The sequence below is a fragment of the Acidimicrobiia bacterium genome (assembly GCA_036271555.1).
GTDB lineage: Bacteria > Actinomycetota > Acidimicrobiia > IMCC26256 > PALSA-610 > DATBAK01.
Window position 1 is genome coordinate 1 of sequence record DATBAK010000083.1, and the last position, 57,671, is coordinate 57,671.

The following is a 57,671-nucleotide window of genomic DNA, read 5'->3' on the forward strand; positions in this document are numbered from 1 at the left end:
CGCAAGGCCGAGAGCATCGGCGCGTACGTGCTCGACGAGTTCGCCGACGCGGGTGCGGCTCTCGCGGCAACCGAGGTCCACTGGGAGACCATCGAGCGCAACCTCGACGCCGCGCTCGGCCTCGCCCAACACTTCGGCACCGCCTACAGCCGCGCCGGGCATCAGACCCGACGACACCTCAACCAAGCCATCTTCGATGCCGTCTACGTCGACGTCGAAGGCGTCACCTACGCCCGCCTCGCTGACCCGTTCACCGACCTGCTCGCGGACGACCTCATGGCCAGGCTCGACCACGAACTGGAACACCCCGTGCCGACGTCGTCGGCCCGGGGTGTGAAAGAGAACGTTTTGGTGGAGGTGATGGGACTTGAACCCACGACTTCTACGTTGCGAACGTAGCGCTCTACCGGACTGAGCTACACCCCCGGAACGGTCCACGCTAGCAAAGCGGGGATCGGCGGCTTCGGCCGAGTTGCCCGGTCTCAGGCCCTCGCCGCGTCGATCGCAGCCTGCAGGCGGGACGCGACGATCGTCGTCGTCAGATCGCCGCGCGTGCGCTCGAGCACCGCACGGAGCGCGTCAGTCGTGCGCCGCAGACCGCCGGTCACCATGTCGGGATAGTCGATCGTCGCGAGCACGGAGTACACGTCGTCCATCGCGGCCATGAGCGTTTCGCCGCGCTCGAGATCACCGCGGCGCAGGCAGTCGAGCACCTGGCGGCGCAGCTCGCTCGCGGCTTCGGCCATCCCGTTGAGGTACGCCGACGCGTCGACGCCGAGCTCGGCGCGCTCGGGGAGCGCGTCACCGCGTACGAGCGCGAGCGTGAGCCACGCCTCGGCGACTTCCTTGCGCGCGTCGTGAACCGGTCCGCTGCCGCGCAGATCGGGTTGCGACGCGAGCGCGGCGTCGGCCTCCGCAACGCGAGCACGCGCGTCGCGCGCCAGCTCCGCTGCGCTGTCGTACTCGCCGCGGTGCGTCGCACGGATCGACGCGGCCGACGACTGGATCGCGAGTCGCGACGCGGCGAGCACGATCTCACGCGCGCGGTGCCGGTCCTCGAGCGTCTGCCGGCACTCCGCACCGATCGCCGCGATCTCCGCCGCCCGTTCCATCGCCGCAGTCTGCGGCGTCGGTGCGCGCTCGATCAACCTCGCGCGCGAGCGAGGGTGACGCGCACGGCCAGCCTCGCCCCGTGCCCGTCACCCTGTCGAGCTCGCGCTCAGCCCGTGCAGACGCCCCCGTTGTCGGTGGAGCAGATCAGACCCCCGGCCCCGGTGGAGCCGGTGCTGCCCGCGGCACCCGACGAACCCGAGGTGCCCACCGCGCCGGGGTGCACGCCCGCACCGAAGACCGAGAAGGACGCGCCGCCACTGCCGCCACCACCGGCGCCGCCACCCGTTCCGCCGGTGCCACCCGCGCCGCCGGTCGACGCCGCCGCCGCGTGCGAGAGCGTCGTGCCGCCATTGGAGGTCGCCGTGCCGGTCCCGGCGTGGAACAGCGCGATCGACGGGCCCCCGGCACCGCCGCCGCCACCGCCACCACCGGCGCCGCCACCACCGCCGCCACCACCGCCACCGCCGCCGCCCTGGAGCGAGGTGTTGGCGGAGCCGCCGTCGCCGGCGCGGCCGCCCCCGGCCGCGTTGCCGCCCGTGGCGCCGTTCCCGCCCGTGCCGCCGACGTCGGAGATCAGCGCCGAAGCCGTCGCGGTCACCGAGGCGTTGAAGGCGTAGACCGCGAACGAGCCGCCGCCGAAGGAGCCGACGCCCGGCGCGCCGCCGCCGCCGTTGCCGCCCCCACCGCCGCTGCCACCGCCACCACCGAAGACGCTGGCGCAGGTGCCGCCGCCGCCACCGCCGCCACCGCCACCGCCACCGTTCCCGCCGGTACCGCCGGTGCCACCGTTGTGTCCGAGCCAGGTGCTCCCCGCGAGGTCGACCGCGCTGCCGCCGGCCCCGCCGGCCCCGCCCGGATTACCGGACGCGCCGCCGGTTCCGCCGCCACCACCCGTCGCGCTGAAGGTGCAGTCACCCGCGCCCTTCGCACCGCCGGCCGCGCCCCCACCGCCCGCGGAACCGGCATTGCCGTCGGCACTCGAGAAGATCGAGCCGTGGCCACCGTTGCCACCCGCGCCCGAGCCCTGCGGATTCCCACTGCCGCAGCTCGCGGCACCGGTCGCCCCGTCGGGACCGCTCTGACCAACGACGCCGGTGCAGCCCGCGGAGGACGCGTCCGTCCCCGTGCTCGCCGACGACGCGCCCGCGATGCCCGCGGCCGCGTTCACCGCGTCGTTGCTGAGCGTCAGGTTGGCGCCGCTGATCGCGCGCACGCCGTAGACGCTGCTGCCCGCAGTCAGTCCGGTGTTGAGGCCGCGCAGGGTCAGGCCGTCGATCGTCGCGGTCGCACCGCTGACCGTCGCGGCCTGCGGGATGCCCTGCACCTGCGTGAGGTTGTTGTTGGCCGAGCCGGTCGTGCCCGCGGTTCCGGGCCGGCTGAAGGACGCGCCGCCGTCGAAGCCGCCGAGCACCGACACGTTGCTCGAGATCGACAGGCCGCTGCCCGCGTCGTAGGTGCCGTTGCCGACCGCGACCTGGGGCCGCGACTGCGAGCTCGCCGTGTTGATGCCCGCTTGCAGCGTGAGCTTCGGCGCGGCCGCGCTGCCCGAGCTCGAGTCGCTGCCGAGCGGCGACACGAAGACCGCGTTGCGCACCTCGAAGGTCGTCGCCGGCGTCGTCGTCGCGTTCGCCGCCCAGTCGGTCTGCGACGCCTGCACCGTGTACACGCCGGGCGTGAGCGCGCTCGACGCGGGCACGCTCCACAGACCGTTCGACGCGGTCGTCGTGAGCGTCTGCAGCGGCGCGATGTTCGTGCACGCGCACGCGTACACCTTCGCGGTGACGGTGCTGAGGTCACCCGACACCGCGCCCGAGTCGCCCGAGAAGGTCGTCGTGCTCATCGTGTCGATGTTGCCGCTCGCCACCGGGGCGCCGAGGACAGGCGCGGGCGCGTCCGTATCGGTCGAACCCGCCGCCGTCGCGGGATCACTCTCCACGCTGACGCCGAGCGCGTTGCGAGCGCGCAATTGGAACGTGCAGGTCGACGACGTGCACGGCGCGAGGAACGTCGTGTCGACGCTGCCCGTCGCGGTCCACGCACCAAACGTGTTGCCGTGGTCGGTCGAGAGCTCGTACTCGTATCCGGTGACGGCCCGGCCACCGTCGGAACCGGGAGGGCTCCACGCCAGGTTCACCGTGCCGAGCGCCGTCGTGCTCGACGCCGCGACGAGCGATTGCGGCGCGTCCGGTGTGGTGGCGCCGTGGCCGTTGCCGTAGATCGTGACCGTGCCGGTCGGCACCGCGACCGTCGCACCCGTGGCGCTGAGGATCGACACGGTGAACTGCTTCGAACCCAGCGGTTCGAGGCTCGCGGTCGGGATCTTCACCGACACCTGCGCGACGGACTTGCCCTGCTTGATCGTGACCGTCTTCGTGAGCGCGGCGTAGTCGTGCGGCGCGGTGGCCGTGCCGTTCGCGGTCGCGTAGGTGACCGTCACCGGCGCGGGCGCGGGCTCGTTCAGGTTGATCGAGGCGGTCGCCTTCATCGTCGGCCCGCCGAAGCTCTGGTAGACGGACGCGTTGCCGACCGTCAGCTTCGGTGTCGTGGCGGGATCGTCGTCGAGGATCGTCACCGTGCCCACCGAGTGCCCGAGCAGCGCGCCGGTCGCGCTCACGAGCTGGACGCTGAACTGCTCGTTGCTCTCGGGCACCGAGTCGCCGACGACGCTCACCGAGATCACCTTCTGCGTCTTACCGGCCGCCATCACGAACGACTTCGGGCCGGTGATCGCCTTGTAGTCCTTCGTCGCAGCCTTCGCGGTGCCGTCGACGGTCTGATAGCGCACCACCACCGGTGAGCTGCTCTGCTTGTCGAGGCTGATCTCGAGCTTCGCGGGCGCATTCTTGCCACCCGAGCCTTCGCCGACGGTCGCGTCGGAGATGCTGACGGTCGGCACGTTCGCGGGATCGAGGATCTCGCCCGTACCGGTCGCGTTCTGGCCGCTCGCGGCGACCGTCGCCTTGAGCGAGAAGAGCGCCTGGTCGTAGTCGGAGAGCGCCGTGTTCGCGACCGGCACGGTGACCGTCTTCGTCAACGCGTCGTCGGGATTGAACGTGAGCGAACCCGACGTCGCGGTGTAGTCGAGCCCCGCGGTCGCGTTCCCGTCGAGCGTCGTGTAGTTGACCGTGACCGGGTGGAACGCGTGGTCCGAGAGCGCGACCGTGAAGGTGACCGACGAGTCGGTTCCCTTCGTCGCCGTTCCCCCGGTGACGCTCACCGCCGGCGAGTCGTCGTCGACGATGCGACCGGTCGCGAACGTGTTGACGAACGCGGCGTTCGTCGGGTTCGACAGCTGCAGCGTGAAGTTCTCCGTCGACTCGAACGTCGAGTCGTTGAGAACGGGGACCGACACGGTCTGCACGTACGGCCCGGCGGGCGGGAAGCTCAACGAGCCGCTCGTCGACGTGAAGTCGCTGCCCGCGGACGCGGTGCCGTTCTGCGTCGCGTACTGCAGGGTCGCGGTCGCCGTCGGCGGACGCGACAGCGAGACCTTGAAGTTGACGTGCGCGCTCGGGCCCTCGACGACGGTCCCGCCGGACACGGAGATGCCGGGCGCGGAGATGACGGTGTAGTTGTGGGTCAGCGTCGACGTGCCGGTGTGGTTGTTGTCGGTCGACGTGACGGTGAAGGCGTGCGAACCGGCCGTCGACGTGTCGATCGCGCCGGCGTTCGCGACGGGACCGGCGCAGGTCGCGACACCGGAGCCGAACGGACCGTCGTCGCACGAGTACGCGGCGAGCACGATCGAGCCCTGCGCGTAGATCGCACCCGCGGCCGGCGTCGCGATCGTGATCGCGGGCGGCGTCGTGTCGCTCGGCACGATCGTCGTGCTCGCGATCGCGTTCGGCGGTGAGCCGTCGGCGACGCACGTCGTCGGGACGTCGCCCGCGATCTGCACGTTGGCCGTGAGACCGAACGACGGGTTCGAAGTCTCGTTGTACGGCGGGTTCCCGCCGGGTCGGATCGCGATCACGGAGAGCGCGGCACCGGACGCCTGGTACGTGACGTTCACGATCGGCGGCGTGAGCGTCGACCCGCCCGAGGTCGACCCCGGATACGAAAGGTTCATCACGCCGCCGCTGTGCGTCAGCGACCAGCCCGACGTCTGCCCGCTCAGGAACGAGCTCACGTAGAAGGCGTTCGCGGGGTCGGGCAGCAGGAGGAAGATGTTGTGGACGTTGTTGACCGAGATCCCGCTCTCCGACGTCGGGATCACGAACGCGCCCATCGTGATCGTGTACGACGCCTGCTGGTTCTGCAGCACCGTCGACGGCCCCGTCGTGACGAACGCCAGGTCCTGGTCGGCGTTCTGGATGCCGAAGCTGCCGGCGTTGGCCTGGCAGAGGTAGTGGTCGGTGACCGTCCCCGCCGACGCCGCGAGCGGCGTCGCGATGACGTATCCGAGCGGCAGCAGCAGACAGCCGAGCACCGCGGCGAAAACCTTGCGTCGCATATCAAGACCCCCCGAAAATCCGCCCCGCGGCCACGCCATACTGCGCCGGCGCACGACGGGCAGAGGTTACTGCGACGAAAGCCGTCCGCAAGGGCTCCGAAGGGTCAACGTCGCGCGTGCGGCGCCGAGTCCTTCGGGAGTCGTTCACGTCGTCCGACACAGTCCCTCGCACTTCGCAACCTTCGGATTGAAGGTCGAGAACAGACCCTCCGGATTCGCGTGACCCGCAGCGACCCAGAGATGGAGCATCCAGATGTCGCCGGCCGGGACGAACGTGCAGAAGGACTGCGACCGCGCCGGCTGCGGATGCGCCTTGAAGTAACGCTGCAGCGCCGGGATCTCCTTCTGCGTCGCCACCGGCGCGTGGATCGTGTTGCTCGCCCATGCTTCGCAGGTCTTGAGGCACGCCGGCTCCAACAGGTTCTCGCCGACGAGGAAACCGCCCCCGTAACACGTGTCGAAGTGGCGGTGCCAACGATCGTTCGCGCCCGCGAAGCCCGCGGGCGGGGCGTCCGGGCTCCACTGGTAGTAGCTCAGGCCGACGAGGTGCGCGTTCGTGCCGTCGCCGTCGTACAGCAGCATCGCCGGGCGCGCGGGATCGAAGGGCTGCTTCACGAGCGACCAGTTGATCCAGTGCGTACCGAAGTTCGGGATGAAGTACGACGTGAGGACGTAGCCGTCGCGGGCCGCGGCGCTCGCGTTCGCGTACTTCTTCGCGGCGGCGCGCGCGGCCGCGAGCTGACGGCCGAACGTCTGCTTCGCGGACGAATCGCTGAAGCCGACCCACGGCGTCGTGACCGCGCTCATCAGGTCGGCCTGCGAGAGGTCGGGAACCGTGACGATCGCCGTGCCCGAGAGCGCGTGCAACGCCCGCTCGGCCGACGCGTCGAGTCGCCGGCGGACGTCGAAGCGCACGACTCGAGGTGACGACGAACCGCAGGCGCCCGCGAGCACCGTGCACGTGAGGAGGAGCGCCGCCGCGCACGCGCGGCGTGCGGGGTGCCCCGGCCGAGCCGGACCACCCCGATCGCTCGCGCTCGTACGGTTCAGGCGACGGTCTTGGTCTTCACCGCGACGCCGGCGCCGCCAGTGGAGCCGCCGTTCCCGCCCGAGCCCGCGGTACCACCGCCACCACCGCCGCCGGCCGCGCCGATGGTGACCTGCCCGGTGCCGAATGCGCCGGTGAAACCGCCGGTGCCCTTGGCGAGCAGACCGACGCTCGCGCCGCCCGCGCCGCCACCGCCACCGGCACCGGATCCGCCGCCGCCACCACCGCCACCGCTGGCACCGCTACCGCCGGAGCCGTTGCAGCAACCGCCGCCGTCGTTGCCGTCGTTGCCGTTGGGTCCGGCCGCGTTCACGGCGCCGCCGCCGACACCACCGGCACCGGACCGGCTGCCGACGGCACATCCGCCGGTGCAGTTGCCGTTCCCGCCGTTCCCGCTGCCGCCGCCGGCGCCGCCGGTCTGGCCGGAGCCACCCGTACCGCCGGACCCGCCGTTGCCGGTCGTGACCGACGTCTGGTTGTCGATGGTGACCGTCGAGTTCACGCTGTACACGCCGAAGGAACCGCCGCCGCCGAGGCCCGCGCCGCCGCCGATACCAGCGCCGCCGCCGCCACCACCGCCGCCGCCGGCGCCACCACTCAGCCAGTCACCGACGCAGGCGCCACCGTCGCAGCCGGCACCACCGGCGCCACCGCCGCCGCCACCACCACCGGCGCTGCCGTTCCCACCGTTGGCGCCGTTGCCGACCGCGGCGTTGAAGCCGGTGGTCGAGTACGCGGAATCACCCGCGGCACCCGCAGCACCGGAGCTGCCCTTGCCACCGGCGGCCCCGCCGAAGCCGTGCGTGCCCTTGCAGCCGCCGTAGTAGCCGATGCACCCACCGGATCCGCCGCCGCCACCCGTGCCGCCGCCCGAAGCCGTCACTCCGGTGGCGCCGCCGTTGCCCGACTGGCGACCCGGGTTGCTGCCGCCGGCACCGCCGTTGGCGGCCGGCGAGCCGCCCGCGCCGCCGCCGGTGCTGCCGCAGTGGTCGCAGCCACCGGTGCCGCCGCCGCCGGTGCTGCCACCGGTCGCGGTGCCGGCGTTGTTCGTGCCCGCGCCGCCGGCGACACCGGCCGCCGCCGAGATCGCGTCCCGCTGCAGCGAGACCCCGGCACCGCCGAGCGCCTGCAGGCCGTAGACGCTGCTACCGGCCGCGAGGCTCGTGTTGGTCGCGGAGATCGTGAGCTGCTGGAGCGTGATCCCGGTGTCGCCCGTCACGGTGAACGCGGTGCCCGCGGCGGAGACGGTCACGACGTTCGTGCCCGGCGCCGCGTGCTTCCACGCGGTCCCGGCGCTGAACCCGCCGCGAATCGTCTTGTTGTTGCCGTGCGTGCCGCTCGTCAGCGCGACCGCGCCGTACGAACCGCCCGCGACCACGACCCGGCTGCGGCTCGCGCCCTGCGCGGCTTGCACGCCCGCGGCGACCGTCGCCTTCGCGAGCGCCGGTGTGAGACCGCTGTTGGAATCGGAGCCGGTGGTCGCCACGAACGTGGTGTCGCTCGGGTTGTAGTCGACGAAGAACGTCGTGCTCGACGACGAGTTGACGTTGCCGGCCGCGTCCGCAACCACGACGTGCACGATGTACGAACCGCCGGCCGCGAAGTTGCTCATCGGCATCAACATGTTCCAGCTCGTGGTGCCGGTCGCGAGCGTGAACGACTCGGTCGGGCTGCCGAAGCTCGAGCCGTTCCAGTACTTGCCGTTGATCGTCGTGTTCGCGGTGCTCGACGCGAGGATCGACACGTTGACGCTCGCGACGCCGGAGCTCACGCCACCCGAGGTCGGGTCGGCCGCGGTGCCACAGACCTCGTGGTTGTTGGTGCAGCCGGACTGCGGCCACGAGCTGTCGAACGTGCCCGCGCTGTCGTAGATCGCGTTCGCGCTCGGGCCCGTGACGGTCGCCGTCGGGTTCGTGCGATCGATCGTGAACGGGTGCGAGACGCCGGTGTTGTCGACGTTGCCGCCGTTGTCCGCCGCGATGACGCGCGCGGTGTACGTGCCCTCCGCGGGGAAGTTCGTCGCGGTGAACGGCACGTTCCAGCTCACGCTCCCCGACGGTGAACCGGTCGGGCAGCTCGGCGTGCAGTTGGCGGTGACGAACACCTCCGACGCGCTGCCGAAGCTCGAGCCGTTCCAGTAGTTGCCGGTGCCCTGTTGGATCGAGACCTTCACGTAGTTCACGCCCGAGCCCGCGTCGTTCACCGTGCCGCAGAAGCCGACCGGTGAGCAGCTGTCGAACGTCGCGTTGCTGAAGACGTCGCCCGCGTGCGGCGTGTCGAACGTCAGCGTCGGCGGGTTGGTGTCGATCGTGATCGTGATCGATGCCGAGCCCGTGTTGCCGGCCCAGTCGGTCTGGCTCGCGGTGACGGTGTACGTGCCGTCCGGCAACGACGTCACGTAGTCGCTCGCCTGCACGGTCCAGTTGCCGCCCGAGATCGGCGCGCCGAACGACCCCGACGGTCCGAAGCCGTAGAGGTTGTTGAGGCCGTCGGTGATGCGCACGGTGACGGTCGAGGGATCACCCGTCGCCGTTCCCGCGGTGCCCGAGATCTGCGGCTTGTTCGTGCTCGGCGACGAGTTGTTCGCCGGCGCCGTGATCGTCACGGCCGGAGCCGCGAAGTCGGTGAGCGCGCTCGCGGTCGCGTCGGTGCTCGCCGGACCGCTGCCCAGCGAGTTCACCGCGCGCACTTCGTAGGTGCACGAGTTGGGCGGGTTGTGCTGATGGTTCGTGTCGCAGTTGCTGTCGGTGAACGTCGTGACGTTTCCGACCGACGTGTACGCGCTGAACGTTCCCGCGTTGATCTTCACGCGGTACTGGTAGTCGGTCACCGCGTGGCCGTCGCCGTCGGCCGCGCTCCAGCTCAACGTCACGCCGCCGAGCGAGGTCGCGGTCTGCGCGGTCACGACCGGCGCGGTCGGCACGTCCGCGCCGTTCGCGGTCGCGTTGTTGCTGAAGGGACCCTGGCCGATGTTGTTCGCGGCGGCGATGCGGTACGTGCACGGGACGCGCGCGCCACAACCGGTGTCGGTGTAGCTCGTGCCCACGCCGACCGTGAGCGTCGTCGGCCACGTGGAGCCGCCGTCGGTCGAACGCTGGAGCGAGTAGCTCGAAATCGCGTGGCCGCCGTTGCTGCTCGGCGCGGTCCACTGCAGGAACACCGAGCCGACACCCGCGCTCGGGGTCGACGCGATGAGCGTTTGCGGTGCGGTCGGAACGTCGGAGCCGGTGGCCTGCGCGGTGTTGCCGAACGGGCCCTGCCCGACCGCGGTGACCGACGCGACGTGGTAGGTGCACAGCACGCTCGCGCCGCAAGCGTTGTCGGTGTACGAGGTGACATTGCCGAGGTTGATCGTCGTCGGCCAGGTCGAGCCGCCGTCGGTCGAACGCTGGATCGTGTAGCCGTTGACCGGGAAGCCACCGGTGTCGCTCGGCGGCTGCCACGTGAGGTCGACCGCGCCGAGCGTCGTCGTCGCGCTCGTCACCGCGGCGAGGTTCTGCGGGGCGGTCGGGAGCGCGGCCGCGGTCGCGGTGCTGCTCGTCGACACCGTGCTCGTGTTGCCGTCGTTGTCGGTCTCGACGAGCCGGTACGAGCACTGCACCTCGGAGCCGCAGTGCTGCGTCGCGCTGTGCGCGCTCGTCGGGATCGACACACCGCTGTCGGTCCAGTTCGACACGCTGTTGCAGCTGGTCGTGCAGACGAGGAGCTTGATCGTCGCGAGTCCGGCCCCGCTCTCGGCGGGCCCGGACCACGTCACGCTGAGGTCGCCGTCCTCGGGGATCGGCGACGCGGTGAAGTTACTGACCGCCCACGGCACCGTGTACGCCGGAACCGTCCAGCTGCTGACGCCGAACTCCGTGACGGCGCGCACGCGGTAGCTGCAGGTGTTGAGTCCGGACGCACAGGTCGGCGTCCACGTCGTCGAGCCCGCACCGAGCGACTCGATCGGTGCCGAGCTCCACGCGGTCGCCGAGCCCGCGCAGTAGCCCGCGCACTCCTGGCCCTGGTAGTTGGTGATCGGGCTGCCGCCGGTGTCGGTCGGCGGGTTCCAGTTCACCGTGATCGACGCGTCGCCGCTGCCGAGGTTGTCGGAGCCGACGACCGCGGTGATGGCCTGCGGATTCTTCGGTGCGGTGTACTGCGCGGTCTTCACGGCCGACGCCGCGCCGCTGCCCTTCGCGTTCACGGCCTTGATCGAGTACGAGCAGTACGCGTTGGCGGTGCACGGAACCGACGCGCGAGTCGGAGACGCCGAGAGGTGATTCGGCGATTGTGTGAACGAACCACCGTCGTTGCTGACCGAATAGACGTAGTACTGGATCGCGAGGCCGCCGTTGCTCGACGGCGCGGTCCAGTTCAGCGTCGCGGTGTCGGCCGCGGGACCGGCGGACACGATGCCGAGCGTCGGCGCGCCCGGCGTGCCGTAGGTGCCCGACTTCGCCGCGCTCACCGGCGACGTGCCGACCTGGTTCGCCGCGTACATGCGGTACGCGCAGCCACCGGTCGCGCTCGACGACGCGCACGGGAGCACCGCGGTCTTCGTCCCGGGCGTGGAGAACGGCCCGTTCCACGAACCCGCGCTGTCGACCTGGACGTCGTAGAGGTAACCCGTGACGGGACGGCCGCCGAGGCTCTTGGGCGCCGACCACGCGACCGTCATCTGGTTCGCGCCCGGCCCACCCTTGGCGCTCTTGACCGTCGGCGCGCTCGGCGCCGCCCACGTGCCGGTGACGACGTCACCGTACGGACCGGTCCCCGCGGAGTTGATCGCGGCGAGCTCGAAGTCGCAGCTGTTCGTGCCGAGGCACGTCGCCTTGTACTTCGCGTTCCCGTTGTTCGTGACGATCGGCGCGGCGAACGCGCCGTGATCGGCCGCGATGCGGATCGAGTACCGGAACGTGTTGCCGCCGGTCGTGGGCGCGGCCCACGAGAGATCCATCTCGTTCGCCTTCTTGCCGGCGACGACCGCGAGATTGCGCGGCGCCGACGGCAAGTCGACCGCGCTGGCCGGCACGGTCGCGACGAACGATCCGACCGCTGCGAGCGAGACGACGACTGCGATCGTCCCGCGACGACGCGCCCAGCCTTGCATGCCCCTACCCCCCTCCGCGGGGGCAGAGCGCCCCGCGAAACTCAGGCGAAAGGCTAGTGCGCGCGTTTGATCGGGTCCACGTTCATCGGCGTCAACTTGCCGCGACGCGCGCCGTGTGAACTCGGTGATGTCGGCGGATCTACGAGGATCCGGTGCGCCTCAGCGCGTACGCGGGCACTGTACGTGGCCGAACCGGCGGCAGGTACCGCACGGTGCGCATGCGATTCGCCGCGGAGTTGCGGAACCACGCCATGCCCGCCACATAGCTCGCGAACGTGAGGTCGGTCGCGATCTGCAATCCCCACCAGATCGTTCCGCCGAGCGCGGCGGCGACGGCGGCCGAGAGGATCGTCGCGGTGAAGAGCGCGGTGACGACCTCACGGCGCCGGCGGGCCGAGCGCTCGGCCGCGCGCGTGCGCAGCGGTTCGACCGGACCGGTCAGTGGACGCGCGACCGTGGCCCGCACCGCGCGCATGGGCGGTGCCGTCACGGCGCGGTTCGGGACGCGACCGTTGCGTGCCGACGGCATCGCCGGCCAACCGCCGAGGTTGCGGGCACTGCGCGCGGCGCGCCGATTGGAGTGGCTGCGACCGAGGACACCGAGGCGATTCTGGAAGTCGCCGATGGAGTCGCCGCGGGACCTCGAGTCGTTCCGAGCCCGCAGCACGGGCGGGACGAGGACGACGAGCCACGCCAGCGCGAGCACTCCGAGTACCAACTTCGGCAAGCTCCTTCGACCCCTCTCCCGTCGGCGATGGTACGGCCGAGCGCGCCAAATGCGGTGGACCCCGGCGTCCGCAGTCTTGTGCCCTACGGTCCCCCGAAGTCAAACCCCTAGGCCCTGACCTGCACCTTCCGGTCGCGCGGGCTCGCGCACGAACCGAAGCGGGTCGCTTCCGACGCCTACAGATCGAAGTCGTCGGGGCCGGCTTTGGGACGACGCCACGAGCCGGAGCGGCCGCCGTTCTTCTCCCAGAGCTGGAGATCGCCGATCGTCATCGACCGGTCGATCGACTTGCACATGTCGTAGATCGTGAGCGCGGCGATCGAGCAGGCCGTCAACGCCTCCATCTCGACACCGGTGCGGTCGATGGTGTCGACCTGGGTCTCGATCTCGACGTGGGCGTCCTCGATGCGGAAGTTCACGTAGACCGAGCCGACCAGCAGCGGGTGGCACAGCGGCAGCAGGTTCGAGGTCTGCTTGGCGGCCTGGATGCCGGCCACCCGGGCGACCGCGAACACGTCGCCCTTGGTGATCGCGCCCGACGCGATCGCCGAGACCGTCGCGGGAAGCATGTAGACCCGGCACCGGGCGACGGCTCGCCGGTGGGTCGCGTCCTTGGAGGTCACGTCGACCATCCGGGCGCGTCCGAGCGGGTCGAGGTGCGTGAACTCCGAGGCCGGCATGGGCGGGAAGTCTACGACCGGCGGTTTGCGGCGGCCCGGTTAGCCGCCGATCTGGCTCATCGAGCGCCCCGGGCGCACGAAATCGACCTGGCCGATCCGGTGCCCGGCCCACTTGTCGCCGACCGCGGCGACGAGCGCGGCCGCGAGGCGCCCGTCGATTTCGCCCGGCGGGACCTGCGGGTCGCGGAGGATGGCGCGCAGGTCGGTCTCGTCGAGCGCGAAGAGACAGGTGCGGAGCTTGCCCTCCGCCGTCAGCCGCACCCGGTCGCACTGCTCGCAGAAGGGCTCGGTCACCGACGCGATGACGCCGACGTCGCCCTGACCGTCCCGGTAGCGGTACCGCGCGGCCGGCTCGACGTGGCCGCTCGGGGTCTCGACGTCGGTCTCGGTCGTGGCGGTCGACTCGAGCGGGAACACCGCATCGATGCGCTCGAGGATCTCGTGCGCCGGCACGACCTGGTCCCGGCTCCACGCTTCGTCGGCGTCGAGCGGCATGAACTCGATGAACCGGACGCCCACACCCTTGCGGCGACCGAACTCGGCGAGATCGACGACCTCGTCCTCGTTGACGCCCCGCGTCACGACGCAGTTGACCTTCACCGGACGCATCCCCGCGTCGAGCGCGGCGTCGATGCCGGCGAGGACACGGTCGAGCTCGTCTCGGCGCGTGAGCGCGAGGAACACGTCGCGGCGGAGCGAGTCGAGGGACACGTTGATCCGCGCCAGCCCGGCCGCGGCGAGGTCGTGCGCGAGCTCGGGCAGCTTCACACCGTTGGTCGTCAGCGCGAGGTCGACGCCGAGCGGGGCGAGCATCTCGACCAGTCGCACGACGTGGGCGCGGATCAGCGGCTCGCCACCCGTGAGCCGGATGGCCTCGAAGCCGAAGTGCTCGACGCAGATCCGTGCGACCCGGGCGATCTCCTCGTAGGTGAGGAGCTGATCGCGGGGCAGCCAGTCCATCCCCTCGACCGGCATGCAATAGGTGCAGCGGAAGTTGCAGCGGTCGGTGATCGAGATCCGCAGATCCCGGACCTGGCGCGCGTGCGCGTCGATCAGCGGGATCGGAACAGTGCGCGTCGTCACCTGTTCAGCGTAGAACTCTCAACAAAGCCGCCTCGCAGGCGGTCGTGGCACCGGGGTCGGGTTCGCTCTGACTCCCCGCCGGCTCAGCGACCAACTGCTGCCTAGCGGATCATCGTCTCCCCGGGTGCGTACACGGTGGCCCCAGCCCGGCGACCGCTCGCACTTGCCACGCTTTGTCGCGCCTCCCTTGGTGTTGCATCCGCCCGCCCGGGCGGTTGTGGTGCGCTCGCATGTTGTACCACGCAGAGTGAAGTGCGTCCAGGGCCGATCGGCCCATCTGTTCACGGGCCGTGGCGAACGGGCGAACTGATCGGTCGAAGTGACGCGGGCGCGTCACCGAACTCGATCAGTTCGTCAGCACCTGAGGGCGGGTCGCGCCGCGGCCGGCCGACGGGTTCCGATCCCGCGTCGAGGCAGGCGGCAGCGTGCGAGCCCGACCGGAGCGCTCAGGGCAGGTCGAGGACCATGACGTCGAGGTCGGTGCCGGCAGGCACGCCCTCGCCGTCGGGCAGCAGCGCGAGCCCGTTCGCGCGCGCCATCCCCGAGAGCACGTTGCTCGCCTGGATGCCCGAACGACTCACGACGAAGCCGCCGTCGCCGCCGCGCGCGAGCACGACCCGCTCGACGTAGAGCCGGCCGTCGGCGCGCCGGCCGAAGTCGTGCGCGGCGCGCGCACGGATACGCGGCCGGTGCACGTCGGCGTGGCCCATCAGCATGCGCAGCGCGGGTCGCGCGAAGAGCTCGAAGCTCACGTGCGACGACACCGGGTTGCCGGGCAGGCCGAACACCGGCACACGCCCGAGCCGTCCGAACGCGAGTGGCTTGGCCGGCTTGATCGCGACCTGGGCCCAGAGGTAGTCGCTGCCCGGACGGTCCCGCGCCACCGACTCGATCGCGGTCTTCACGAAGTCGTAGTCGCCGACCGACACCGCGCCGCTCGTGACGAGTGCGTCGCACGTGTCCGCAGCGTGAGCGACGGCCTCGGTGATGATCGCCTCGTCGTCGCGCGCCATGCCGAGGTCGACCACCACCGCGCCCGTCTCCGCGACGAGCGCGCGCAGCATCGGCCGGTTCCCGTCGCGGATCTGCCCCGGCGCGAGCGGGCCGCGCTCGACGAGCTCGTCGCCGGTCGAGAGGACCGCGACCCGGGCACGCGGGAACACGTCGACCGAGTCGACGTCGAGGCTCGCGAGCACGCCGAGGTGTGCGGGCCGGACGACCGTCCCTGCGCCGAACACGACCGTGCCCGGCGCGATGTCGCCCGCGGCCTCGCGGACGTGATCCCGGACCTGTGCCGCGGCGTGGATGCGAACGGCGTCGTCGCCGTCGCGCGCGGTGCGCTCCACCATCACGATCGCGTCGGCGCCGTCGGGAATGGGCGCGCCGGTCATGATCCGGATGGCTTCGCCCGCGGCGACCGGCGTCGACGGTGCGCGCCCGGCCGGCAGCTCGCCGACGACGCGCAGCCGCACCGGCGCAGCCTCGGACGCGCCGGCCGTGTCGGCGGCTCGCACCGCGTAGCCGTCCATCGCGGTGTTCGCGAACGGCGGAACCGCTTCCGACGCGACGACGTCGGCCGCGAGCACGAGTCCGAGCGCCTCCGCCGGACGCATCGGCGCGGGCGCGAGCCGCTCGATGCCTTCGAGCACGCGCGCCTGCGCGTCGGTGAGCGAGATCACGTCAGAGGTGGTACTTGCGCGCGACGTCGCGCAGCATCTCGGCAACCGCGGGGCCCATGTCGGGCCGATCGAGCGCGAGCTCGATGTTGGCGCGTAGGAAGCCGAGCTTCTGTCCGATGTCGTGGCGACCCTCGACGAAGAGTCGCCCGTAGACGCTCTGCTCGTCGAGCAGCAATGAGATCGCGTCGGTGAGCTGGAGCTCGCCGCCGCGGCCGGGCTGGATGCGATCGAGCGCGTCGAAGATCTCGGGTGTGAACACGTAGCGACCGAACACCGCGAGGTTCGACGGAGCCTCGTCGCGCGGCGGCTTCTCGACGATCGTCTTCACCTCGATGAGGTCGTCGTGCACGCCTTCACCCGCAGCGCAGCCGTACGACGAGATCTCCTCTTCGCTCACCTGCAGCAGCGCCATCACCGAGCGGCCGTAGCGATCGTGCACGTCGAGCATCGAGCGCAACAGCTCACCGTCGTCGACCATGATGTCGTCGGCGAGCAGCACCGCGAACGACTCGTTGCCGACGTGCGCACGCGCGACCGCGACCGCGTGACCGAGACCGTTCGGATCGCCCTGCCGCAAGTAGTGGATGTGCGCGAGCTCCGCCGACGCCTGCACGTCCTTCAGCGTCTCGTGCTTGCCTGCCTGCTCGAGGTAGTACTCGAGCTCGAAGTTGCGGTCGAAGTGGTCCTCGATCGCACGCTTGTTGCGGCCCGTGATGATGAGGATGTCGTCGAGCCCCGCGCGTACCGCCTCTTCGACGACGTACTGGATCGCGGGCTTGTCGACGACGGGCAGCATCTCCTTCGGCTGACTCTTCGTCGCCGGCAGGAACCGCGTGCCGAGACCGGCGGCGGGGATCACGGCCTTGCGCACCTTCGTCACCGCGGCGCTCCTCGTTCGCGAGAGACGGTCATGCTAGGGCCGACCGGAGCGTTCCGTTCGGGCCGCAGAGCGGACCGCCGATTCTGGCGCGAGCGACCCCGATCTGATCGGCGGGTCAGACGGCGGGTGGAGGCGTGACGTCGATCTCCTGACGATGCACGAGGCGGCGGATGTTCGGCAGGTGCCGCAGCACAAGCAGCGCCGAGACGGCCGCGATGACGATGACCTCCCAGTCGTCGTAGCCGCGCAGCCAGACCGCGAACGGGAACGCGACGACGACGAGCAACGACGCGATCGAAGCCTTGTGCAGCAGCCGCGCGACGACGAACCACGAGAGCCCGAGCACGAGCACGATGAGCGGGAACAGCACCACGAGCATCCCGCCCGCAGCGGCGACGCCCTTCCCGCCCTTCCGGCGGATCGGGTACGTGTGGCCGACGACGGCCGCGACGCCGAGGATGTACGCGCCCGGCCGGCCGGCCGCGGCCATGCCGATACCCGACGCCGCCGCGCCCTTCGCGAAATCGGCGATCAGCACGATCGCGCCGAAACGCCAGCCGAGCAGCCGTGCGACATTCGACGCGCCCGGGTTCCCGGATCCTTCGGACGTGACGTCGATGCCCTTGGCCCGCGCGACGAGCAGCGCGCTCGGGAACATGCCGAGCACGTATCCCACCGGAGCGAGGAGGACGACGTACCCCGACATCGCGGCCATCTTGACACCCGGTCGGTGCACGGGCCGCGCTCTGTGCCGTTCGAGCGCGGGCGCTGGTACGATTAGCACTCAACCTTCGAGAGTGCCAACGGCGTCGCGACGACAGCCGCCCGGCACGGAGCAGGAACGATCGATGCCGACGTACCAGTACCGCTGCGCCAAGTGCGGTGAGGACCTCGAGGTGTTCCAGAGCTTCAGCGACAAGCCGCTGACGCGCCACGCGAAGTGCGGCGGCAAGCTCCAGAAGGTGCTCTCGTCGGTCGGGATCGTGCTGAAGGGATCGGGCTTCTACAAGACCGACAACCGCTCGAGCTCCAGCAAGCCCAAGCGCGACGAGCCCGCCTCCGCGAGCAGCGAGTCGAAGTCGTCGACGGAGTCGGGCTCCTCGGACACGAAGACCTCGGCGTCGTCGTCCTCCGACAGCGCGAAGAGCAGCAACGGGTCGTCCAACGGCTCGAAGTCGAAGAGCGACAAGAAGCCCGCCGCGAAGTCGGCCTGACCGCTCGGCGGTCGCGCAACCCCTTCCCCTGCCTTCCCCGGTTCCGATCGCCCGCGATCCCGGGGGTCTTCGATGTCCCGTTTCGTTCGGCGGGCGCCGCGCGCCCGCGTCCTGCAGGTCGCGGCGATGCTCGCCGCGCTCATGACCGTGCGCTTGGTCGCCGGTGACCTCGGTGCGCTGCACCGCGGCGCGCGTACGTACGGCGCGATGCGCGCGGTCGTGCTCGCGCGCGCCGACCTCGACGTCGGCATGCGCGTCCGCGCGCACGATGTGCGCGTCGTCGAGCTGCCGGGAGCATCGCTGCCGCCGCACGCGCTCGCGGATGCGGGCGACGCGGTCGGCCGCGTCGTGACCGTGCCCGTGCTCGCGGGCGCCGCGATCACGAGTCGGGCACTCGCGCCGAGCCGGCGCGACGGCGTGAGCGCGGTGGTGCCGCCCGATCGGCGCGCAGTACGCGTCGTCGGCACCGACGGACTCCGCCCGGATCCGGGCAGCGTCGTCGACGTGCTCGCGACCCTCGAGAGTCGTGACGTCGGCGGCGACGTCGAGCCGACCGCGGTCGTCGCGCACGCGGCGCGCGTGTTGTCGGTCGACGCGGCGCCGTCGCACGACGAAGGTGCCGACGGCGGCGCGAACCGGCGGGTCGGTGTGGTCGTGCTCGTCACGATCGACGAAGCGAGCCACATCGCCGACGCGACCGCACGAGGCGCGCTGATGCTCGCGCTCGACCCGCCCGAGGCGGTGTGCGACGCGAGCCCGGTATCGTGCCGGCCGTGATCGAGGCGGTGATCTTCGACTACGGCGGCGTGATCTCGAGCCCGCTGTTCCGCGGCATCGGTGAGTTCGAGGCGAACGAGGGCTTCCGCAAGGGCTCGCTGCTGCAGCTGCTGTTCGGCGAGGCGCACTACATCGGCGTGCACGGCCGTGAGGTCGCGGACGAGCTCGCGGCCGAAGACGCCGGCGGCGACCCCGACTCGCTCGAGACGGAGGGTGAGGCCGGCGACGCGCCCGCGTGGCACCGCCTCGAACGCGGCGAGATCGACATGGCCACGTACTACGAGACGATCATGGCGCGCGCGCCCGAAGTGCTCGGCCGGCCCATCGACTTCGACGCGTACGGCCGCTTCATGCGCTCGAGCGCACCGGGCGTGCACTGGGAAGTCGTGCACGCCATCCGCGAGCTGCGCGGCCGCGTGAAGCTCGGCCTCCTCACGAACAACGTCAAGGAGTTCGGCGAGCATTGGCGCGCGACGTTCCCGATCGAGGAGCTGTTCGAGGTCGTCGTCGACTCGAGCCACGTCGGCATGCGCAAGCCCGAACCCGAGATCTACCTGCTGACGTGCGAGCAGCTCGCGATCGACCCGAACGCCGCGGTGTTCGTCGACGACAACGCCGACAACTGCGCGGCCGCTCGCGCGCTCGGCATGGAGACCGTGCACTTCGGTGAGCACCCCGGCAGTGCGCTCACCGAGCTGTACTCGATCCTGGAGCGTCGCGGTTTGGCGTGAGCGCGCTCGCGTCCGCGCGCGCCCTGGACGACACGGGTGACGAAGTCGACGCTGATCGCGTCGCCGGTGCACGTGGTCGAAGCGCTCGCGCGGCTCGTCGCCCGGCGCGATCAGGTCGACGAGCACGACCCGACCCCCGGACACGCGCCTCCATCAGCAGGGGCAGTCACCGATCGCGGGCGCGTCACCGAAGGGATCGACCCTCTCTTCGGCGAGCAGCACCCAGTACCCGTGTCCGGTCGTGGTGGCCGCGATCGCCGAACGCGCGGAGTCGCCCGACACGCTGCCGAGGTGAGAGCTACCTTCGAACGGCGCGCCGCCGAACGAGAAGATGCCGCCGTCGGAAGCGAGCATCCAGTACCCGCCGTGGGGGGCGGCCGCGATCGCGACGGCCGGCGCGTTGAGCAGCACGGCACCCATCGAGCCGGCGAAGTGCGCGTCGCCGAACGCGAACACGCCACCGTCCGACGCGACCAACCAGTAACCACCGCCATCGGGCGTCGCGGCCATCCCGACCACCGGCGCGTTCAGATGCAACGCGCCGAGCGAACCGTGGAAGCCCGCGTCGCCGAACGCGAACACGCCACCGTCCGACGCGACGAGCCAGTAACCACCGCCGTCGGGCGTCGCGGCCATCCCGACCACCGGCGCGTTCAGATGCAACGCGCCGAGCGAACCGTGGAAGTGCGCGCTCCCGTACGCGAAGACGCCACCGTCGGACGCCGCGGTCCACACCCCGTTGCCGGTCGGCGCGGACGCGATCGCCACGATCGGCGCGTTCGACGGCGCCCCGACGATCGCCGTCGCGTCACCCTCGGAGGTGATGACGCCCCGCTCGTCGACGGTGCGGAAGCCGTGGTCGTCAGGCGTCGGCGCGATCCCCACGTGGCTCGCCACGCGGACGGGGAACGACGCGAGCGACGAGCCCGGCCCGCCCCCGCACGTCGTCGGCGACTCGGGGAACGGCGTGATGTAGCCGGCGACGTCGATCGTGATCTTTCCGGGACCCGCCGGATCCGCACAGTGCAGGCCGCCCCAGCTCACCCCGACGAACGGTGCGACGCGACCGGGCGCGAACGAAACCGTCTGCGTCGCGGTGAGCGGGTCGTGCGCGATGTTCGTGTACGCCGCGCCCGTCGCGCTCACCGTCGTCGTGAACGTGACCGCGGTCGTGCACCGCTGTGCCTCGTTGTTCGGCAGCAGCTTGACCGTGTAATAGAGCGTCCCGGCCGCGCCCTGCTCGAAGGCGTCGCCGACTTGGAACGAGCAGCCGACAACCGGTCGCAACGCGGCCCCTGCGGGCATCGCGCCGAGCACGGCCGACGCCGAGCATGCGAGTCCCGCGCTCAACAGAGCTGCACCGGCTCGTGCGGTCCAACGACGCATGGCTCCCCCAATCCGTCAACGACGGGCCACCGACGGCGGGACTGTATCCCGAGCGCTCAGGCCCCGCTCATCGTCATCTCGGAGACGACGAGGGTGACGCCGGCGGTGCTGCCGCCGAGCGTCGTGAGATCGGAGCCGATCTCGGAGACGTCGAGCAGCATGCGCGGCAGCGTCGACGCGACCGTCACCTCGCGCACGGGCTCGGCGAGCGCGCCGTCGCGTACGACGAGTCCTTCGGCGCCGACCGAGAAGTCGCCACTGATCGGGTTCGTGCCCGAGTGCAGCCCGCTGACCGACTGGACGTAGAGCGCGTCGGGCATCGACGCGACGATCTCGTCGAAGCTGCGCGTGCCCGGCTTCAGGCTGAGCGCGCGCACGCCGACGCCCGGCGTCGACGTGTAACCCGCGCGGGTCGCCGAGCCCGTCGTCCGCGTGCCCGCGCGACGCGCGGTCGCGCTGTTGTGCAGGAAGCCTTGCAGCACGCCATCGGTGACGAGCGCGTTCCGCCGGCAGGGCACGCCCTCGGAGTCGTGCATCGTCGCGCCGGGCATCGCGGCATCGGTCGGGTCGTCGCCGAGCTGAACGAACGGCGCGGCCACCGCCTCGCCGACACGGTCGAGGAACAACGAGCGGCCCTTCAGCATGGACTCACCGTTGAACGCGGCCGCGAGCACGCCGAGGAACTGCGCGGTGACGAGCGGGTCGAGCACGACCGGCAGGCGCCGGCTCTTCAGCGGCCGCGCACCCAGCAGTCGCAGCACGCGCTCGGTCGCCATCGAGACGATGAAGTCGGCGTCGAGCTCGGTGAAACTCCGGCCGAGGCTGAAGCCGAAGCCCGACTGTGTCTGCCCGTCGGCCTCGGCGAGCGCGCTCGACGACGCCGAGCAGACCGTCCGTCGCACCGACGCCTCGACGCCTTCGGAGCTTGCGATCGCGGACTCGACGAGACCGTCGCCGTAGCTCGTCGACTCGACCTCGCGGATGCGCGGGTCCGCGTTCGAGACGCGCGCGTCGAGGTCGATCGCAAAGCGCACCTTCTCGTCGGTCGAGACGGACAGAAAGTCTTCGCGCCACAGGTCGAGCCGCGCGACGGGCACGCTCGCGGCGTCGGCTGCGGTTGCGAGGCCGCTCCACTCGTCGGGTTCCGCGAACGACGCGTTGTCGCGCGCTTCGGCGAGCGTCTCCGCGACGACGTCGGCGTCGAACGTGCCCGCCCACGCGAAGCCCTGCCGGTGATCCGTGACCACGCGGATCCCGACACCCGACACACCCGCGACCGACAACGACTCGACCTCGCCGCGGAAGACCTCGATGTCGGTCTCGCGCGTGCGGGCCGCGTACGCCTCGATCTGCTCGCCCGGCTGCGCCGAACCCGCAACGCTGCGCGCGAGCTCCAGCAGGTCGACCGCGGTCATGCCGCGGTGCCGCCGACCGTGATGCCGGTGACGCGCAGCGTCGGCTGGCCCGACGACACGGGCACGCTCTGCCCGTTCTTGCCGCACATGCCCGTCCACGTGTCGAAGTCGTTGCCGACGACGTCGATGCGATGCAGGATCTCGGGCCCGTTGCCGATCAGCTGCGCGGCGCGGATCGGGTGCGTGATCTTGCCGTGCTCGATCATGTACGCCTCGGTGATCCCGAACACGAAGTCGCCGGTCGCGGTGTCGACCTGCCCGCCACCGAGCTGCACGCAGTAGATGCCGTGCTCGGTGTCGCGCACGATGTCGTCGGGATCGGTCGTGCCGGGCTCGAGGTACGTGTTCGTCATGCGGACCATCGGCAGCACCTGGTAGCTCTCGCGCCGTCCGTTCCCGCTCGACGCGCGCCCTTCCTTGCGGGCGCGCAGGTAGTCCCACATGTAGTCGTTGAGCACGCCGTTCTCGATGAGCACGTTGCGCTGCGCGGGGTGGCCCTCGTCGTCGATCGCGAACGTGCCCCACTCGCGCGCGTACGCACCCTGGTCGACCAGCGTGACGAGCGGCGACGCGACCTGCTCGCCGCGCTTCCCTTCGAACACCGACGCCGCGCGCTGCACGAGATCGGCCTCGAGCCCGTGACCACACGCCTCGTGGAAGAGCACCGAGCCCGCGCCCTTCGCGAGCACGACCGTGAGCGAACCGCTCGGCGCGGGCTGCGCGTCGAGCATCGTGATCGCGCGGCGCGCCGACTTGCGGGCGATCTCCTCGACGTCGAACTGGTCGAAGAACTCGAAGCCGAGCGTGCGGCCGGGCGCTTCGTAACCCGTCTGCATCCCGGTGTCGCCCGCCGCGACGGTCTGCACGCCGAAGCGGGTGCGGACCTGTTCGTCGCCGGTCAGCAAGCCGTCGGAGTTGGCGACGACGATGCGCCGTCGCGAGTCGGCGAACGACGCGGTGACCGATCGGATCGCGCCGCCCTCGCCGCGCGCGGCGGCGTCGGCGACCCGCAGCAATTCGACCTTGCGTGCCTTCGGCACCGATTCCGGCGCGATCTCGGGCTCGTACGGCGTCGAGGGCCGGGCTTCGAGCGCGATCTCGCGCACGCCGCCGCCGCCCGTACGGGCCGCGGCCGCGGCCGCCTCCGCAGCCTCGACCAGACCCGTCGCCGACAGGTCCGCGGTGTGGGCGAACCCGGTCGTGTCGCCGCGCACGACTCGGATACCGGCGCCTCGCGAACGTCCCGAGGTGAGCTCCTCGACGCGGCCGTCGTCGAATCGGCCACTGCTCCCGCGCCGGTCTTCTCCGAACACCTCGGCGAAGTCGCCGCCGGCCCGCAATGCGGCCTGCAGCGTGCGCTCGAGCACGGGCGTCTCGATCAGGTTCGTCACTGCCATCAGGCTGGCCTCCGGCGCTTCCCACCGGAACGGGCGGGGTTGCCTATCGTACGCGGGTGACCCTGACCGTCGGGATGGCCGCGAGCGTGACGTTGGTCGTCGACACTGCCGACACCGCGACGGCGATCGGGAGCGGCGACGTGCCCGTGCTCGCCACCCCGCGGGTGGTCGCGCTCGCCGAGCAGGCGACGCTCGAGGCCGTGGCCGGCGCGTTGCCGGAAGGCCACACGACCGTCGGCTACCGGGTGCAGCTCACGCACGTCGCGCCGAGCCCGGTCGGCGACACCGTGCGCGCCGACGTCGTGCTCGACTCGGTCGAGGGTCGCCGGCTGGTCTTCCGCGTGTCGGTCACCGACGGGCGCGGTCTCGTCGCCGCGGGCTACGTCACGCGCGTCGTCGTCGAGCGCGACCGCTTCCTGGAGAAGGCCCGCGACGGCGCTTGATCGATCGCGCGTGATCGGTCGCGCGTGATTGGTCGCGCTCGCTCCGCTCGCCGCTCCGTGACGCGGGATGCGAGCGGGCGTGGCGGCCCTGCTCGGTCCGCTCGCGGGCGTGGCCGCTCACGGCGGTCATGCCAGGTTGCTTGACCTCGGGTACGCGTCCGCGGGATCGGTCAGCACGTTGACGAGCGACGGGCCGGGCGTCGCGAACGCGCGCGTGAGCGCGGGTCGCAACTCGTTCGGCTCGCGCACGAGCTCGCCGTGCCCACCGAGCGATTCCATGACACGGTCGTAGCGCGTCTCCGGTCGCAGGTCGGCGACGACGTCGTACCCGAACAGCGCCTGCATCGGGTGCTTCTCGAGACCCCAGATCCCGTTGTTGCCGACGACGATCGTGACGTCGACCTGGTGGCGCACGAGCGTGTCGAAGTCGCCGAGCGCGAAGCCCGCCGCGCCGTCGCCGAGCATGAGCACGATCTGGCGACCGGGGCGCCCGCGCGCCGCGCCGAGCGCGTAGCCCGGGCCCGTGCCGAGGCAGCCATAGGGCCCGGGGTCGAGGAACGAACCGGCGACGTAGGTATCGACGTACTTGCCCGCGTAGGACACGAAGTCGCCGCCGTCGCCGATGACGATCGCGTCGCGGTCGAGCAGCGCGCGCAACTCGCCGTAGACGCGTGAGGGCACGATCGGCGTGGCGCCCGACTCGAGGCGCGCGCGCTCGCCCTCTCGGACGCGCTGCTCCTCGGCGCGCAGCGTCTCGACCGCGCGCTCGTGTTCCTTCCGTTCGCCGTTCGTCGCCGCGACGGCATCGGCGAGCGCGGCGAAGGTCACGCGCAGGTCGGCGCCGATCGCTTCGGCCGGCTCGGCGTGCGCGCCGATCTCGGTGGCCGTGTCGGCGAGGTGGACGACGCGCGCGTCACCGAACGAACCGAACGCGAGGCGGAAGTCGAGCGGCGTACCGGCGACCACGACGAGGTCGGCACCCTTCAGCGCGACGCCGCGCGCGCGTGAGAACGCGAGTCGGTGGTCCGCCGCGAGCACACCGCGCCCGAGCCCGTTCGCGAAGACGGGTACCTCGGCCCGCTCGACGAAGGCGCGCAACTCCTCGCCCGCGCCCGCCCAGTACACGTCTCCGCCGACGACGAGCACCGGACGCTTCGCCGCGGCGACCATCGCAGCGACGCGCGCGATCGCGTCGGGCTCCGGATCCGCGCCGCGCGCCGACGCCGCGTCGAACGGCGGGACGTCGACCGCCGCGGGACCGAACGCGTCGAGCGGCATGTCGACGAATGTCGGGCCGCGGTGCGGCGTTCGCGCGGCGCGCAGCGCGCCGTCGACCGCGGCGACGATGCCCGCGCCCGGTGTCGCGGTGACGGCCGACTTCGTGACCGACGCGACGATCGGCACGTGGTCGAGCTCCTGGAGCGAGCCGCGGCCCCAGCGACCCTGCGGCGCGCGGCCGCCGAGCACGACGAGCGGCGAACCCGCGAGCCGCGCCGACGCGATCGCGCTCACGCCGTTCGTGACGCCCGGTCCGGCGGTCAGCGCCGCACAACCCGGACGCCCGGTGACCTTCGCGAAGCCCTCGGCTGCGAAGGCCGCGGTCTGCTCGTGACGGGTGTCGACGAGATCGATCCCGACCTGCACGCACCCGTCGTAGAGCACGAAGAGATGCCCACCCGACAGCGTGAACACGACGTCGACGCCGTGCTCGCGCAGCACCTCGGCCGCGAGCCGACCGCCGTGACCTTCGACGCGACGTCCGCTCGTCACGCGGTCACCCGCTCAGGCGACCGGAGCCGGCAACCCGGCCAGGAAACCGTCGAGCGCGGCGGCCCACGCGTCCGGTGCCTCGAACTGCGGGGAGTGTCCGGCGTTCGGCAGCATCGCGAGCTGCGCACCCGGGATCGTCGCGGCCATCGAGCGCGACGCGTCGAGGAACGCGTCGTCCTGCGCGCCGACGATCACGAGGGTCGGACAGCTCACACCGCGCAACCGCGACAGGTCGTCGTCCTGGTTCGCGATCTCGACCGCCAGCGTCCCCCACGCCACGATCGAGGTGTCGGCCCACTTCCGCGCGTCGAACTCGGCGTAGCCGGGGCGGTCGGCGAGCATGCGCTTGTACGCAGGTGTGTCGAGCGTGCCCGCGGCCACGAGCATCTCGTGCAACACGTCCTTGCCCTGCGTGAAACCGATCTCGGCGGCGGCCTCGACGAGCTCGGGCACGAGCACCGGAATCCGGGCCGCGCTCGTGTCCATCAGCACGAGCGCCTCGACGCGCTCGGGATGCTCGAGCGGCATGCGGCGCACGACCATGCCGCCCATGGAGTGGCCGAGCACGCGGAAGCGATCGAGACCGACCGCGTCGGCGACCGCCCACGTGTCGGCGCGCAGGCGCGCGAGCGAGTACGACTCGGCGGACGGCGGGTGGCCGCTCGCACCGTGACCGCGGTGGTCGAAGACGACGACCGTGTGACGGCGCGCGAGCCGCTCGACGTGATCGGCGAAGTCCTCCTTCGCGCCGCCGTGGCCGTGCACGAGCAGCAGCCCGGGGCCCGAGCCCGCGACTTCCACCGCGAGCTCGACGCCGTCATCGGTCGTGATCTTCAAGGTTCGCCACCTCCCGAATCGACCTCATCATCGTCGCCCGTGGAACCCGCAGACCGCCACCCCGGCGCCCGTAGTCTGGACTCGCCATGCCGCCGACCGCCCCGCCCGACCCGATCGCTCCCGAGGGTGTCGCGGCGCCGTCGGGCCGGTGGAAGGTGGTCGTGCGCATCCTCGTGAGCGCGATCGTGCTCACGATCCTCGTGCTGAAGACGCCGCACTTCGGCGACGTGCTCCCCCATCACGACCACGGGCGCACGGTGCTGCTGCTCACCGTGGCGCTGCTGCTGATCTTCTCGGGGATCGTGCTGCAGGCGTGGCGCTGGCAGCAGGTGCTGAACGCGTTCGGCCGTCACGTGGGCATCGTGCGCCTGACCGCGTACACGCTCGCGGGTCAGTTCGTCGGCAACGTGCTGCCCTCGACGATCGGCGGCGATGTCGTGCGCATCAGCCGCGTCGGCGCCACGATCGACTCGACCGAGACCGCGTTCGCATCGGTCGCGATCGAGCGGCTCACGGGCTTCATCGCGCTGCCCGCGCTCGTGCTCGTCGGGTTCGTCGTGCACCCGTCGCTCTTCCACACGCGCCACGCGCCGCTCGCGCTCGTCATCGCCGCGGTGACGCTCGGCGCGCTCGGTCTCATCCTCGCGGCCGCCGCGCACCGCCGGCTCGCGGGCCGCTTCGCGGAGAACCAGAGCTGGACCCGCTTCATCGGCGCGGTACACGTCGGCGTCGATCGCTTGCGCCGCTATCCGCGCCAGGCGCTCGGTGTCATCGGCACGTCGTTCGCCTACCAGATCTCCGTGATCGTCGCGATCGTCTGCATCGTGCGGACGCTCGAGCTGCCGGTGCCGACCGGCGCGGTGATCGCGTTCGTGCCCGCGGTCGCGATGGCGCAAGCGGTGCCGATCTCGATCGGCGGGCTCGGGGTACGCGAGGGAATGCTCGTGCTGTTCCTGCACCCGTTCGGCGTTCGCAACGCGCAGGCGATCGCGGTCGGACTGCTCTGGTACGCGGGCGTCCTCATCGTGAGCATGATCGGCGCGCCCGCGTTCGCGGTCGGCAAGCGCCGCCCGCCCGTCGTCGCGGGACGCGCCTCATGAGCACCAGCACCGATACCGACGCGATCGCGCGACCGAAGCGCGGCGGCCGCCGGCTGAGCGACGGCGCGGTGATCTACTGGTGGGTCGAAGTCCTGATGATCCTCGCGTTCTACTTCGTGTATTCCGCGATCCGGAACGCGAACAAGAGCGACCCATCGGAGGCGCTCCACAACGCGCGCACGATCATCGACTGGGAGCAGCACCTCTCGATCTTCCACGAGGCGCGGCTCGAGCACTGGGCGCTACACGCGAAGTGGCTCGTGATCGCGTGCAACTACTACTACGGATCGTTGCACTTCGTCGTCACCATCGGTGTCGCCATCGTGCTGTTCCGCAAGTGGTCGGACGACTACCCGCGTTGGCGCAACACGCTCGGTGTGTCGACGGCCCTCGCGCTCGTCGGCTTCATCTCGTACCCGCTCATGCCGCCGCGCCTGCTCGGGCAGTTCGGGCTGTCGCACTACCACTTCGTCGACACGCTCGACCGCTACCCCACGTTCTGGTCGTTCGACTCCGGCGCGGTGAGCAAGATCTCGAACCAGTTCGCGGCGATGCCGAGCGTGCACTGCTGCTGGGCGCTGTGGTGCGCGTGCGTGATGATCTCGCACGCGAAGAAGCCGATCGCGCGCGCCGCCGCCGCGCTGTATCCGGTTGCGACGGTCTCGGTGATCGTGCTCACCGCGAACCACTACTTCCTCGACGCAGTCGGCGGCTTCACGATCCTCGGCATCGGCTACGTCGTCGCGCAGCTCACGACGCGCGCGGGTCGGCGAGAACGGGCGCCCGCATGAGCAGCGAGGCGCAGACCAAGCGAGCGGAGGGTCCTGCGATCGACCCTCACCGTCCGGTTCGAGCGAGCGAGGTCGGAGCCGCATGAGCAACGAGGCGCAGACCGAGCGAGCGGAGGGTCCTGCGATCGACCCTCACGGTCCGGTTCGAGCAAGCGAGGTCGGAGCCGCATGAGCAACGAGGCGCAGACCGAGCGAGCGGAGGGTCCTGCGATCGACCCTCACGGTCCGGGTCGGCGAGAACGGGCACCCGCATGAGCAGCGAGGCGCAGACCGAGCGAGCGGAGGGTCGCGCGATCGACCCTCACGGTCCGGTTCGAGCAAGCCAGGTCGGAGCCGCATGAGCAACGAGGCGCAGATCGATCTCGATCACATCGCGATCGCGGCGGCCGACACCGCGCCCGGTCTGCGGTTCCTCACCGGCACCCTCGGCGGCACGGTGCTGTCGGGCGGCCAGGCGATCGGCTTCCGTCCGATGCAGGTGCTCGTCGGCGATCGCGACGGCGGCATGAAGGTCGAGCTGCTCGAACCGTGGGAGACCGAGCGCAACGACTTCCTCGCGCGCTTCGTCGCGCACACCGGCGCCGGACCGCACCACCTCACGTTCAAGGTGCCCGACTTCGACGACGCGCTCGACGCGGCGCGCGCCGCGGGCTTCACGCCGGTCGGGATCGACCGCTCCGACCCCCGCTGGCACGAAGCGTTCCTGCACCCCCGTGAAGCGCACGGCACCGTCGTGCAGCTCGCGCAGGCGAGCGACGCCGCGGACCGGGCCTCGTGGCTCGCCTACGTCGCGCAGCACGGGCCGTCGGGCGAGCCCATCTGGTGGGTCGACCCCGAGCCGCCGACCGAGGGCACCACGTACCTGCGGCGCGTCGTGCTCGGCGCGCCCGACCCTGCGGTCGTGCTGCCGCTCTACCGCGACCTGCTCGGCGGCGAGGTCGTCGCGAAGGACGACGGCGCGACCGAGCTCGCGTGGCCGGGTGGTGGACGCATCCGCGTCGAGACCCGCGCCGATCGCGCGCCCGGCGTCGACCGCCTCGAGGTCGAGGGGCTCGGCGCGCCGACCAACGTGCTCGGCACCTGGTTCACACCTTCGTCGTAGCGCCTCGGCGCTGCGATCGCACGAGGCGGACGACCGCGTCGCGCACCGCGGCGTCGGCGAGCGAGAGTCGCACGCCGCGCGCGGTCACGAGCGCGAGCCGGCGCGGCGGCATGTCGGCGATCGCGACCGAGCGCATGCCGGGATCCCCCGGCGGCACCGCGGTCTCGGGGATGATCGACACGCCCGCGCCCGCGGCGACGAGGTCGCCGATGAGCCGCACGCCCTCGATCTCGATCGGGACCGACAACGTCAGGCCCTGATCGTGCGCCGCGCCCTCGACCTCGGAGCGCAGCGGGTTACCGAGCGGTGGCAGGATCATCGTGTGCGCGGCGAGCACCGCGAGCGGCACCGGCTCCTTGGCACCGAGATCGACCGAGTTCGGTACGAGCCCGACGAGGTCCTCGTCGAGCAGGTGCTCGACGACGAGCCGCGAGTCGCTCACCGGTTCGGTGACGACGGCCTGCGACAGCTCTCGTTCGGCCACCTCACCCGCGAGCCGCTCCGACGCGCCTTCCGTCACGCGCAGCGAGAGCGCGGGCGCCTGCATGCGGAGGTCGGCGACGAGCGCGGGCACGAGCCACCGGCTGATCGTGCCGACCGCGCCGAACGTGGCGTGGCCGGTCTGCAGGCCCTGGAGCATCGAGAGGTCGGCGCGCAGGTCGTCGAGTTCGCGGCGCACGTGGCGGGCGCGCTCGAGCACGATCGTGCCGAACTCGGTGGGCACCGCGCCCCGGCGGCCCCGGCTGAAGAGGCTCACGCCGAGCTCGTCCTCGAGCTGGCGGATCTGCTCGGACACGTTCGACTGGACCGTGTGCAGCTGATCGGCCGCGCCCGTGAACGATCCGGCGTCGGCCACGGCCTGCAGGGTCTCGAGATGGCGCAGCTCCATCGGTCGCTCCGGGCGTCAGGACGGGCGTGTGGGCCCGTCGCATGTGAAAATCTCCACAAGCGATGTATAGCATCGTTTTCAGCCGTTTGACAGATTGCACGATCGCCGGTTGACTCTCGGGTACTGGATGACTCGGAGAGCCGGCCTCCCCCCGGCCGGCTCTCCGATCTCCGGTTCGGTACCGCCCCATCGCCCCGGCTCGCACGGGCGGAAGGATTCTGCACATGCCCACTGACACCGTCTCGAGCATCGTGTTCACGGGGGTCCTCGAGTGGACCGCCGACTCGGCCTGCAGCGGTCGGACCGAGCTCTTCTTCGCCCCAGCCGGCGAGCGACCCGAAGCCCGGGTCGTGCGCGAGGCCGACGCCCGCGCCATCTGTCGTGAGTGCCCCGTGCTGCTCGAGTGCCGCGACTGGGCGCGCGAGCACCGCGAGTACGGCTTCTGGGGCGGCGAGTCCGAGGAAGAGCGGGCCGCAGCCGGTTATCGGGTCGACATGCCCGTCGGTCGCGTGGCGCGCTACCCCCGCGGCAACGGCACGCCCGTCGAGCCGCGCATCTCCAGGATCGCGTAGGCGCTCAGAACTCGCTACCGTGCCGCTCTCGTGAGCGAGCACGACACGACCCTCGACGGGGTCGACCTCGAAGCCCTGCGGCCCTGGTTCGCGCGTGAAGTCGCGGACGCGACCGGCGCACCGCTGCAGGCGTCGCTGATCTCCGGCGGACGGTCGAACCTCACGTACGCGATCGGTGACGGCGCGCACGAGTGGGTGCTGCGGCGGCCGCCGCTCGGGCACGTGCTCCCGACCGCGCACGACATGGCCCGCGAGTACACGGTCATCCGCGCGCTCGCGGGGACCGCAGTTCCGGTCCCCGAGGCCTACGCGTTCTGCGACGACGCGAGCGTGAACGGTGCGCCCTTCTACGTGATGTCGCGCGTCGACGGTCAGATCCTGCGGACGCCCGACGACATGGCGACGCTCACGAACGACGAAGCCCGCCGCGGTTCCGAGGCGCTCGTCGACGTGCTCGCCGCGATCCACGGCGTCGACTACACGGCCGTCGGACTCGGCGACTTCGGTCATCCCGACGGCTTCCTCGCGCGCCAGGTTCGTCGGTGGGGCGAGCAGTGGGAACGCTCGAAGGTCAACGAGATCCCTTCCATCGAGGAGCTCGCCCGCCGGCTGCGCGCCGCGCTCCCGACGTCACCGCCGCCGACGATCGTGCACGGCGACTACCGGCTCGACAACACGATGCTCGCGGCCGACGATCCGGGGCGCGTGGTCGCCGTGCTCGACTGGGAGATGTCGACGCTGGGCGACCCGCTCGCCGACCTCGGACTGTTCCTCCTCTACTGGGGTCAGGCCGATGCGCAGGTGATCGCGACCGGCGCGGGCATCGACCCCTCGAAGGGTTTCCTGTCGCGCGCCGACGTCGTCGACCGCTACGCGGCGGCGACCGGCACACCGCTCGACGCGCTCGAGTGGTACGAGGCGTTCGCGGCGTTCAAGCTCGCGATCATCGTCGCCGGCATCCACGCTCGGTACCTCATGGGCAAGACCCTCGGCGAGGGCTTCGACAGCATGGGCGAGATGGTCGCCCGGCTCGCCGATGCCGCGCTCGAGCGCGCGAACCACTCGTCGATCGCCGCGCTGCGAGGCTGATGCGCGATCGCGCGCGCGAGGTCGCGGTCATCGCGATCGGCGGCGCACTCGGCGCGTCCGCACGCTACGGCGTCGCGCGTGCCGAACCGGTGAAGGCCGGCACGTTTCCGTTGTCGACCTTCGGCATCAACGTCGTCGGTGCACTCGTGCTCGCAGTGCTGCTCGAGACGCTCGCGCGCCGCGGCGTGCCGCCGTGGTGGATCCGCCCGTTCGGCGCGATCGGTGTGCTCGGGGGATTCACGACCTTCTCGACGATGTGCGTCGAGGCCATGCTTCTCGGGCGCGACGGACACGTGCCGCTCGCGATTCTGTACGCGCTCGTGAGCATCGCGACGGGTGTGATCGTCGTGGTCGCGGGGCTACGGCTCGCGGGGCTGGGACCGCGCGTCGTGCCGCCCGAGGAAGGCGAGTCGTGACGCTGCTCGGCGTCGCGATCGCGGGCGCGCTCGGTGCACCCGCGCGCTATCTCGTCGAGCTGGCGATCAGCGCGCGCACGGGCCGGCGCTTTCCGTGGGGCACGTTCGTCGTGAACGTGACGGGTTCGTTCACGCTCGGCTTCATCACCGGGCTGGCGCTGTACCACGGGCTCGCAACCGCGCCGAAGGCGGTCGTCGGCACCGGCTTCGTCGGCGCGTACACGACGTATTCCACGTACGCGTACGAGAGCGTCGACGTCGCGGCGCGTCGGTCGACGCGGCTCGCGAGCGCGTACGCGATCGGCTCGGTCGTCGCAGGAGTGGCCGCCGCGACGCTGGGGCTCATCATCGCGGCCGTGTGATACTGCCCGCGGCTTTCGAGGAGGACGCACATGGGTGTGATGGACGGCATCAAGGTCGTCGAGGTCGCGGAGCACGGATTCGTGCCGTCGGCGGCGGCGATCCTCGCCGATTGGGGAGCCGATGTCGTGAAGGTCGAGCGCGCGACCGGTGATCCGCTGCGCGGGATCATGGGCGCGGGCTTCGTCGCCGACACCGGCGACTTCAACTTCTTGTTCGAGCAGTTCAACCGCAACAAGCGCGGCGTCTCGATCGACCTGCGCTCCGACGACGGGCGCGCCGCGCTCGACAAGCTGCTCGAGTGGGCCGACGTGTTCATCACGAACTTCTTGCCGTCGGCGCGCACGAAGCTGCGCCTCCAACCCGAGGACGTGTGGGCCGTGAATCCGCGCCTCGTGTACGCGCGTGGGCACGGGCAGGGCCAGCGCGGACCCGACGCCGACCTCGGCGGCTTCGACTCCGTGTCGTACTGGTCGCGCGGCGGGATCGGGCACATGCTCACGCCGCCCGAGGGGCCGTTCATCATGCAGCGGGGCGCGATGGGCGACGGTCCGTCGGGCGCGTTCCTCGCGGGCGGCATCGGCACCGCGCTGTTCCAGCGCGAGCGCACCGGCAAGGGCGTGCTCGTCGACGTCGCGCTGCTCGGCGCCGCGGTGTGGACGCTCGCGGTCGACCTCGTGCCGACGTCGATCCTCGAGCGCGACCCCGACAAGTTCGGCGCGACCGTGCTGTCGAGTCCGCTCGTCGGCCCGTACGCGACGGCCGACGGCCGCTGGCTCGTCCTCAACATGCTCGATGCCGACCGGCACTGGGCACCCGCGTGCCGCGCGCTCGGGCTCGCGCATGTCATCGACGATCCTTCGTACGCGACGACCGAGGCGCGCGCCGAGAACCGGGTCGCGCTGCGCCAGTTGTTCATCGAGTGCATCGGCAGCCAGACGCTCGCCGACCTGCGCGCCGCGCTCAGTGCCGAGGACACCGTGTTCTCCGCGCTCGCGTCGCCGATCGAGGTGATCGCGGACCATCAGGTCGTCGAGAACGGGTACATGCCCGCGCACCCCGCGCACGAGAAGGCGCGCGTCGCGTCGGGTCCGGTGCAGTTCGACATGGAGACGACGACCGTCCGCCGACCCGCACCGAAGGTCGGCGAGCACACCGACGAAGTGCTCGGCGCCCTCGGCTTCTCGGCCGCCGACATCGAACGCCTGCGAGCCAGCGGCGCCATCGCGTAGGAGCGCGTCAACCTCGCTGCGGACTCGTGCGTTGACCCGTTGATGGGTGCGCGGCGCGAGGCCGACGACGGGTTCGAGGAGGCGTTCGACGGGTTGCTCGCGTCGGCGCGCGCCGTCGCCCGGCGACTGGTCGGCGGTGGTGCCGCGGCGGACGACGTCGCCGCGGAAGCTCTGGCTCGCGCGTACGCACGCTGGCCGAAGGTGCGCGACCTCGACTACCGCGACGCGTGGGTGATGCGCGTGACCGCGAACGTCGCGCTCGACACGCTGCGGCGCGCGCGACGTATGGCACCCGTCGACGCGCGTCACGTGACCGATCCGCAGGCCGACGCGGTCACGCGCCTCGCGCTCGCGGAGGCGTTGCGGCGGTTGCCGCGCCGTCAGCGCGATGTCGTCGTGCTGCGCTACCTCGCCGATCTGAGCGAGGCCGACGTCGCCGAGTCGCTCGGTGTGTCGGCGGGCACGGTCAAGCAGCACGCGCACCGCGCGCTCGGCGCGCTGCGACGCGCGCTCGGACCCGGGTTCCTCACCGGACAGGAGTCGACGTGAACGACGACCCGAACATCGAAGGCGTTCAACCCGTCGATCTTTCGCCGACGCGCGCCGAGCTGATCACGCGCGTGCGGGCGCGTGGTCGACGGATTCGCGCGCGACGGCGGCTCGCGATCACCGGCATCGCCGCGCTGATCGTCGTCGCGATCGCGGTTCCTGCAATCGCGATCGGTTCGGGTTCGTCGACGCACTCGAGCCCGCCCGCGGCGACGGCGTCCACCGGTCACGGCGACTTCCGCGTCTCACGCGTGCTCGGCGTCCGCCCGATGCATCCACAGGAGCCCGGCGCGCTGTGCATCAGCTCCGTCGACGGGCAGGACTGCTACGTCCTGGGCAAGACCCTGATCACCGCGCGCGATGTCGTGAGCGCTCAGGTCGTGCACAACCCGCCGGCCGGCTGGGACGTGCAGGTCAAGATCACACGCGCGGCAGGCGAGCAACTCCTCACGCTCGTGAATCATCGAGCGGCGATCGTCGTCGGCGGTCTCGTGATCAGCGCCCCCACCCTCGAACCCGGAGTGATCCCGACGACCGTCGAGGTCTCCAACCACCTCACGCGCCCGGACGCAGAAAACCTCGCCCTGGACATCACTGGTCGCGTGTCCACGCGGCCGGTCACGGCGCGCATCGACCTTCCCGGCGACCACACGTACGTCACCGGCACCGCGGTCGAAGGCGCGTTGGTCATCGACAGCGAGACCGGCAAGTGGTGGCGCGAGCCGCTCCTGAACGGCTGCCCGGTGGCGTGGCGGGTCGAGCTCAGCAGGCCCGGGATGAAGACGGCCGCGCCGATCTCGCACGGCTGCATCTTGAACCTCAAGGAATGGAAGGGCGTCGTGCGGTTCCCGTTCGCGATGCGTACGGTCACCGGCAGCTGCGAGGACGCGCCGGTCGCGGCGTCGTGCGTTCCCGGACCGCCGCTGCCACCGGGCCACTACACCGCAGTGCTCGTCACCGCTGGCGCCGGCTGGCCGCAACCGCGCGGTGTTCCCGTCACGCTGGTCGCCGCGCAGCCGTCACGCTGAGGCGTGACATCATGCGCGGATGCGGCTCGTCTCCATCGAAGGCAAGATGCACGCGCTCGCCGCGTCCGGCTCGGGCGCGATCGATCTCGCGGCGCTGACGGGTCTGCCGTCGGGACCGTGCAAGTTCCTCGAAGCCGGGGGCATCGACGCGGCGCGTGATCGCATGGCCGACGCGCCGGAGTCGGTGTCGTTGCTGCACGCGAAGCTCGACCCGGTGATCCCGAAGCCGCGCATGATCTGGGCGGTCGGGCTCAACTACCGCGACCATGCGGCCGAGAGCGGACGCGACGTGCCGACCGCGCCCACCCTCTTCGCCAAGTCGCCGGGCGCGCTCATCGCGCACGAGGACCCGATCGTCATTCCGCGCCACGTCGCCCAACCCGACTACGAGGGCGAGGTCGCGGTCGTGATCGGACGAACGGCGCGCGACGTCTCCGAGACCGACGCGCTCTCCTACGTCGCGGGAGTCACGTGCGCGCACGACGTCTCGTCGCGCGACCACCAGTACACGACCGGCCAGTTCACGTGGTCGAAGTCGTTCGACACCTTCTGCCCGCTCGGTCCGGTGCTCGTGAGCATCGACGAGGTCGACGTCGGCAACCTGTCGATCGAGACGCGCCTCAACGGCGACGTCGTGCAGTCGGCGAACACGCGCGACCTCGTGTTCTCGATCCCGACGCTCGTCGCGTGGATCAGCCAGGGCACGACGCTCCTCGCCGGCGACGTGATCCTCACGGGCACGCCCGCGGGCGTCGGCGCCGGGCGCACGCCACCACGCTGGCTGCTCGACGGCGACGTCGTCGAGATCACGGTCGAGGGCGTGGGCACGCTCCGCAACCGCGTCACCCGGAAGGACGCATGACGGTCAACTGGGCGAACAAGCCGCAGCTCGACCGGCCCGTGTTCGTCGCCGCGTTCGAAGGTTGGAACGACGCCGGCAACGCGGCGTCGGACGCGGTGCGATTCCTCGGCCGCTCGGCGAGCGCGGTCGAGCTCGCGACACTGGACCCGCAGGAATGGCTCGACTTCCAGGCCGCGCGGCCCGTCGTCACGATCGCCGACGGCGTCGTGCGCACGACGACATGGCCGAGCATCAAGTTCCTCGCGTCACCCGCAGCGGTCTCGGGCTTCGGGCGCGACCTCGTGCTGCTCGTCGGACCCGAACCGAACCTGCGCTGGCCGGCGTTCTGCGACGAGGTCGTCGGCGTCGCCCGCGAGCTGGGGTCCTCGCTCGCGATCACGCTCGGTGCGTTGCTCGCCGACGTGCCCCACACGCGTGCGATCCAAGTGACGGGCACCGCGAGCGATCCCGAGACGGTCGCGAGCCTGAACCTCACCCGCTCGCGTTACGAGGGTCCGACCGGGATCGTCGGCGTGCTCTCCGACGCCTTCCGGCGCGCGGGTATGCCGTCGGCGTCGTTGTGGGCGTCGGTCCCGCACTACGTGGCAACGCCGCCGAACCCGCGTGCGACGCACGCGCTGCTCGAACGGTTGGCCGAGCTCGTCGACGTGAACCTGCCGCTGCGGTCGCTCGAGATCGCCGGCGCGGCGTGGGTGCGGCAGGTCGACGAGGTCGCCGCGGGCGACGAGGACATCGGGCGCTACGTCCAGGAGCTCGAGACCCGTCACGACGCGACCGACGAAGCCGACGAGGACGACGACGACGGAACCGACGACGCGCTCGGCGCGCTGCGCGAGGAAGATCTCCCGACGGGTGACAGCCTCGCGGCCGACTTCGAGCAGTTCCTTCGCGACCAGTCCGAAGACGACGAGTAGCGCTACGAGAACCTGATCGCGGCGTCGGGCACCGCGAGCCCGGAGATCGCGGTCGTCCAGGTCTGCCCCGGCGCGATCGGCATCGCGTTCGTGAGGGTGCCGGTCGTGACGACCTCGCCGGCGGCAACCGGCTCTTCGCCCTGCGCCACGAGCACACCCGCGAGGTGCGCGAACGCGAGCAGCGGGCTGTCGAGCACATCGGCGCCGCCACCGGTCGCGGCGACTTCGCCGTCGCACGACAGCACGATCGTGAAGTCGCGCAACCGCGCGACGCATTCGGCCGCGTCGCTCACGGCGACCCGCGGACCGACGACCAGCTTGCCGTGCAGCACGCACGCGGCGACCGAGTCGGCGAGTCGGAAACGCCAACCCGGATACGGGCACTGCACGATCTCGAAGCCGTGCGCGATCCAGTCGACACAGTCGAGGATGGCGAGCTCGTCGGCAGCGGCCGGCGGTGTGCGCGCGAAGTGCAGCTGGATCTCGGGTTCGATGCGCGGCTGGATCAGGCGCGCGAGGTCGAGTTGCCACGGACCCGCACCGAGGTCGGGCGTCGTCGAGTCGTAGACCCAGCTCCACACCGGTCGGTCGATCCCGAACAGCGGCCAGACCGTGCGGTTCGTGAAGCCGATCTTGCGACCGACAGGGTGTTCGCCGCGCGCGACCCGCAACGCGTGCGCCGCAGCGCCGATCGCGTACCCGTCCGGCTCGTCGAGCGCCGGGTCGTCGTCGGTGAGCGGGGCGATCGTCGTGCCCGAATCGAACGCGTCGAGCACGCGGCGCGCCGCGGCTTCCGGCGTCACCCGAGGAGGTCGCGCGCCGTCGCGTCCCAGAGCTGTGTCGAGAGCTCGAGCGAATCGACGTCGACGCGCTCGTCGTTGCCATGGAACATCGTCGAGTAGTCCTCGAACGACAGCCGTTTGCTGAACAGGCCGTAGCCGTACGCGACCGAGCCGACCCGACGGAAGAACCGCGCGTCGGTCGCGCCGACCGTGAGGAACGGCACGATCGCGGAGTCCTGCACCAACCGGCCGCTCACGCGTTGCAGCGTCTCCCACAACGGCGTGTCACTCGGTGATGCGGTCGACTCGTTGTCGTCGAACGGTGTGATGTCGACACGCGACACGAGGTCGCCGAGCGCGGTCTCGATCATCTTGTGCACGTCGGCGCCCTTCTGACCGGGCAGCGTGCGGATGTCGACCTCGATCGAGACCTCGTCCGGAATGACGTTCGTCTTCGTGCCGCCGTGGATGATCGTCGGCGCGAAGGTGGTGTGCGTGCACGCGTGCGCTTCGCGCGCGAGACCGAGCGGCAGGATCTCGCAGAGCTCGTCGATGCGATCCGCGTCGAGCAGCGGCTCGGAGATCTCGGGCGGGAACTCGACGCCGCCGATGAAATCGCGCCAGATGTTGTGGATCTGCGCGGGCGGCCGGTAGTCGGCGAGTCGGCGGACGACGTCGGCCGCGGTGACGAGCGCATTGTCGGTGCGGAGCGGCTGCGACGCGTGGCCGGGCGTGCCCTTCACCGTGATGCGGCACCAGTACGAGCCCTTCTCGCCGACGAGCACCGGCAGCTTCGGCCCACTCGGCGCGGGCATCTGGAATCCGCCCGACTCGGTGATCACGTAGTCGGCCGCGACCGCGTCGCGCTGTTGCTCGACGAGGTGCTCCGCACCCCACGTGCCGAGGCTCTCCTCGTCGGCGACCGCGAGATACACCAGCGTGCCCTTCGGCTTGAACCCCGACTTCGCCAGGCCTTTGAACGCGACCGCCATCGACGCAGTGAGGTTGAGCATGTCGACCGCGCCGCGCCCCCACACCTCGCCGTCGACGAGCTCGCCACCGAACGGATCGCGCCGCCAGCTCTCGGGCGTCACCGGCACGACGTCGGTGTGGCCCATCAGCAACAGCGTCGGCGCGTTCGGGTCGCTGCCCTCGATGCGCGCGACGAGGTTCTCGCGCCCCGGCTTCGGCTCGTACCGTTCGAGGTCGAGCCCGGTGTCGCCGAGGTACTGCGCGAGCACGTCGACGCTGCGGCTCTCCTGCCCCGACTCGTCCGTGCCGTCGTTCACACACGCGTTCCGGATCAGGTGCTGGAGTAGATCCGTCACTTCATTGCGAACGTCGTTCGTCATGGTGTCGACCTTCCGGCGCGTTTGGATAGCCGTGGATACCGCTGAGCGGTACTCAATGCTCGCGAAAGCGACGCTATCCGGACGACCTCCGCTTGGCGTCCCACGATTCGTCGCGCTTCCCGCAAAGGGACCGAGCGCGCGCATCTTCGAGCCCGTGTGCGTGCCAGGAGGTGATTTCGACGCCCGACCCCCCGAAGGAGCCCCGCGCATCCTCACGACCGCCAACTGGCTCAGTAGGCCGACGGCGACCGCGGCCCAAACCCCTCGACTCCTCGGAGTGCGCCTTCTGGTCCCGTCAATTTCCCTGAGGGGAACTCGCGCGCCGGAAACAGCTCGCCGGCCGAGTGCAGCTAGAACGGATCGGCGAAGGGATCTTCGGGAACGGTGACGGCCGGGGCGAGGTCGTCGACGCCGAACGACTTCGCCACCTCCTCGTACCCCTCGGCCTCGAGCCGGTCGGCGAGCTCGGGACCGCCGCTGCCGATCACGCGGCCGCGCACGAGCACGTGGACGCGATCCGGTCGCAGCTCGGTGAGCAGCCGCGGGTAGTGCGTGATCGCGAGCACGCCGAGCCCGCGCGTCGCAGCCATGTCGGCGACGGCGCGCGCGACATCGCGCATTGCGTCGACGTCGAGGCCCGAGTCGATCTCGTCGAGGATCGCAAACTTCGGTTCGAGCAGCGCGAGCTGCAGCGTCTCGAGCCGCTTCTTCTCCCCGCCCGAGAACTCGTCGTTGATGCCGCGGGTGAGGAACTCGTCGCGTACACCGAGTCGCTCGGCCTCGCTCGCGAGCCGCGTGCCGAGGTCCGAGGCGTCGCCGCCCCGACCGCGCACCGCCGCGACCATGAAGTCCTCGAGCCGCACGCCCGGCACCTCGACCGGATACTGCATCGCGACGAACAACCCGTGCGCGGCGCGCTGCCAGGTCGGCATGCCGAGCAGCTCGTCGCCGTCGATGGTGACGGAACCGGCGGTCACCGCGTAGTCGGCGCGCCCCATGAGCGTGTGCGAGAGCGTCGACTTCCCGGAGCCGTTCGGGCCCATGAGCGCGTGCACCTCGCCCGAGGCGACCTCGAGGTCGACACCGCGCAGGATCTCGTGGCCCGCGATGCCCGCGTGGAGGTTCGAGACGACGAGGGTGCTCACGCGACGTCCTCGCCGGGCACGACGAGCAGCACGTCGTCGCCCTCGACGCGCACCTCGTACACCGGAACCGCGCGCGTCGCCGGCAGCGTCTGCGGCTCACCGTCGAGCAACGAGAACGTCGAGCCGTGCTTCGGGCACTCGAGCTCGCGCTCGTCGCTCCACACGTCGCCTTCCGAGAGCGACTCGTCGGCGTGCGAGCAGCGGTCGGCGATCGCGTACCAGTCGTCGCCGATGCGCACGACCGCGATGCGCAGCCCGGCGACGTCGACGCGCGTCGCGGAATCGGGCTTCAAGTCGTTCACCCCGAGCAAGCGCATCACGTCGCTCACGATGCGGCTCCGATCTTCGGCGCTCGAAGCGGACGGCACAGCGTCGTCCCGAGGCCGACCGCGCCTTCGGTCTGCGCCCGGCTCACGCGCGCGCCCTCCGGTGCTCGATCTTGTCGACGATCGCGCGGCGTAGCGACGCGGTGAGCGCGTGCAGCGGCAGGCGGTCGAGCACGTCGTCGAAGAAGCCGAGCACGATGAGCCGTTCGGCCTCCTCGGGCGGCACGCCGCGGCTCTCGAGGTAGTAGCGCTGGTCGGCGTCGATCGAGCCGACGGCGGACGCGTGCGAGCACTTCACGTCGTTGTTGAGGATCTCGAGATTCGGGATCGACTCCGCGCCCGCGCCTTCGGTCAGCACGAGGTTGCGGTTCGTCTGGTACGCCTCGGTCTTGCGCGCGTCCTCGCCGATCCGGATGAAGCCCGAGTACACCGAACGCGCCTCGTCCTCGACCGCGCCCTTGAACAGCAGGTTGCTGCGCGTGCTCGGCGCGGTGTGCTCCTGCAGGGTGCGGAAGTCGAGCATCTGCTTGCCGTCGCCGAAGTAGACGGCGAGGAGGTCGCTCTCGGCGCCGCTCCCCGCGAGCACCGACTCGCTGCGCAGGCGCGCGTAGTCGCCGCCGAGCGCGATCGCGGCGGAGCTGAGCGTCGCGTCGGCGCCGAGGTGTGCGCGTTGCGTCGCGATGCTCCACGTGCGCGCGCCGTGCTGCTGCACCGAGAGGTAGCCGACGCGCGCGGCGTCGCCGACCAGGAGCTCGACCGCGCCGACGACGAGATGCGACGTCGCGGGCGAGCCGGTGCGCTCGAGGACCGTGACCTCGCTGTTCTCACCGGCGATCACGAGCGTGTGCGGGAAGCTCGCCTGACCGTCGCCCTCGCACCAGTGCAAGACGACGATCGGGTGCGGCACGACGACGTTGCGGGGCACCACGACGACCGCGGCGCCCGCGAGGAACGCGTCGTGCAGCACCGTGAACGCGTCCTCGGACTCCGACGTCGCGGAGCCGAGGTGCGCGCGCACCTCGTCGTCGATCCCGCAGGTCGCGAGCTCGCAGACGCGCACGCCCTTCGCCTCGACGTCGGCGTCGAGCTCGCGGTGCACGACCCGGCCGTCGCGCACGACGACCATCCCCGAGACCGTGCCGACCTCCGCCGCCCACGGTCCTCCACCCGGCGCGCGCTCGGCGCCGACGGGTCCGATCTCGTCGGAGGTGAACGGCCGGTAGCGGTCGAGGTCGAACTCGTCGACCCGGCTGTAGCGCCAGATCTCCTCGGCCGGTGTCGGCCACGTGATGTCGGCGAGGCGCTCGGCCGCCTGCACGCGTCGCTCGACGAGCCAGTCGGGCCCGCCGAGGGCGCGCGCGGCGTCGGGACTGAACGCGGCGGTCATCGTGCGCGGTGACCGGCTCTCAGCCGACCGCGCCTTCCATGTTGAGCTCGATCAGCCGCGACAGCTCGACCGCGTACTCCATCGGCAGCGTCTTGGTGATCGGCTCGATGAAGCCGTTGACGATCATCGCGGTCGCCTGCTGCTCGGTGAGACCGCGCGACATCAGGTAGAAGACCTGGTCGTCGCCGACCTTCGACACCGTCGCCTCGTGACCGATCTGCGCGTCGCGCTCGTCGATCTCCATGTACGGATACGTGTCGGAGCGTGATTCGTCGTCGAGGATCAGCGCGTCGCAGCGAACGTGGCTCTTCACGCCGTGCGCGCCCTCTTCGACCTTGACGAGGCCTCGGTACGTGGTGCGGCCGCCGTCCTTCGAGATCGACTTCGAGTCGATGATCGACGTGGTCTCGGGCGCGACGTGCGTCATCTTGGCGCCCGCGTCCTGGTGCTGACCCGCGCCCGCGTACGCGACCGACAGCACCTCGCCGTGCGCCTTCGGACCCGTGAGCACGACCGCGGGGTACTTCATCGTGAGCTTCGAGCCGAGGTTGCCGTCGATCCACTCGACCGTCGCTTCCGTCTCCGCCTTCGCCCGCTTGGTGACGAGGTTGTAGACGTTGGGCGACCAGTTCTGGATCGTCGTGTACCGGATGCGCGCGCCGGGCTTCGCGATGAGCTCGACGACTGCGGAGTGCAGCGAATCCGACGACCAGATCGGCGCGGAGCAGCCCTCGACGTAGTGAACCGACGCACCCTCGTCGGCGATGATCAGCGTGCGCTCGAACTGGCCCGCGTTCTCGGCGTTGATGCGGAAGTACGCCTGCAGCGGCATGTCGACGTGCACGCCGGGCGGCACGTAGATGAACGAGCCACCCGACCACACTGCGCTGTTCAGCGCCGCGAACTTGTTGTCGCCGGGCGGGATGACCGTGCCGAGGTACTCGCGCACGATGTCGGGGTACTCGCGCAGCGCGGTGTCCATGTCGCTGAACAGCACGCCCATCTGCGCGAGGTCCTCGCGGTTCTTGTGGTAGACGACTTCGCTCTCGTACTGCGCGGTGACGCCGGCGAGGAACTTGCGCTCGGCTTCGGGGATGCCGAGACGCTCGTACGTCGTCTTCATCTCCTCCGGGAGCATGTCCCAGTCGGAGACCTGCTCCGTCGTCGGCTTCAGGTAGTAGTAGATGTCGTCGAAGTCGAGGTCGGGCATGTTCGCCGAGAACCACGGGAGCATGGGCTTGCGCTCGAACCGCTTCAGGGCGTTGAGCCGGAACTTCGTCATCCACTCGGGTTCGGACTTGGCGTGCGAGATCTCGCGGACGACGTCCTCGTTGACACCCTTTTTGGGGGTGTTGACGTAGGTCGACGTGTTGTCGTGCCAGCCGAGCTTGTACTTACCGAGGTCGATCGTCATCGGCTCGTCCTCCTCGTTCCCGGGCGGAGGGGGCGTCGCAGAGGTCGCGGCCCGGGAATTTCCACTACGGCGATAGTAACAAACCCTCCTCCACCCACCAAACGGCGTGGAGACGGGCGCGCGCGGTGCGGCGCTACGCCGGCGGCAGGGTCGTCGTGGTCGTCGTCGAGGACGTCGTGCCGCCCGCCGACGTCGTGGGCGACGTCGATCCCGGCGTCGTCGTCGCGGTCGACGACTCCGCGTCGAGCGCGACCACCGCCTGGTCCACGAGCGTCTCGGCGGCCTGGATGTCCTTCGCGTACGTGTCGAGGTGCCCGGCCTTCAGCGCGGTGGTCGCCGCGCTGAACTTCGTCTGCGCCTGCGCGAGGAGCTCCGCGACCGTCCCGGTCGCGGCTGGTGGCGGCGGGTTCTCGTTGCCGGTACCCGGGTTCTGCGCGGTGTTCTTGCCGAAGAGCTGGTTGAGCGCGTCCGGCATCGACGTCGCGAGCACGGCCTTCTCTCCGTACGCGACCGCGACGTACCGGAAGCGCGGGAACGTCGCGCCCTCGGTCGTCGAGACGTAGACGGGACGCACGTAGAGAATCGAGTCGCCGACCGGGATCAGCTGCACGTCGCCGCGCACGACCGAGGAGCCGCGCTGGTCGAGCAGCGTCAGCTGTTTGGAGATGTCCGGGTTCGAGTCGATGTTCGTCGCGGCCTTCGACGGCGACGGGATGTCCTTGTTGTCGGGCGTGTCGTACAGCACGAGCTGGCCGTAGTGCTTGCCGTCGGAGCGGGCCATGATGAACGCGGTGAGCACGTTCGCGTTCGCGGCCGGCACGTAGCTGCGTTCGAGCACGAACTCCTGTTTCTGCTCCTCGCCGAGCTTCCCGGGGAGCTGCATCATCAGGTAGAGCGGATCGATGCGCGGTCCGGTCGTCGCGAGCTGCGTGCTGCGCCCGCCGTTGTTGCCGCTCGACGCCGCGGTCACCGGCGTCGTCGAACCGTCGTCGGTGCCGTTCGGCGCGGGAGCGACCGACCAGAGGTTGCCGGCGCGGTAGAAGTCCGACGCGCTCGTGAGGTGGTAGCGCTGGTACTGCTCGGTCTGCGCGCGGAACATGTCCTCGGGGTACCGGAAGTGGTCACGCAATGCCTGCGGGACCTTCGAACCGGACGTGAACATGTCGGGGAACGCCTTCTCGTAGGCGCGGATGATCGGGTCCTTGCTGTCGATCACGTAGAAGGTGATCGTGCCGTTGTACGCGTCGACGGTCGCTTTCACGGAGTTGCGCACGTAGTTGAACGTGCTGTCGAGACCGCTCTTGCCGCTCACGCCGTCGGGGTGCAGTGACTGCGAGTACGGGAAGCGGTTCGTCGTCGTGTAGCCGTCGACGACCCACTCCACGCGTCCGTTGATCACGACCGGATACGGATCGGCGTCGAGCTTGAGGAAGGGCGCGGCCTTCTGCACGCGCGCCGACACGTCACGCAGGAACATCACGCGCGAATGCGAGTCGACCTGGTGCGAGATGAAGAGGTCCCAGCTGCCGAAGTTGAGCGCGAGCGCAGCCTTGCGCAGGAAGCTCGAGACGACGACGCCACCCGAGCCGTCGTAGCGAACCGTCGAGTCGTCCTGGCTCGCGGTCGGCTGGTTCTCGCGCTGCTTGCTGTCGACGATGCTGAAGCCGTGCAGCCCTTCGCCGTAGTAGACGCTCGGCTGGTCGATCCGGAGCTCGTCGGACTCACCGGTCGGCGGGATGTCGGAGAGCAGGTAGTCGGGTGACGTCCCGTCGCTGCCGACCGCGTTGCCCGCGACCGCGGCGGCGCCGTAACCGTGCGTGTACACGAGGTGCTGGTTCAGCCACGTCGAGTTCGGCACCTGCGACGAGTTGAGCTCGCGCACGGAGATCTCGGTCTCGAGCTCCTGATCGCCGATCGGGTAGCGGTCGAGGTCGAGGTCGGAGAACGTGAAGTAGGGCCGGAACTCCTGGTTCTGCTGGAAGTTCGGCCTGAGCTGGTCGGGATCCCAGAGCCGCGTGTTGTCGAGCGTCTGCGCGCTCGCCTGGACGACCTTCGGAGTGAGGTTCTCCTGGTAGTCGTACTTCTGGGTGACGATGTGATCGATCCCGAACGCGTATCGCGTCGCCGCGATGTTGCGGCTGATGTACGTCTGTTCCTTCGTGAACTCGTTGGGCTTGACCTCGAAGCGTTGGATGTACGCGGGGTACGCGGTGCCGACGACGATCGAGATGAAGCCCCAGAGCCCCACCGCGATCACGGGCAGCACCCAGCCGCGCCGGCGGATGTTCACGATGAACAAGACCGCGGCGGCGACCGAGATCACCATCAGGAAGTTCAGCGCCGGAAGCTGCGCCTTCACGTCGGTGTAGGTCGCGCCGTCGACCGCGCCGCGCGCCGAGAACACGAGCTGGTAGCGCGCGAGGTAGTACTGCGCGGTCTTGATGAACGCCATGAGGGCGAGGATCACCGACAGGTGCATCTTCACCTGCGCGGTGACGCGCTGGAACGGCGTCTGCAACCGGATGCCGCCGTTCACGTAATGGAACACCGCGGTGACGAGCAGCACGAGCACGAACGTGACGAAGAGCCACTGCGACACGAAGCGCAGGAACGGCAGCTGGAAGACGTAGAACCCGATGTCCTTGTGGAACTGCGGGTCCTTCATGTGGAACGACACGTGGTTGCGGAAGAGGATCCACTCCGACCACTGCGACGAGACGCCGCTGCCGACGATCAGCGCGAAGAAGGCCGAGATGACGACGCGGATGCGCCCCGCGTACGGCGCGACGTACGAGCGGTAGCGCTCGACGATCTCGTCCTCCGGGCCCATCGCGCGCGTTCGTGGCGCGAGGCGGTCGGCGATGATCAGGTTCACGAGCATCAGCACGAAGAAGAACAGCGTGAAGACGATCGAGGGCACGAGCTTCGCGGCGATCAGACCGCGCCAGGTCGGGGAGAACCCGACCTCGTGGAACCAGAGGTAGTTCGTGTAAAAGCCCGCGAGCCCGCGCAGGCTCGCCAGGATGATGATGATCAGGACGACGGCGGCGATCAGCCACACGCGGAAACCGAGCGTGCGCCGTCGACGCCCTTCCTCAGCCGGGGGTACCCGCATTGCGGCGCATGCTATGCGGCCGCGCGCGCGCGACCGTGTCGGCGACCGAGAAGCCGATCAGACGCTCGAGTCGGCCTCGGCGGCCGCGAGGTCGACGGTGTCCTCGGCCGCGCCGGTCACACCGCAGCGACAGCCCGCGTGCGCGGGCGGATGCACCTGCCCGGTCGGGAAGCCCTCACCCTTCGCGGTCGGCTCGAGCGCGTTGTCGGCACAGTCGGGGCAGCACCCCGCCGGCGGTGTGCGCCACGTGAGCTGCGTGCCCTCGGGCGCGGCGTCGTAGTGGCCGCGTGAATAAGCCGCGACGAGCACGTCGTCACTCGATGCCTCCGCGGCGCGGTTCTTCCACTCGCGGTAGCGCGCTCCGATCCGCTCGGCGACCTGCGCCGACGTCTCACCGGGCTCGTGCGCGGTGTCGATCGCGGCGACGAGGCGTTCGCGGAGCGGCTCGATCATCGTGCGCGCCAGCTCGGTCGCGAGGTCGTCCGGAACTGCGAGACCGGGCTGCTCACCGTGCTCGTTGCGCGCGGCACGGTACGCCTCGGACGCCGCGCTCGTGATGACCGCGGCCCAAGAGCTCACCTGCGCGTCGACCTCGGGCAGCACCGCCGTCGCGGCGGGACGACCCTTCTGCCGGCGGATCTTGTCGAGGACCTCGTTCTGCTCGTTGCCGACCGCGAGCTTGAGCTGACGGACGAGCCGGGGTCGCAACGGCGCGAGCGCGGTATCGCGCGCCGCGAGCCAGTCGGGAAGGTCGGCGGTGACGTCCTCGGCGCTCGGCGGCACGGCGGGGACCAGCGCGGCCTGATCGATCGGCGTCGGCGTCGGCGTCGCCGCCTCCGGCTTCGCAGCCTTCGCAGGCGGCTCGGCGGCTGCGGCGGCGGTGCCGTTGGCCTCGGCCTCGGCCGCTCCGGCCCGGAGCCGGGCGAAGACGTCGTCGACGTCGGGGAGCGTGGGCACGGGCTCGGGCTCGGCGACCGCCTCGGTCTCGGCGTCCGCGGCCTCGTGCGCCGGGGCCTCGTGCGCCGGGGCCTCGTGCTCCGGGGCCTCGTGCTCCGGGGCCTCGGTCTCGGCGGCCGGCGCGACCGGGTCGACCTCGGGCTCCGTATCGGCCTCGGCTTCCGGGGCCGCGGCTTCGGCCTCCGGCGCGGGCGCCTCGGTCTCCGCGACCGGCTCGGGCTCGGACACGAGGTCGGGTCCGGAGTCGGTCGCGGCCTCCGAGCCGGACTCCGCGGCGGCTTCGTCACCGATACCGGCGGCGCGCGCTTCCTCGGCTTCGCCCGCGAGCGTCTCGGCGAGGTCGGTCGGGTCGGGGCCGGTCGCCGTGCGCCCCGCGCTCGCGTGCGCCTCGACGCGAGCCAGCGCGTCGGTCGCCTCGACGAACGTGCGCTTCACGACGCGATACGCGTCGAGCAGCCCGTCGCGTCCCGCGCGCAGCTCTTCGAGCTGACCGGTGAGCAACTCGCGCCGGCGCGCGAGGTCGTCGATGATGCGCTCGCGCAGCGCGGTCGCCTCTTCGACGAGCCGCGTCCCGCGGGCGCGCGTCGCTTCGAGCTCGGAGCGCGCTTCGCGCTCGACCCGCGCGCGCAGCTCCTGCGCGAACCGCTCCGCCGAGTCGCGCACTTCGATCGATCGCTCGTCGGCGACGCGCAGCAGGTCGGTCGCGCGCACCTCGGCCTCTTCGAGCAGACCCTGCGCGACACCTTCGGCCTCGTTCGTCTTCACGCCGAGCACGTCGTCGGCATCCTGACGGATGCGGCGCGCGACTTCGTTCGCGTCGTGCACGACGCGCGTCGCGCGCTCCTCGGCCTTCTGGCGGATGTCGGCCGCGGCCTCACGCGCCGAGCGCAGCAACCGCGTCGTCTCCTCGCCGAGCACCTCGAGCAGCTGTGCCTCGTCGAGCGGCGGGGGTGTGCGCAGGCGCGCCTCGAGCTGCTCGATCTTCTCCGTGAGCTCGTGCTCGCGCTCGCGGCCCGCGACGAGATCCTCCGACACGCGCTTGAGGAACGAACGGACGTCGTTCTCCGAGACACCGCGGAAGGCCGTCGGGAACGCGCGCGTCGCGACTTCGTCCGGTGTCAGCCGGGGGGTGCTCGAGATGCGTTGCCGGCGTTCGTTCTCACTCACGGTGCTCGAGTCCCTTCGTCGCGGCGGCCGCCCGTCGCTCGCTCGCGTGCAATCCACCGTTGCCCGCCCGCGAGTACCCGGTCGCAATGCTCGCTCGTCGCGGCACGGCGCGGCGACCGAGTGCGTCGCTGAACGCTCACCTGCTCTATCACCCGCCTCAGTATCGCCAACGAGGCGACATCTGTCACGCAGAGATGCCGGCCTTCGGCGGCGCCGGCAAGGGATCGCCGCCCGCCTTGCGCAGGGCCGCGAGCGCGTCGTTCAGGGTCTTCACCCCGACCACCGGCATCGAACCGGCGCGTGACCGGGCGTCTTTCACCTCGTCGGACGGCACGATGAACAACGCGGCGCCCCGGTGACGCGCCGCGACGGCCTTCTGCCCGACGCCGCCGACATCGTCGACCTTCCCGTTGATCTCGATCTCGCCGGTGACCGCGACCATCTTCCCGCCGGTGAGGTTGCCGGGCGTGAGCTCGTCGAGGACCGACAGGGTCATCGCGAGGCCCGCCGACGGGCCGCCGATGTCGCGCGTGTCGATGTTCACGTCGATCGGGAACTTCAGCGGCTCCGCGAGGAAGACACCGATCACCGCGTGACCCTTGTTGTCGGTCCCGGCCCGCAACGTCGCGGTGTGGTGCGCGCCCGAGCGCGTGTACCCGACGGTGAGGTCGTCGCCGGGATGCACCGACTTCATGATCGTCTCGAGCGAGTCGGGCGTCGTGACCTTCTTCTTGCCGACGCTCGTGATGATGTCGCCGGCCTGGAGCACGCCGGCCGCGGGCCGCCCGCCGATCACGGCCAGCACCCGCGTCTGCGGCTCCGGCGTGACGCGATAGCCGAGCCGCCTGAGCGCCACGTACTTGGCCGCATTCTGGGAGTTCGCCATGTCGGCGACCGCTTCGGCATCGACCTCCGCGGGATCGACGCCCGGGCCGGCGAACTGCTTCGACTTCACGAGGTCGATGTCGGAGTCGAGCGAAGCCTGGAGCCAGCGCCACGCATTGATCTCCGAGCGCTCGCGCACGAAGAGCAACATGACCGAGCCCTTGGGCGGATAGCGGCGCGCGCCGTGCACGGTCACGAGGCCGTTGACGTCGAGCGCGTCACCCGGCGCGATCGTGTAGTACGGCAGCCGGACGAACGACGCCACGACGCTCGCGATCACGAGGATCGTGCCGATCGTCCCGAGGATCCACGGCAGCTTCCGGCGCCGGTGCGGGGGCGGCAGCGGCCACGGCGGAGACTCGGGGGGCGCCGAGTACGGCGACGGCGGCGGCGAGTACGGCTCGGCCGCCGGCGCATACGGGGACGGCGGGACGGGCGGCACCTCGCCCGTTGATTCGTCGTCGTTCACGCTGCGAGCCGTCTCCGTTGTGCCGGTCCGCGCCGGCGCGGGCCGCCGAGGGGACGACCAGATTGGCACGTCTCGCGGCGAACGCGGCCGCGGCGGCCGCACACAACGGCCGATCAACGGGCCCGAAGCTCCAGCATCGAAGCCTGCGGCGTCGGTATCGTTCGCACGCGCGACGGGCGGGCGAGACCGAGGACCACGACCGACGACCGATTCGCAGGAGCGTTCCGTGACGATCGAGCCCGAAGCGGCTTCGTATTCCGTCGAACGCTTCGTGCCGGGCGACGGCGGCCCGATCATCGCCTACGAGCACGTGCATCGCTACGCCGCGTGTGCCGACGTGGTGCGCGGCCGGCGGGTCCTCGACGTCGCCTCGGGCGAGGGCTACGGCGCCGCCCTCCTCGCGCGCACGGCTGCGTCGGTGACGGGAGTCGACATCGACGACGCCGCGGTGAGCGCGGCCCGGGCGCGCTACGGCGGCGACGGCCTCGAGTTCTCGCGGGCCGACATGTACGAGCTGCCGTTCGGCGATGGCTCGTTCGACGTCGTGACCTGCTTCGAGGCCATCGAGCACGTCGACGCACCGGGTCGCGCGCTCGACGAGATCGCGCGCGTCCTCTCGGAAGACGGCACCGTCGTCATCTCGACGCCCGACAAGGCGGTGTACTCCGACGCCGCCGACTACGAGAACGAGTTCCATCTGCACGAGTTCTACCGGGACGAGTTCTGCACCGAGCTGAACAAGCGGTTCGCGTTCGTGACCTTGCTCGGCCAGCGCACGCGCGCGGGATCGGAGCTCGTCGTCGTCGATCCGCGCGTCGCGGACGCGCCGCCGACCGTCGACTACTTCCCCGACGCCGGAACGACGGTCTCGCCTCCGCTGTATCTCATCGCGGTGTGCCGCAACCGCGAACTTCGACGGGGCGCGCCGGACGTCCGTCCGGGTGTGCTCCTCGACGGCACCGACGAGCTCGTCGACGGATACATCGCGGCCGTGCACGCCGCGATGGCGCCCGACGCGCAGGCCGCCGCGCGGCTCGAGCAGCGCGACCGCGACGTCGCCGACTTGAACATCGAGCTCGTCGGCGCGCGCGCCTACGCCGCGGAGATGAGCCGGCAGTACGAGATCGCCGCCGCAAAGGGACAGGCGTTGAGCGACGAGCTCCTGCGCGTGACGCGGGAGTCCGAGCAACGAGCCGTGCACCTGCTCGCGGCCGAGGACCAGCTCACCGCGCTCGGGCACGGCGCGCGGGAGCCGGACCCGACCAATCCGTCGTCATGATCACGCGGGCGCGCGTGTTCGCGCACCATCGCGGCAACGTCTACATGCGCGAGATCGCGACCTGGATCGTCGACGGTCTGCGCGCGCTCGACGTCGAAGCCGAGCTCGAGAACCTGGGGCTCCCCGGCCAACGCCACGACGCGCTCGACATCGTCGTCGCGCCGCACGAGTACTTCCACTTCGAGTCCGCAGGCGCGGCGTTGCTGCGCAGCACCCTGGCGCGCTGCGCGCTCGTCAACACGGAGCAACCCGGAAGTCAATGGTTCGACGGCGCACTGCCGTATCTCGCGATGGCGGGCGTGGCGTGCGACATGAACCCCGTCGGCGCCGAGGCACAGCGCGCGCACGGCATCGACGCGATCGAGCTGCGACTCGGACTCGTCGCCGGCCACGAATCGTCCCTCGGTTCCGACGGCGACAAACCGATCGACGTCGTCTTCATGGGCTCGTCGACGCCGCGGCGCGAGGCGATCCTCGCCGGCATGGCCGATGTGCTCTCGACGCTCGAGTGCCGGCTGCTGCTGTTCGACGCCGCGAAGCCGGTCGAGACGAACGGCGACGCCCACTTCGTCAGCGGGGACGAGAAGTCCGATCTCCTTGCGCGCACGCGTGTGATGCTCAACATCCATCGCAGCGACGGCACCGGCTACTTCGAGTGGCACCGCGCGCTCCCCGCGGTCGCGAACGGCGCGGTGATCCTCACCGAGCCGAGCGAGGACACGAAGCCATTGCGGCACGGTCTGCACATCGTCGAGGCGCCGACCGCCGATCTGTCGGCGTACCTCGTCGGTCTCCTGAGCGACGAGGACAAGCGGCGTTCGATCGCGCAGGCCGCGCGTTCGCTCCTGCGCGCCGACACGTCGTTCGCGCGCGGCCTCGAGCAGACGCTCGCGCGCCTCCGTTCGTTGCAACCCACGACGGCCGACACGGTTCCGGCAACCGCGCGCTCGCATGGTCACGTCGTCGTGATGGAACGTGTTCGCCGGCACCTGCAACCGCGGTCGGGCAGCGCGGTGCCGATGGTGCCGCCGCTCGACGAGCAGGACCGCGTGCGATTCGCGCTCAAGCGGTCGCTGCTGCAGCAACGGCAGCTGATCAACCTCGTCGCACGCGACGCGCCGCGTCCGGAGTCGGCGGGCGTCGGCGCGACGATCGCGACGCCGTCGGCAACGCACGGCCCGGCTCCCGACGTGACCGTCGTCGTGCCGCTCTACAACCACGCGGGTTGGGTCGGCAACGCGATCCGCTCGGCCGCGAGCTCGGTCGGCGTGCACGCCGAGATCGTCGTCGTCGACGACGGCTCGACCGACGAGTCGGCCGCGGCCGTGCAGAGGCTCATGGACGAGCATCCGGCGATGGCCGTGCGCCTGCTCCGCCACACCGAGAACCGCGGCCTCGCGGCGGCGCGCAACACCGGCTTCGCACACGCGCGCGCCGATCTCGTGTTCCTGCTCGACGCCGACAACGAGCTCAACGCTCACGGCCTCGCGCGATTGGTTCGTGGCGCGAACGACACGGAATGCGGCTTCGCCTACGGCGTGCTCGCCGCGTTCGGCGACGAATCACGGCTCGTGAGCTCGCTCCCGTGGGACGTCGAGCGGTTGTGTGCCGCGCCGTACATCGACGCGATGGCGTTGATCCGGCGGGCGACGTGGGAGCGCGTCGGCGGTTATTCGAGCGGCCCGGCCGACGTCGCGTACGGCTGGGAGGACTACAAGTTCTGGCTCGGCTGCGCGGCCGCGGGAATCACGGGCACGTTCGTGCCCGAGCTCGTCGGCCGGTATCGAGTGCGGCACGGCTCGATGCTGTCGGTGACGAACGTCGACACTCGCGAGATCATGCATTACTTCCGTCACGCCCATCCGGAGCTCCCGTGGCCCCGGATCTCCTGAAGGACGCGTCGATGACGACCACCGACTCCGACGTCACGACCGCGCCCGTCGACATCGAGCAGTGTCTGCTCGAGAACTCGGCGCTGCGCGGCGAGAACGCGGCGTTGCGCCAGGCGCTGCGCGTGAACGAAGCCGCGGCGAGCTCGTTGTTCGCGCGGCTGCTCGAAGCCGAGACGGAGCACCCGTGGATCGCCGACGCGCTGCGCCGCTCCGAGCAACGCGCGTCGGATCTCGAGTCGCAGCTCGCGAGCAGTGGATCGATCGCCGACCTCGAGCGGCAGACCGTCGCGCTCCAGCAGGAGATCGACCGGATCTACCGCACGCGCACGATGCGCACGGTCGCACCCGCGCGTCGGGTGTGGGGCACGCTGCGCCGGCTCGCCGGACGCACCGCGTAGCGCCGCGCCTTACCAGGGCGTCGTGTAGAGCCCCGATGTGGGGCGCTGATGGCTCCAGTGCGCGGGATTCGCGCGCACGCGCTCCGCGACGAAGCCCTTCCAACTCCACCTCTCGGTGAGGTCGGGGTGGTCGAGCGTGCGCTCGTCGGTGATCTCGAATCCTTCTCCGAGCAGCGCGCGCCGGATGAACGACGGCGTCATCGCCCAGATCCAGTGCGACTGGTTCACCTCGTTGACGTCGAACACGCGGTACTCGACCGAGTCGGTCTTCAGCGGGTACAGGTCGTGGTCGTTCGACCCCGGGAGATAGACGAGCAGGTTCTCGCGGTCGCCTTCGTCGAGACACGGCTGCGCGATGCACACCGCGCGCTCGACCTTCGACAGCATCAGGTTCAGCGTGTGCAGCAGCGGCGGTTGGTGCAGCAGGATGTCGAACACCACACCGACGTCGAACTGCTCGCGGATCGAGCCCATGAGGAATGGGTCGCCGAAGTCGCCCTTCACGAAGTCGAGCTGCGGGTTCGCCAGCCGGTGCTCCTGCCAGCGGGGCGTCTCGAGGCTGTCGACGAGCAGGGAGCGCTTCGAACCCCGCTCGAGCGTCGCGACCGTGTACAGACCGTCGACGCGATAGGTGTCGCCGAACACGATCGCGCTCGACATCGGCGCGACCGCGTCGAGCAGTGCGAGCTTGAACTTCACGAGCGGGTCGGACGGGTCCACGCGCGATCTCCCACGTCGTCGGCGCCGCCTTCCTAGTCGACCAACCGCGCGCTCGCACGCATCTCGATCCCACGGCCGCGGGCTCGGGCCGCGATACGGTCGGGCCTCCTGTGGTGGAGTCCCGTCTCGAGCCCTCGCCGCGGGCGACGGTCATCGTCGTCGGCCTGCGCGACGCGCCGCAGCTTCCGGCGTGCCTCGATTCGATCGCCGCGAGCGCGAACGACGTCGCGTTCGAGGTGATCGTCGTTCTCAACGACCCGCCGCCGGCGATCGCGACGGCGATCGAAGCGCACCGCGTCGGCGCGCGCACGTTCACGTTCCGCGCCAATCTCGGCTTCGGCGGTGCGGTGAACTTCGCCGCCGAGCGCGCACGCGGCGCGTACATCGTCCTGCTCAACGACGACTGCGTCGTCTCCGACCATTGGCTCGACCTGCTGGTCGAGACCGAGCAACTGCACGTCCGGTGCGCCGCGGTCGGGAGCACGCTCCTCGACCCGGACGGCACGCTGCAGGAGGCCGGCGCCGTGTTGTGGTCGAACGGCAGCACCTTCGCACTGGGCGGCGAGCACGACGCGCACGGCATGCGGTTCGAGCGGCGGGTCGACTACTGCTCGGGCGGTTCGTTGCTCGTGCGCAAGGACGTCTGGGATCGCCTCGGCGGGTTCGACGACGCCTTCTATCCCGCCTATTTCGAGGACGTCGACTTCTGCCTCCGCCTCGCGGCGGCCGGCTGGGAGGTCTGGTACCAACCCCGTTCGATCGTGTCGCACGCGCGCTGGGGCAGCAGCGAGCCGACGCTGCGCGAGCTGCTCTGGCGGCGGGCGCACGCCGCGTTCGTCGAGCGGTGGTCGACGCTGCTCGCCACGCGCGAAGCGGAGGGCGACGTCGAGCGCGCGGTGTGGAAGGCGATGGGCGAGCCGTTCCGCGTCCTCGTGATCGGCGACCGCCTTCCGAACGACGGCGCGGGGCCGGCGCGTCCGCGAACGCGCGACGTGTTGACCGCGTTGGCGCGTGGTCGCGCACGTCACGTCACCTTCTGCGCGACGGTGCCGGCGGCCGCGCCGCGGTGTGGCTCGGACGTTCGCGTCGTCCACGATCTGGAAGCGCACGTGTCGACGCCGGGTGTCGAGTTCGATGCGGTCGTCGTGACCCACCCGCACGCCGGTGACGCGATCCGCGCCGTCATCGACCGGCACGTCCCCGACGCGCATCGTGTCTACGAAGCATCAACGCTCTATCACCTGCGGCTCGGATCGCGCATCGAGACCGAGCCGGACGCGCCGCGGCGGGCGACGCTGCTGCGGGAGCTCGCCGTGCTGGAGCGACTCGAGCTCTCACTGCTCCAGTGGGCCGACACGGTCGTGAGCGGTCCCGACGTCGACGATCAGCAGGCGGAGCAGATCCGCCGACTCGCGCTCGCCGCGTCGCGCGCCTGACACGCGATCGCGCGCCGGGGCTCTGGCACGCCGACCACGGGACGAGCCGATAACGTGGCCCCGCGTGGGAGCGCGTGACGATGTGGGAATCTGGCAACCCGCGGGCGCGCAGAGCGAAGCCGAGCTTCGCGACGCCGTCGCGCTTCTCCAGACCGAGCTCGCCGAACGCCTCGAGCGCGAGCACGTCCACGAGGTCGAGATCGGCTACCAACGCCGCGAGCTCGCGCTGCGGTTCGAGTACCAGGCGTCGCTCGAGGAGCGGTTGCGCGAGTGCGGCGAGCAGATCCGTCAGCAGGACGAGGCCGGGCTGATCAGCGCGGATCGCCGACGTTTGGCCGGCGAGCTCGCCGACGCGCAGCAGGAAGCCACGGTTGCGTGGGCGGCGCGCGATCAGGTCCAGGCGCAGCTCGACGCCGAGCGGTGCCGCGTCTCCCATCGCGCGGTGCAGCGGGCCGTCGCCTGGCTCGAGCGGCACCGGGTCGTTCGGGCCGCCGTCAAGGGAGCGGTGCGGGTCGTCACGACGCGCAGCAACGTTTCCGGGACTCCACCCGCGGGCTCCTGATCCGCAGCGGGGTCAGGTCGTCGCGACGATGCGGTCGAGCACGCCGGTGGTGACGAGCCGCGAGGTCGCGCTGCCCTTCGGGTTGCAGGTGAACAGCGTCACCGTGCGACCGGCACCCTGGTTCTTGATCCAGAGCGCGTCGTCGCCCACCACGAAGACGCGGGCGACCTTGTACACGTAGGTCCAGCCGTTGAGCATGGCGAAGTCGATCTCGTCGCCCGCGTGCAGACGGTCGGTGTCGAGGAACGGGTGGGTCTGCGTCGTGCGGTGCCCGCCGAACACGGCGTTGCCCCAACCGCCCGGCATCGCGGTGCCGGGCCAGTGCCCGGGACCGTGCGCGAAGGCGGCCTGATCGACCCCTTCGAAGATCGGCGAGCTGAGCCGGAGCGCGGGGATCCCGATCGTGCCGATCTGCGCGACCGCGCGCCGCGCCCACGGGTTGTTCGGCACGGCCGCCGGAACCGGCAGCTGCGCGCCGACGGGCAGATAGCGCGCCGGCAACATCTTCGGGAGCACGACGTGCTTGCGCGCCGCACGGCGCGTGTGCTGTGCACGCGCGACCGGCAACGGGTCGTCGCCGTTCAGCGACGCGTGGGCGGCGACGATCTGCGCGCGATCCGCGCCGACCGTCGTCAACGACGACGCGTGCGAAGTGTGGTGAAACGCGGGCGCGCCGTCCCACTCGGCACCCGCCGCACCGACCAGCGACGCGGTCCCGGCAACCAAGACGATCACCGAGAACGTGCGCAGGGCCCG

Annotated in this window: 48 protein-coding genes and 1 tRNA gene (1 of these 49 running past the window's edge); 21 read left to right on the forward strand and 28 right to left on the reverse strand. The window is 70.9% G+C overall.

Going from position 1 to position 57,671, the window contains the following annotated elements:
• Positions 1-349: 349 nt before the first annotated feature.
• The 11 genes from VH914_18340 to VH914_18390 all read right to left on the reverse strand — a co-directional run bounded on the left by VH914_18340 (position 350) and on the right by VH914_18390 (position 17,461).
• Positions 350-426 (reverse strand) — tRNA-Ala (locus VH914_18340).
• Between the two features lie 56 nt (positions 427-482).
• Positions 483-1,112, reverse strand: a complete 630-nt coding sequence (locus VH914_18345) for a haloacid dehalogenase (GenBank protein HEX4493168.1) — start codon at positions 1,110-1,112, stop codon at positions 483-485.
• Positions 1,113-1,219: 107 nt separating this feature from the next.
• Positions 1,220-5,566 carry a Calx-beta domain-containing protein gene (locus tag VH914_18350; GenBank protein HEX4493169.1) on the reverse strand — a complete coding sequence of 1,449 codons (4,347 nt, stop codon included), beginning with the start codon at positions 5,564-5,566 and terminating at the stop codon, positions 1,220-1,222.
• Between the two features lie 144 nt (positions 5,567-5,710).
• On the reverse strand, positions 5,711-6,481 hold the full coding sequence (locus VH914_18355; protein ID HEX4493170.1) for a hypothetical protein: 771 nt from the start codon (positions 6,479-6,481) through the stop codon (positions 5,711-5,713).
• A 131-nt stretch (positions 6,482-6,612) separates the two neighbouring features.
• Positions 6,613-11,706: an Ig-like domain-containing protein gene (locus VH914_18360; GenBank protein HEX4493171.1), complete on the reverse strand. Its 5,094-nt coding sequence runs from the start codon at positions 11,704-11,706 to the stop codon at positions 6,613-6,615.
• Positions 11,707-11,845: 139 nt separating this feature from the next.
• Entirely contained in the window at positions 11,846-12,433 is a 588-nt protein-coding gene (locus VH914_18365) for a hypothetical protein (GenBank protein HEX4493172.1), read from the reverse strand.
• A 176-nt stretch (positions 12,434-12,609) separates the two neighbouring features.
• Positions 12,610-13,113, reverse strand: coding sequence for a cyclic pyranopterin monophosphate synthase MoaC (gene moaC / locus VH914_18370; protein ID HEX4493173.1), 504 nt, complete (start codon positions 13,111-13,113; stop codon positions 12,610-12,612).
• A gap of 39 nt (positions 13,114-13,152) precedes the next feature.
• Positions 13,153-14,196: a GTP 3',8-cyclase MoaA gene (gene moaA, locus VH914_18375; GenBank protein HEX4493174.1), complete on the reverse strand. Its 1,044-nt coding sequence runs from the start codon at positions 14,194-14,196 to the stop codon at positions 13,153-13,155.
• Positions 14,197-14,642: 446 nt separating this feature from the next.
• Positions 14,643-15,875 (reverse strand): gephyrin-like molybdotransferase Glp, encoded by a 1,233-nt coding sequence (gene glp, locus VH914_18380; GenBank protein HEX4493175.1) that lies wholly within the window; start codon positions 15,873-15,875, stop codon positions 14,643-14,645.
• Position 15,876: 1 nt separating this feature from the next.
• Complete coding sequence (gene galU, locus VH914_18385; protein ID HEX4493176.1) at positions 15,877-16,755, reverse strand: UTP--glucose-1-phosphate uridylyltransferase GalU; 879 nt, start codon at positions 16,753-16,755, stop codon at positions 15,877-15,879.
• Between the two features lie 115 nt (positions 16,756-16,870).
• Positions 16,871-17,461, reverse strand: a complete 591-nt coding sequence (locus VH914_18390; GenBank protein ID HEX4493177.1) for a glycerol-3-phosphate acyltransferase — start codon at positions 17,459-17,461, stop codon at positions 16,871-16,873.
• A 142-nt stretch (positions 17,462-17,603) separates the two neighbouring features.
• Between VH914_18390 and VH914_18395 the strand changes: the two genes are divergently transcribed.
• The 3 genes from VH914_18395 to VH914_18405 all read left to right on the forward strand — a co-directional run bounded on the left by VH914_18395 (position 17,604) and on the right by VH914_18405 (position 19,477).
• Positions 17,604-17,969, forward strand: coding sequence for an FmdB family zinc ribbon protein (locus VH914_18395; GenBank protein ID HEX4493178.1), 366 nt, complete (start codon positions 17,604-17,606; stop codon positions 17,967-17,969).
• Positions 17,970-18,041: 72 nt separating this feature from the next.
• The gene (cpaB, locus tag VH914_18400) at positions 18,042-18,746 is read left to right on the forward strand and encodes a Flp pilus assembly protein CpaB (protein HEX4493179.1); all 705 of its coding nucleotides are present in this window, start codon (positions 18,042-18,044) and stop codon (positions 18,744-18,746) included.
• The gene (locus VH914_18405) at positions 18,743-19,477 is read left to right on the forward strand and encodes an HAD family phosphatase (GenBank protein HEX4493180.1); all 735 of its coding nucleotides are present in this window, start codon (positions 18,743-18,745) and stop codon (positions 19,475-19,477) included. Before cpaB ends, VH914_18405 begins: the two co-directional genes overlap by 4 nt.
• A 153-nt stretch (positions 19,478-19,630) precedes the next feature.
• Here VH914_18405 and VH914_18410 read toward each other — a convergent pair whose 3' ends face one another.
• The 3 genes from VH914_18410 to VH914_18420 form a co-directional block, all read right to left on the reverse strand.
• Positions 19,631-20,827: a hypothetical protein gene (locus VH914_18410; protein ID HEX4493181.1), complete on the reverse strand. Its 1,197-nt coding sequence runs from the start codon at positions 20,825-20,827 to the stop codon at positions 19,631-19,633.
• A gap of 92 nt (positions 20,828-20,919) precedes the next feature.
• Positions 20,920-22,278: a TldD/PmbA family protein gene (locus VH914_18415; protein HEX4493182.1), complete on the reverse strand. Its 1,359-nt coding sequence runs from the start codon at positions 22,276-22,278 to the stop codon at positions 20,920-20,922.
• Entirely contained in the window at positions 22,275-23,669 is a 1,395-nt protein-coding gene (locus VH914_18420) for a TldD/PmbA family protein (protein ID HEX4493183.1), read from the reverse strand. The genes VH914_18415 and VH914_18420 overlap by 4 nt, the downstream gene beginning before the upstream one ends.
• An 80-nt stretch (positions 23,670-23,749) precedes the next feature.
• On the opposite strand from VH914_18420, the gene VH914_18425 reads away from it, so the two are divergent.
• Positions 23,750-24,118 carry a hotdog domain-containing protein gene (locus VH914_18425; GenBank protein ID HEX4493184.1) on the forward strand — a complete coding sequence of 123 codons (369 nt, stop codon included), beginning with the start codon at positions 23,750-23,752 and terminating at the stop codon, positions 24,116-24,118.
• Positions 24,119-24,244: 126 nt separating this feature from the next.
• Here the strand turns inward: VH914_18425 and VH914_18430 are convergent, their stop codons facing one another.
• Complete coding sequence (locus VH914_18430) at positions 24,245-25,888, reverse strand: acetolactate synthase (protein ID HEX4493185.1); 1,644 nt, start codon at positions 25,886-25,888, stop codon at positions 24,245-24,247.
• 12 nt (positions 25,889-25,900) lie between these two features.
• Positions 25,901-26,725, reverse strand: coding sequence for an alpha/beta hydrolase (locus tag VH914_18435; GenBank protein ID HEX4493186.1), 825 nt, complete (start codon positions 26,723-26,725; stop codon positions 25,901-25,903).
• A gap of 86 nt (positions 26,726-26,811) precedes the next feature.
• On the opposite strand from VH914_18435, the gene VH914_18440 reads away from it, so the two are divergent.
• The 3 genes from VH914_18440 (at position 26,812) to VH914_18450 (ending at position 29,718) form a co-directional block, all read left to right on the forward strand.
• Entirely contained in the window at positions 26,812-27,825 is a 1,014-nt protein-coding gene (locus VH914_18440; protein HEX4493187.1) for a lysylphosphatidylglycerol synthase transmembrane domain-containing protein, read from the forward strand.
• Positions 27,822-28,616, forward strand: a complete 795-nt coding sequence (locus VH914_18445) for a phosphatase PAP2 family protein (protein ID HEX4493188.1) — start codon at positions 27,822-27,824, stop codon at positions 28,614-28,616. The genes VH914_18440 and VH914_18445 overlap by 4 nt, the downstream gene beginning before the upstream one ends.
• 337 nt (positions 28,617-28,953) lie before the next feature.
• Positions 28,954-29,718 (forward strand): VOC family protein, encoded by a 765-nt coding sequence (locus VH914_18450; protein HEX4493189.1) that lies wholly within the window; start codon positions 28,954-28,956, stop codon positions 29,716-29,718.
• Here the strand turns inward: VH914_18450 and VH914_18455 are convergent.
• On the reverse strand, positions 29,702-30,607 hold the full coding sequence (locus tag VH914_18455; GenBank protein ID HEX4493190.1) for a LysR family transcriptional regulator: 906 nt from the start codon (positions 30,605-30,607) through the stop codon (positions 29,702-29,704). The two genes, VH914_18450 and VH914_18455, sit on opposite strands and share 17 nt — an antisense overlap.
• A 224-nt stretch (positions 30,608-30,831) precedes the next feature.
• Here VH914_18455 and VH914_18460 point away from each other — a divergent pair, with 224 nt between their 5' ends.
• The 9 genes from VH914_18460 to VH914_18500 are packed head-to-tail and all read left to right on the forward strand — an operon-like array spanning position 30,832 to position 37,629.
• Positions 30,832-31,179, forward strand: coding sequence for a WhiB family transcriptional regulator (locus tag VH914_18460; protein HEX4493191.1), 348 nt, complete (start codon positions 30,832-30,834; stop codon positions 31,177-31,179).
• A gap of 30 nt (positions 31,180-31,209) precedes the next feature.
• Positions 31,210-32,268 carry a phosphotransferase family protein gene (locus VH914_18465; GenBank protein ID HEX4493192.1) on the forward strand — a complete coding sequence of 353 codons (1,059 nt, stop codon included), beginning with the start codon at positions 31,210-31,212 and terminating at the stop codon, positions 32,266-32,268.
• A complete protein-coding gene (locus tag VH914_18470) occupies positions 32,268-32,684 on the forward strand; it encodes a CrcB family protein (protein ID HEX4493193.1) in 417 nt (138 codons plus the stop codon). The genes VH914_18465 and VH914_18470 overlap by 1 nt, the downstream gene beginning before the upstream one ends.
• A complete protein-coding gene (gene crcB, locus VH914_18475; GenBank protein HEX4493194.1) occupies positions 32,681-33,046 on the forward strand; it encodes a fluoride efflux transporter CrcB in 366 nt (121 codons plus the stop codon). The genes VH914_18470 and crcB overlap by 4 nt, the downstream gene beginning before the upstream one ends.
• Before the next feature lie 30 nt (positions 33,047-33,076).
• The gene (locus VH914_18480) at positions 33,077-34,276 is read left to right on the forward strand and encodes a CoA transferase (protein ID HEX4493195.1); all 1,200 of its coding nucleotides are present in this window, start codon (positions 33,077-33,079) and stop codon (positions 34,274-34,276) included.
• Positions 34,277-34,318: 42 nt separating this feature from the next.
• Complete coding sequence (locus VH914_18485) at positions 34,319-34,825, forward strand: sigma-70 family RNA polymerase sigma factor (GenBank protein ID HEX4493196.1); 507 nt, start codon at positions 34,319-34,321, stop codon at positions 34,823-34,825.
• A complete protein-coding gene (locus VH914_18490) occupies positions 34,822-35,853 on the forward strand; it encodes a hypothetical protein (GenBank protein HEX4493197.1) in 1,032 nt (343 codons plus the stop codon). Before VH914_18485 ends, VH914_18490 begins: the two co-directional genes overlap by 4 nt.
• A gap of 19 nt (positions 35,854-35,872) precedes the next feature.
• Entirely contained in the window at positions 35,873-36,715 is an 843-nt protein-coding gene (locus VH914_18495; GenBank protein HEX4493198.1) for a fumarylacetoacetate hydrolase family protein, read from the forward strand.
• Complete coding sequence (locus tag VH914_18500; protein ID HEX4493199.1) at positions 36,712-37,629, forward strand: PAC2 family protein; 918 nt, start codon at positions 36,712-36,714, stop codon at positions 37,627-37,629. Before VH914_18495 ends, VH914_18500 begins: the two co-directional genes overlap by 4 nt.
• 2 nt (positions 37,630-37,631) lie before the next feature.
• Here the strand turns inward: VH914_18500 and VH914_18505 are convergent, their stop codons facing one another.
• The 9 genes from VH914_18505 to VH914_18545 form a co-directional block, all read right to left on the reverse strand.
• Positions 37,632-38,405 carry a hypothetical protein gene (locus tag VH914_18505; protein HEX4493200.1) on the reverse strand — a complete coding sequence of 258 codons (774 nt, stop codon included), beginning with the start codon at positions 38,403-38,405 and terminating at the stop codon, positions 37,632-37,634.
• Positions 38,406-38,428: 23 nt separating this feature from the next.
• On the reverse strand, positions 38,429-39,763 hold the full coding sequence (locus tag VH914_18510) for a M20/M25/M40 family metallo-hydrolase (protein ID HEX4493201.1): 1,335 nt from the start codon (positions 39,761-39,763) through the stop codon (positions 38,429-38,431).
• A 350-nt stretch (positions 39,764-40,113) separates the two neighbouring features.
• Complete coding sequence (sufC, locus tag VH914_18515; protein HEX4493202.1) at positions 40,114-40,908, reverse strand: Fe-S cluster assembly ATPase SufC; 795 nt, start codon at positions 40,906-40,908, stop codon at positions 40,114-40,116.
• Positions 40,905-41,237: a non-heme iron oxygenase ferredoxin subunit gene (locus VH914_18520; GenBank protein ID HEX4493203.1), complete on the reverse strand. Its 333-nt coding sequence runs from the start codon at positions 41,235-41,237 to the stop codon at positions 40,905-40,907. The genes sufC and VH914_18520 overlap by 4 nt, the downstream gene beginning before the upstream one ends.
• Before the next feature lie 82 nt (positions 41,238-41,319).
• Positions 41,320-42,621 carry a Fe-S cluster assembly protein SufD gene (gene sufD, locus VH914_18525; protein ID HEX4493204.1) on the reverse strand — a complete coding sequence of 434 codons (1,302 nt, stop codon included), beginning with the start codon at positions 42,619-42,621 and terminating at the stop codon, positions 41,320-41,322.
• A gap of 19 nt (positions 42,622-42,640) precedes the next feature.
• A complete protein-coding gene (gene sufB / locus VH914_18530; GenBank protein HEX4493205.1) occupies positions 42,641-44,035 on the reverse strand; it encodes a Fe-S cluster assembly protein SufB in 1,395 nt (464 codons plus the stop codon).
• A 133-nt stretch (positions 44,036-44,168) separates the two neighbouring features.
• Entirely contained in the window at positions 44,169-47,150 is a 2,982-nt protein-coding gene (locus VH914_18535; GenBank protein ID HEX4493206.1) for a UPF0182 family protein, read from the reverse strand.
• A 57-nt stretch (positions 47,151-47,207) separates the two neighbouring features.
• A complete protein-coding gene (locus VH914_18540; GenBank protein HEX4493207.1) occupies positions 47,208-49,274 on the reverse strand; it encodes a DivIVA domain-containing protein in 2,067 nt (688 codons plus the stop codon).
• 184 nt (positions 49,275-49,458) lie between these two features.
• Positions 49,459-50,628, reverse strand: a complete 1,170-nt coding sequence (locus VH914_18545; protein HEX4493208.1) for a S16 family serine protease — start codon at positions 50,626-50,628, stop codon at positions 49,459-49,461.
• A gap of 226 nt (positions 50,629-50,854) precedes the next feature.
• Between VH914_18545 and VH914_18550 the strand changes: the two genes are divergently transcribed.
• Genes VH914_18550 through VH914_18560 form a run of 3 tightly spaced genes read left to right on the forward strand, consistent with a single transcriptional unit; the run spans position 50,855 to position 54,197 of the window.
• Positions 50,855-51,907 carry a class I SAM-dependent methyltransferase gene (locus VH914_18550; protein HEX4493209.1) on the forward strand — a complete coding sequence of 351 codons (1,053 nt, stop codon included), beginning with the start codon at positions 50,855-50,857 and terminating at the stop codon, positions 51,905-51,907.
• Positions 51,904-53,799, forward strand: a complete 1,896-nt coding sequence (locus VH914_18555) for a glycosyltransferase (protein HEX4493210.1) — start codon at positions 51,904-51,906, stop codon at positions 53,797-53,799. Before VH914_18550 ends, VH914_18555 begins: the two co-directional genes overlap by 4 nt.
• Before the next feature lie 11 nt (positions 53,800-53,810).
• Positions 53,811-54,197 (forward strand): hypothetical protein, encoded by a 387-nt coding sequence (locus VH914_18560; protein ID HEX4493211.1) that lies wholly within the window; start codon positions 53,811-53,813, stop codon positions 54,195-54,197.
• A gap of 9 nt (positions 54,198-54,206) precedes the next feature.
• On the opposite strand, the gene VH914_18565 is transcribed toward VH914_18560, so the two are convergent.
• Complete coding sequence (locus VH914_18565; GenBank protein HEX4493212.1) at positions 54,207-54,917, reverse strand: hypothetical protein; 711 nt, start codon at positions 54,915-54,917, stop codon at positions 54,207-54,209.
• Between the two features lie 113 nt (positions 54,918-55,030).
• Between VH914_18565 and VH914_18570 the strand changes: the two genes are divergently transcribed.
• Together VH914_18570 and VH914_18575 are read left to right on the forward strand one after the other, a co-directional pair.
• Positions 55,031-56,353 (forward strand): glycosyltransferase, encoded by a 1,323-nt coding sequence (locus VH914_18570; GenBank protein HEX4493213.1) that lies wholly within the window; start codon positions 55,031-55,033, stop codon positions 56,351-56,353.
• Between the two features lie 64 nt (positions 56,354-56,417).
• Positions 56,418-56,915: a hypothetical protein gene (locus VH914_18575; GenBank protein ID HEX4493214.1), complete on the forward strand. Its 498-nt coding sequence runs from the start codon at positions 56,418-56,420 to the stop codon at positions 56,913-56,915.
• A gap of 12 nt (positions 56,916-56,927) precedes the next feature.
• Here VH914_18575 and VH914_18580 read toward each other — a convergent pair whose 3' ends face one another.
• Positions 56,928-57,671: the 3' portion of a class E sortase gene (locus tag VH914_18580; protein HEX4493215.1), read on the reverse strand. 12 nt of this gene lie beyond the right edge of the window; the window shows 744 of its 756 coding nt (coding positions 13-756); the start codon falls outside the window, past its right edge; the stop codon is at positions 56,928-56,930.

Bases quoted from the DNA above. Each gene is read 5' to 3' on its own strand.
- VH914_18395 (HEX4493178.1), top strand. From the start codon at position 17,604: ATGCCGACGTACCAGTACCGCTGCGCCAAGTGCGGTGAGGACCTCGAG.
- VH914_18460 (HEX4493191.1), top strand. From the start codon at position 30,832: ATGCCCACTGACACCGTCTCGAGCATCGTGTTCACGGGGGTCCTCGAG.
- VH914_18470 (HEX4493193.1), top strand. From the start codon at position 32,268: ATGCGCGATCGCGCGCGCGAGGTCGCGGTCATCGCGATCGGCGGCGCA.
- VH914_18425 (HEX4493184.1), top strand. From the start codon at position 23,750: ATGGCCGCGAGCGTGACGTTGGTCGTCGACACTGCCGACACCGCGACG.
- VH914_18445 (HEX4493188.1), top strand. From the start codon at position 27,822: ATGAGCACCAGCACCGATACCGACGCGATCGCGCGACCGAAGCGCGGC.
- VH914_18555 (HEX4493210.1), top strand. From the start codon at position 51,904: ATGATCACGCGGGCGCGCGTGTTCGCGCACCATCGCGGCAACGTCTAC.
- VH914_18495 (HEX4493198.1), top strand. From the start codon at position 35,873: ATGCGGCTCGTCTCCATCGAAGGCAAGATGCACGCGCTCGCCGCGTCC.
- VH914_18360 (HEX4493171.1), bottom strand. From the start codon at position 11,706: ATGCAAGGCTGGGCGCGTCGTCGCGGGACGATCGCAGTCGTCGTCTCG.
- VH914_18560 (HEX4493211.1), top strand. From the start codon at position 53,811: ATGACGACCACCGACTCCGACGTCACGACCGCGCCCGTCGACATCGAG.
- VH914_18350 (HEX4493169.1), bottom strand. From the start codon at position 5,566: ATGCGACGCAAGGTTTTCGCCGCGGTGCTCGGCTGTCTGCTGCTGCCG.
- sufB (HEX4493205.1), bottom strand. From the start codon at position 44,035: ATGACGATCGACCTCGGTAAGTACAAGCTCGGCTGGCACGACAACACG.
- VH914_18390 (HEX4493177.1), bottom strand. From the start codon at position 17,461: ATGTCGGGGTACGTCGTCCTCCTCGCTCCGGTGGGATACGTGCTCGGC.
- VH914_18500 (HEX4493199.1), top strand. From the start codon at position 36,712: ATGACGGTCAACTGGGCGAACAAGCCGCAGCTCGACCGGCCCGTGTTC.
- VH914_18535 (HEX4493206.1), bottom strand. From the start codon at position 47,150: ATGCGGGTACCCCCGGCTGAGGAAGGGCGTCGACGGCGCACGCTCGGT.
- moaC (HEX4493173.1), bottom strand. From the start codon at position 13,113: ATGCCGGCCTCGGAGTTCACGCACCTCGACCCGCTCGGACGCGCCCGG.
- VH914_18510 (HEX4493201.1), bottom strand. From the start codon at position 39,763: ATGACGAACGACGTTCGCAATGAAGTGACGGATCTACTCCAGCACCTG.
- VH914_18345 (HEX4493168.1), bottom strand. From the start codon at position 1,112: ATGGAACGGGCGGCGGAGATCGCGGCGATCGGTGCGGAGTGCCGGCAG.
- VH914_18455 (HEX4493190.1), bottom strand. From the start codon at position 30,607: ATGGAGCTGCGCCATCTCGAGACCCTGCAGGCCGTGGCCGACGCCGGA.
- VH914_18485 (HEX4493196.1), top strand. From the start codon at position 34,319: ATGGGTGCGCGGCGCGAGGCCGACGACGGGTTCGAGGAGGCGTTCGAC.
- VH914_18480 (HEX4493195.1), top strand. From the start codon at position 33,077: ATGGGTGTGATGGACGGCATCAAGGTCGTCGAGGTCGCGGAGCACGGA.
- VH914_18450 (HEX4493189.1), top strand. From the start codon at position 28,954: ATGAGCAACGAGGCGCAGATCGATCTCGATCACATCGCGATCGCGGCG.
- VH914_18415 (HEX4493182.1), bottom strand. From the start codon at position 22,278: ATGACCGCGGTCGACCTGCTGGAGCTCGCGCGCAGCGTTGCGGGTTCG.
- cpaB (HEX4493179.1), top strand. From the start codon at position 18,042: ATGTCCCGTTTCGTTCGGCGGGCGCCGCGCGCCCGCGTCCTGCAGGTC.
- sufD (HEX4493204.1), bottom strand. From the start codon at position 42,621: ATGACCGCCGCGTTCAGTCCCGACGCCGCGCGCGCCCTCGGCGGGCCC.
- VH914_18440 (HEX4493187.1), top strand. From the start codon at position 26,812: ATGCCGCCGACCGCCCCGCCCGACCCGATCGCTCCCGAGGGTGTCGCG.